Annotated in this window: 42 protein-coding genes and 1 tRNA gene; 36 read left to right on the top strand and 7 right to left on the bottom strand. The window is 50.5% G+C overall.

The features are described 5' to 3' along the window. The 4 genes from Q399_RS0111570 (at window position 1) to Q399_RS0111555 (ending at window position 3,172) form a co-directional block, all read left to right on the top strand. Window positions 1-76: transfer RNA gene (locus Q399_RS0111570), tRNA-Gly, on the top strand. Between the two features lie 100 nt (window positions 77-176). Further along, window positions 177-677, top strand: coding sequence for a DUF4442 domain-containing protein (locus Q399_RS0111565; RefSeq protein WP_031568615.1), 501 nt, complete (start codon window positions 177-179; stop codon window positions 675-677). Between the two features lie 69 nt (window positions 678-746). Continuing rightward, window positions 747-2,972, top strand: coding sequence for a putative bifunctional diguanylate cyclase/phosphodiesterase (locus tag Q399_RS0111560; RefSeq protein ID WP_157836283.1), 2,226 nt, complete (start codon window positions 747-749; stop codon window positions 2,970-2,972). Beyond that, window positions 2,969-3,172 (top strand): DUF1289 domain-containing protein, encoded by a 204-nt coding sequence (locus tag Q399_RS0111555; RefSeq protein ID WP_031568611.1) that lies wholly within the window; start codon window positions 2,969-2,971, stop codon window positions 3,170-3,172. The genes Q399_RS0111560 and Q399_RS0111555 overlap by 4 nt, the downstream gene beginning before the upstream one ends. Here Q399_RS0111555 and queG read toward each other — a convergent pair. Continuing rightward, window positions 3,141-4,283 (bottom strand): tRNA epoxyqueuosine(34) reductase QueG, encoded by a 1,143-nt coding sequence (gene queG, locus Q399_RS0111550; RefSeq protein ID WP_031568609.1) that lies wholly within the window; start codon window positions 4,281-4,283, stop codon window positions 3,141-3,143. The two genes, Q399_RS0111555 and queG, sit on opposite strands and share 32 nt — an antisense overlap. 32 nt (window positions 4,284-4,315) lie before the next feature. Here queG and tsaE point away from each other — a divergent pair, with 32 nt between their 5' ends. The 20 genes from tsaE (at window position 4,316) to alr (ending at window position 24,090) form a co-directional block, all read left to right on the top strand. Continuing rightward, window positions 4,316-4,879 carry a tRNA (adenosine(37)-N6)-threonylcarbamoyltransferase complex ATPase subunit type 1 TsaE gene (gene tsaE / locus Q399_RS0111545; protein WP_422784847.1) on the top strand — a complete coding sequence of 188 codons (564 nt, stop codon included), beginning with the start codon at window positions 4,316-4,318 and terminating at the stop codon, window positions 4,877-4,879. 1 nt (window position 4,880) lies between these two features. Further along, window positions 4,881-6,359: an N-acetylmuramoyl-L-alanine amidase gene (locus tag Q399_RS0111540; RefSeq protein WP_031568605.1), complete on the top strand. Its 1,479-nt coding sequence runs from the start codon at window positions 4,881-4,883 to the stop codon at window positions 6,357-6,359. Continuing rightward, window positions 6,356-8,128: a DNA mismatch repair endonuclease MutL gene (mutL, locus tag Q399_RS0111535; protein ID WP_031568603.1), complete on the top strand. Its 1,773-nt coding sequence runs from the start codon at window positions 6,356-6,358 to the stop codon at window positions 8,126-8,128. Before Q399_RS0111540 ends, mutL begins: the two co-directional genes overlap by 4 nt. Next, window positions 8,125-9,045: a tRNA (adenosine(37)-N6)-dimethylallyltransferase MiaA gene (gene miaA / locus Q399_RS0111530; RefSeq protein WP_031568602.1), complete on the top strand. Its 921-nt coding sequence runs from the start codon at window positions 8,125-8,127 to the stop codon at window positions 9,043-9,045. The genes mutL and miaA overlap by 4 nt, the downstream gene beginning before the upstream one ends. Before the next feature lie 93 nt (window positions 9,046-9,138). Continuing rightward, window positions 9,139-9,396 (top strand): RNA chaperone Hfq, encoded by a 258-nt coding sequence (hfq, locus tag Q399_RS0111525; protein ID WP_031568600.1) that lies wholly within the window; start codon window positions 9,139-9,141, stop codon window positions 9,394-9,396. Between the two features lie 15 nt (window positions 9,397-9,411). After that, window positions 9,412-10,695 (top strand): ribosome rescue GTPase HflX, encoded by a 1,284-nt coding sequence (gene hflX / locus Q399_RS0111520; RefSeq protein WP_031568597.1) that lies wholly within the window; start codon window positions 9,412-9,414, stop codon window positions 10,693-10,695. A gap of 49 nt (window positions 10,696-10,744) precedes the next feature. Then, a complete protein-coding gene (hflK, locus tag Q399_RS0111515) occupies window positions 10,745-11,899 on the top strand; it encodes an FtsH protease activity modulator HflK (RefSeq protein WP_031568595.1) in 1,155 nt (384 codons plus the stop codon). Between the two features lie 3 nt (window positions 11,900-11,902). Beyond that, window positions 11,903-12,781: a protease modulator HflC gene (hflC, locus tag Q399_RS0111510; protein WP_031568592.1), complete on the top strand. Its 879-nt coding sequence runs from the start codon at window positions 11,903-11,905 to the stop codon at window positions 12,779-12,781. A gap of 118 nt (window positions 12,782-12,899) precedes the next feature. After that, window positions 12,900-14,072: an aminotransferase class V-fold PLP-dependent enzyme gene (locus Q399_RS0111505; RefSeq protein ID WP_031568591.1), complete on the top strand. Its 1,173-nt coding sequence runs from the start codon at window positions 12,900-12,902 to the stop codon at window positions 14,070-14,072. Continuing rightward, window positions 14,069-14,257: a DUF2065 domain-containing protein gene (locus Q399_RS0111500; RefSeq protein WP_051685925.1), complete on the top strand. Its 189-nt coding sequence runs from the start codon at window positions 14,069-14,071 to the stop codon at window positions 14,255-14,257. Before Q399_RS0111505 ends, Q399_RS0111500 begins: the two co-directional genes overlap by 4 nt. A 146-nt stretch (window positions 14,258-14,403) precedes the next feature. Next, on the top strand, window positions 14,404-15,702 hold the full coding sequence (locus tag Q399_RS0111495; RefSeq protein ID WP_031568588.1) for an adenylosuccinate synthase: 1,299 nt from the start codon (window positions 14,404-14,406) through the stop codon (window positions 15,700-15,702). 150 nt (window positions 15,703-15,852) lie between these two features. Continuing rightward, window positions 15,853-16,491: a tetratricopeptide repeat protein gene (locus Q399_RS0111490; RefSeq protein WP_031568586.1), complete on the top strand. Its 639-nt coding sequence runs from the start codon at window positions 15,853-15,855 to the stop codon at window positions 16,489-16,491. 89 nt (window positions 16,492-16,580) lie between these two features. Beyond that, window positions 16,581-18,953 carry a ribonuclease R gene (gene rnr, locus Q399_RS0111485; RefSeq protein ID WP_031568583.1) on the top strand — a complete coding sequence of 791 codons (2,373 nt, stop codon included), beginning with the start codon at window positions 16,581-16,583 and terminating at the stop codon, window positions 18,951-18,953. A gap of 127 nt (window positions 18,954-19,080) precedes the next feature. Then, window positions 19,081-19,821, top strand: a complete 741-nt coding sequence (gene rlmB / locus Q399_RS0111480) for a 23S rRNA (guanosine(2251)-2'-O)-methyltransferase RlmB (RefSeq protein WP_031568581.1) — start codon at window positions 19,081-19,083, stop codon at window positions 19,819-19,821. 162 nt (window positions 19,822-19,983) lie between these two features. After that, window positions 19,984-20,361 carry a 30S ribosomal protein S6 gene (gene rpsF, locus Q399_RS0111475; RefSeq protein ID WP_031568578.1) on the top strand — a complete coding sequence of 126 codons (378 nt, stop codon included), beginning with the start codon at window positions 19,984-19,986 and terminating at the stop codon, window positions 20,359-20,361. 4 nt (window positions 20,362-20,365) lie between these two features. After that, a complete protein-coding gene (gene priB / locus Q399_RS0111470) occupies window positions 20,366-20,668 on the top strand; it encodes a primosomal replication protein N (protein ID WP_031568575.1) in 303 nt (100 codons plus the stop codon). A 10-nt stretch (window positions 20,669-20,678) separates the two neighbouring features. Continuing rightward, window positions 20,679-20,906 carry a 30S ribosomal protein S18 gene (rpsR, locus tag Q399_RS0111465; protein ID WP_031568572.1) on the top strand — a complete coding sequence of 76 codons (228 nt, stop codon included), beginning with the start codon at window positions 20,679-20,681 and terminating at the stop codon, window positions 20,904-20,906. 32 nt (window positions 20,907-20,938) lie between these two features. After that, window positions 20,939-21,391 carry a 50S ribosomal protein L9 gene (gene rplI / locus Q399_RS0111460; RefSeq protein WP_031568570.1) on the top strand — a complete coding sequence of 151 codons (453 nt, stop codon included), beginning with the start codon at window positions 20,939-20,941 and terminating at the stop codon, window positions 21,389-21,391. A gap of 231 nt (window positions 21,392-21,622) precedes the next feature. Continuing rightward, entirely contained in the window at window positions 21,623-23,011 is a 1,389-nt protein-coding gene (gene dnaB, locus Q399_RS0111455) for a replicative DNA helicase (RefSeq protein WP_031568567.1), read from the top strand. Beyond that, the gene (gene alr, locus Q399_RS0111450; protein ID WP_031568566.1) at window positions 23,011-24,090 is read left to right on the top strand and encodes an alanine racemase; all 1,080 of its coding nucleotides are present in this window, start codon (window positions 23,011-23,013) and stop codon (window positions 24,088-24,090) included. Before dnaB ends, alr begins: the two co-directional genes overlap by 1 nt. Before the next feature lie 67 nt (window positions 24,091-24,157). Here alr and Q399_RS0111445 read toward each other — a convergent pair whose 3' ends face one another. Next, window positions 24,158-24,634, bottom strand: a complete 477-nt coding sequence (locus Q399_RS0111445) for a chemotaxis protein CheX (protein ID WP_031568563.1) — start codon at window positions 24,632-24,634, stop codon at window positions 24,158-24,160. Window positions 24,635-24,819: 185 nt separating this feature from the next. Further along, window positions 24,820-25,254, bottom strand: a complete 435-nt coding sequence (locus Q399_RS0111440; protein WP_031568561.1) for a transcriptional repressor — start codon at window positions 25,252-25,254, stop codon at window positions 24,820-24,822. A gap of 122 nt (window positions 25,255-25,376) precedes the next feature. Here Q399_RS0111440 and dusA point away from each other — a divergent pair, with 122 nt between their 5' ends. The 7 genes from dusA (at window position 25,377) to Q399_RS0111405 (ending at window position 31,663) form a co-directional block, all read left to right on the top strand. Further along, complete coding sequence (gene dusA, locus Q399_RS0111435) at window positions 25,377-26,342, top strand: tRNA dihydrouridine(20/20a) synthase DusA (protein ID WP_281172237.1); 966 nt, start codon at window positions 25,377-25,379, stop codon at window positions 26,340-26,342. Window positions 26,343-26,517: 175 nt separating this feature from the next. After that, window positions 26,518-26,781 carry a hypothetical protein gene (locus Q399_RS0111430; RefSeq protein WP_031568557.1) on the top strand — a complete coding sequence of 88 codons (264 nt, stop codon included), beginning with the start codon at window positions 26,518-26,520 and terminating at the stop codon, window positions 26,779-26,781. 343 nt (window positions 26,782-27,124) lie between these two features. Then, window positions 27,125-27,331, top strand: a complete 207-nt coding sequence (locus Q399_RS0111425; protein WP_031568555.1) for a PspC domain-containing protein — start codon at window positions 27,125-27,127, stop codon at window positions 27,329-27,331. Between the two features lie 53 nt (window positions 27,332-27,384). After that, window positions 27,385-27,810, top strand: coding sequence for a copper chaperone PCu(A)C (locus Q399_RS0111420; protein WP_031568553.1), 426 nt, complete (start codon window positions 27,385-27,387; stop codon window positions 27,808-27,810). Between the two features lie 9 nt (window positions 27,811-27,819). Then, a complete protein-coding gene (locus tag Q399_RS0111415) occupies window positions 27,820-28,797 on the top strand; it encodes a DUF2333 family protein (protein WP_031568552.1) in 978 nt (325 codons plus the stop codon). 3 nt (window positions 28,798-28,800) lie between these two features. After that, complete coding sequence (locus Q399_RS0111410) at window positions 28,801-29,544, top strand: TIGR04219 family outer membrane beta-barrel protein (RefSeq protein ID WP_031568551.1); 744 nt, start codon at window positions 28,801-28,803, stop codon at window positions 29,542-29,544. A 142-nt stretch (window positions 29,545-29,686) separates the two neighbouring features. Beyond that, on the top strand, window positions 29,687-31,663 hold the full coding sequence (locus Q399_RS0111405) for a response regulator (RefSeq protein ID WP_031568548.1): 1,977 nt from the start codon (window positions 29,687-29,689) through the stop codon (window positions 31,661-31,663). On the opposite strand, the gene Q399_RS0111400 is transcribed toward Q399_RS0111405, so the two are convergent. After that, entirely contained in the window at window positions 31,638-32,558 is a 921-nt protein-coding gene (locus Q399_RS0111400; RefSeq protein ID WP_031568546.1) for a TIGR03899 family protein, read from the bottom strand. The genes Q399_RS0111405 and Q399_RS0111400 overlap by 26 nt on opposite strands. A gap of 296 nt (window positions 32,559-32,854) precedes the next feature. Between Q399_RS0111400 and Q399_RS0111395 the strand changes: the two genes are divergently transcribed. Next, window positions 32,855-35,077, top strand: a complete 2,223-nt coding sequence (locus Q399_RS0111395) for a two-component system response regulator (protein WP_031568544.1) — start codon at window positions 32,855-32,857, stop codon at window positions 35,075-35,077. Window positions 35,078-35,157: 80 nt separating this feature from the next. Here Q399_RS0111395 and Q399_RS0111390 read toward each other — a convergent pair whose 3' ends face one another. From Q399_RS0111390 to Q399_RS0111380, 3 genes are all read right to left on the bottom strand, one after another. Then, window positions 35,158-36,777 carry a methyl-accepting chemotaxis protein gene (locus tag Q399_RS0111390; RefSeq protein ID WP_031568542.1) on the bottom strand — a complete coding sequence of 540 codons (1,620 nt, stop codon included), beginning with the start codon at window positions 36,775-36,777 and terminating at the stop codon, window positions 35,158-35,160. Between the two features lie 229 nt (window positions 36,778-37,006). Beyond that, window positions 37,007-37,537, bottom strand: coding sequence for an inorganic diphosphatase (gene ppa, locus Q399_RS0111385; protein WP_031568541.1), 531 nt, complete (start codon window positions 37,535-37,537; stop codon window positions 37,007-37,009). Window positions 37,538-37,639: 102 nt separating this feature from the next. After that, complete coding sequence (locus Q399_RS0111380) at window positions 37,640-38,611, bottom strand: class 1 fructose-bisphosphatase (RefSeq protein WP_031568539.1); 972 nt, start codon at window positions 38,609-38,611, stop codon at window positions 37,640-37,642. Between the two features lie 247 nt (window positions 38,612-38,858). Between Q399_RS0111380 and mpl the strand changes: the two genes are divergently transcribed. Genes mpl through Q399_RS0111360 form a run of 4 tightly spaced genes read left to right on the top strand, consistent with a single transcriptional unit; the run spans window position 38,859 to window position 42,666 of the window. Then, entirely contained in the window at window positions 38,859-40,220 is a 1,362-nt protein-coding gene (mpl, locus tag Q399_RS0111375; RefSeq protein ID WP_031568538.1) for a UDP-N-acetylmuramate:L-alanyl-gamma-D-glutamyl-meso-diaminopimelate ligase, read from the top strand. Window positions 40,221-40,250: 30 nt separating this feature from the next. Beyond that, window positions 40,251-40,916, top strand: coding sequence for a flavin prenyltransferase UbiX (locus Q399_RS0111370; protein WP_051685924.1), 666 nt, complete (start codon window positions 40,251-40,253; stop codon window positions 40,914-40,916). A gap of 59 nt (window positions 40,917-40,975) precedes the next feature. Beyond that, window positions 40,976-41,893: an ABC transporter ATP-binding protein gene (locus Q399_RS0111365; protein ID WP_031568535.1), complete on the top strand. Its 918-nt coding sequence runs from the start codon at window positions 40,976-40,978 to the stop codon at window positions 41,891-41,893. Beyond that, a complete protein-coding gene (locus Q399_RS0111360; RefSeq protein WP_031568533.1) occupies window positions 41,893-42,666 on the top strand; it encodes an ABC transporter permease in 774 nt (257 codons plus the stop codon). Before Q399_RS0111365 ends, Q399_RS0111360 begins: the two co-directional genes overlap by 1 nt. The last annotated feature ends 21 nt before the right edge of the window (window positions 42,667-42,687 follow it).

Here is a 42,687-nt window from a genome sequence, read left to right as displayed (position 1 = left end):
GCGGGCATAGCTCAGTTGGTAGAGCGCTACCTTGCCAAGGTCGAGGTCACGAGTTCGAGTCTCGTTGCCCGCTCCAATTCTCCTTTTTCGTGGTCAAATTACTTGTTCACTTCCATACTTGCACACAGCTGGCTGTGCTGTTAGTTTAGCGGCTAAATTCATCAGGTAAGACCAGTATGCCAAGCCTCAATAAACTCAACCGTTTAGTCACGAAAATCAATACTGCGCCGGTTTTTTGCCGCAGCTGGTTATTGACCCTGTTGTTTGGCCGCACAATCAAATTCGCCGGCACTGCCGGCGTGCAGGTCGAAGCGCTTGACCTTCGGCAGGCGAAACTGCGTTTAGCCAACCGGCGTAAAGTACAAAACCATATTGGCTCTGTGCATGCTGCCGCGACAGCGCTGCTGGGTGAGTCGGCCAGCGGTTTTTTGCTGGGCATGCATGTGGCTGACGACAAGATTCCACTGCTTAAATCGATGCAAATCCAGTATCTGAAACGTTCGACCGGTGCGCTGACAGCTGTCGCGCAGCTGGACGACGCGCAAATCTCCCATATTCAGCACAGTGACAAAGGTGAAGTTGTGATCCGGGTGCTGATCAAAGACCAGCTTGGCATTGAGCCTGTTGAAGCTGTATATACCTGGGCCTGGATCCCGAAGGTGCGTAAACCTGCCTGAATGGCGCTGACTGGCGGGTCATCGCAGGAACTGGTAGATTAATCGCAGTGAAGGCCACAGGAACGTCAATTGACCAGCAGAGAACTCAATGCAGGACGTAAACTCACCAGGCCCGGTGTGCAATTGCGCATGTCCTGGTTGGTCAGACATCCGGTGCGGGTTGCAGTTATGGTCGGGGTCATACTGCTGACTTTGCTAGGCATTCTGGTCTGGCAGCAGCAGCAAAAAAATATTGAAGTCGAACGTTATCAGCTGCTACAGCAGGTCAGTCATCATGCCGCCTCACTGGAGGCGACTATCCGCACTGCCGTTGTGGTCAGCGAATCACTGCGTAATGAAATTATCCTGCACCCGCAACAACCGCTCGCTGAGCTGGAAAATCGTGTCGATTTGCTGCTCAAAGACTATCCGTTATTTCGTCATATTGCGCTCGCGCCCGATCTAATCATTCGTTACGTCTATCCCAGAGCTGGTAATGAAGCGGCTTTAGGTGTCAATTACCGGCTTATTCCGGAACAGTACGCCGCGATTGAAAAGGCAATTGCTTTGGGGGGGCCGCTGCTGGCCGGTCCGGTAAAACTGGTGCAGGGCGGCAGTGGCCTGATCTTGCGGGTGCCGGTTTTTGCCGGCGATAAGCAATTATGGGGAGCGATTGCTGCCGTGATCCCACTGGAAAGGTTGTTGCAACAAACGCAGCTGGAACAGTTTCGCGAGCACTATTACCTCGGGTTATCTGGTCGTGATGGCGAGATAAGCAACACTGAGTTATTTTGGGGGGACCCGGTGTTACAGGGTTTGCCCTCGGTCTACGCCAACATCCGTCTGCCCAATGGCCATTGGCGCTTACATGCTTTTCCAAAACAACGGTTACCTCTGATGGCCGGTCTGCCACCGTTGTTCCTGCCAATTGGGCTGCTGCTGACACTGATTCTGACAGTTGGGCTTTATGTGTTATTGCGGTTATCGCAGGAACGGCAGCTGGCACTGCAAACCGTAGCCTGGCAGGCGAGCTTTGATCCTCTGACCGGTCTGGCAAATCGCTCTGTATTGTTGGGACAACTGGAACTGATGCTGAAACAGGCGCGGGCTCAGGGTGGCCAGCTGGCAGTATTAAGTCTGGATCTGGATGAATTTAAGCAAGTGAATGAAAGTCTGGGGCACCCGGTGGGAGACCAGCTGCTGCAATTGGTAGCGGACCGTTTACTGGAGCAGTTAACCGGGCCTGAAATGGTTGCCCGCTCCGGTGGCGACGAGTTTGTGCTGGTGGTGCCGGAGCATGGTAAGCCGGAACTGGTGGAGCAATTTTGTCAGACGTTACTAAATGCTTTCCATGCGCCCTTTATGGTCAATGGCACGCCGTTATCGATTTCGACCAGTATTGGTGTGGCTATTTACCCCAATGATGGCCTGTTGGCGATTGACCTGTTGAAGCATGCTGACCGTGCTATGTATGCCGCCAAACATCTTGGCCGTAACACTTTCCATTTTTATGATGCCGGTATGCAAAAAGAAGCGGACCACTTTGTCCACCTGCACCATGAAATCATCAAAGGCATTGAACAACGCCAGTTCTTTCTGATGTACCAACCGATTTACGATGTGGTAAATCAGCGTTTCAGCAAGGCCGAAGCGCTGGTGCGCTGGCAACATCCGGAGCGTGGGCTGATCCCACCTTTTGACTTTATTCCGGTCGCTGAGCGCACCGGTGCCATCCGGCCACTGGGCGAATGGATTTTGCAGCAAGCCATCGCCGACATGCAGTTGTTCAGCCAAATGGGCCTGCAGCTGCAGATCTCGGTCAATCGCAGCAGCCAGGAATTTAACCAGGCCAAATGCGCCGATGAATGGATAGCGCAGTTAGCAGCTGCAGGGCTGACGCCAGAGCAATTGATTCTGGAAATCACCGAGTCAGTGTTTATGGACAAAGTGTCAGTGCAGCAGGCTAATGTGTTAAGCCTGCATCAGCAAGGTGTACAGCTGGCGATTGATGATTTTGGCACCGGTTATTCAGCCTTGAATTACCTGAGTCGTTATCCGGTTGATTTTATTAAGATTGATAAAAGTTTTATCAATCTGATTGCCGAACAGGACAAAGCGCGGGCTTTAGTTGCAGTGCTGATTAATATGGCAAAAGTGCTGGATGTGCAGGTGGTCGCTGAAGGTGTTGAGTCCGCTGAGCAGTTCCATGTATTGCAGCAGCTCGGTTGTGATTTTATTCAGGGCTATTATTTCTCCCGACCACTGGCGAAAGCTGATTTGATCTCGGTGGTGCAGCAACCGGTCAGGTTTCGATGATTGATAATCCTTGTGTGCGCAATTGTTGTCTGGACCAATCCGACATTTGCCTCGGTTGTGGCCGCCATGTCGATGAAATTACCGGCTGGCATCAGGCGACTGACCTGGAAAAACAGCAGATTTTGCAAAAGGCTGCAGAGCGATTGCAGCAACCTGCCGGACAGGGGCTTACGCGTCCCTCGGTAAACCTACCTGAATAATCCGCACCAGCCGTTGTTGTGCGCGGCTCAGTTCTGCTGCAGCCGCCGTGGCTTTCTGCCGCTGTAGCGCTAACGCCCAGTCAACATGACGCTGCACCATGGCATCGCCGCTGAATTTCTCCAGACATTCGATCACTGCCGCCGCATATGGTGCATTGCCAAGCGCCACGGCGATATTGCGTTGCCAGCGCTGATAACCAATGCGGCGGATAGCTGACCCTTCTGTCAGGTGCAGAAACTCCGCTTCGCTCCAACTAAATAAATCGACTAATGACTGATTTCGCCACTGTGGCCGCCGGGCGAAATCAGCTTCCTGGGTTAGCGGCGCAATGCGGTTGACCGGACACACCAGCTGGCAGTCATCGCAGCCATAGATGCGATTGCCAAGCAAAGGCCGCAGGTCTTCCGGGATATCGTCTTTGAGTTCAATCGTCAGATAGCTGATACAACGCCGCGCATCGACGACATAAGGCGCAACAATAGCGCCGGTTGGGCAACTGGTTATACAGGCAACGCAGTTGCCGCAGTCTTGGGTGACCGGTTGGTCAGTTGGCAATGGGATATTGACCAACAGCTCACCGAGAAAAAACCAGGAACCGGCGTCGGCGCTCAACAACAGGCTGTGTTTGCCAATCCAGCCAAGACCCGCTTTCGCGGCAAGCGGCCGTTCCAGTACAGGCGCTGAGTCGACAAAAGGCCGAAACCCTAACCCCGTCACCTGCGTACTGATGCGCTCGCCCAATTGTTTTAAACGTTGACGTAGTACTTTGTGATAGTCGCGGCCGAGCGCGTATCTGCTGATGTAGGCTTGCGTCGGATCGGCGAGGTTCGTGGCAAAACCGGCAGCGGCGGGTAAATAATCCATCCGTACTGAAATGACCCGCAAAGTGCCAGGCAGCAGTTCGGCCGGGCGGGCGCGCAGCAAGCCGTGGCTTGCCATATAATCCATGCTGCCGTGGTAACCGGCATCTAACCACTGCTGCAAGCGGGCTTCTTCCGGCTGTAAATCCGTATCTGTAATACCGCAGGCACTAAAGCCAAGCTCTTTGGCCCAGTCTTTGATCTGTATGGCCAAGGCGGTCCAGTCGGGTGTCTGCGGCGTTGAAGTCATCAGGTGAAAGCAATCAATTTGCGGATAAAACTATGGTATCACAGAGTCACAGCATGCCGCGCGGTAGTGCAGCGCCGCTGATTTTGGTAGCATACCGCAGTATTAAAATTTTTCAGGCCAAAATGCCGATGTCCGGACTGTCATATCAGATTGAACTTCGTGATGAAGCTGCCACCCGTCAAATCGCCGGCCAACTGGCCCAAGGCTGTCGTGACGGCGGTGTCTTGTATCTGCACGGTGACCTTGGTGCCGGTAAAACCACTTTTAGCCGGTATTTGTTGCAGTCGCTTGGCCATCAGGGCAATGTAAAAAGCCCGACGTATACCCTGGTGGAAAGTTATCAGCTGGCCGAGCTGCAGGTTTTTCACTTTGATTTGTACCGTTTACATGACCCCGAAGAGCTCGAATTTATGGGGATCCGCGATTATTTTGCCGCACAGCATCTGTGTCTGGTGGAATGGCCTGAACGGGGCCAACCGTTGCTACCGGTGCCGGATTTAGATTTGCAACTAAAAATAACCAGCGCGCAAGCACGTCAGCTGCACATCCATGCACTGACGGCGCGAGGCGCAGCGATGTTGGAACTGATTGTCTGATATGAATTTTTCCCGGATGTTCGGGTTGGGCCTTTGCCTGACTTTCTTCAGTGTTGCCGTACTGGCAGCAAATAAAATCGACAGCGTGCGGATCTGGCCGTCGCCGGACAGCACCCGGGTTGTTTTCGACATGCAGCAAAAACCGGTGTTTCGTTTATTGCCCAAGCAAGGCGCGTTGGTCACGCTGGAAATTGACGGCATTAGTGAGCCGAAGCTTGGCAAAATGTCTGGTGAATCAGAATTAGTTAAATCCATCCGCGTGCAAAAAGTCAGCGGCAAAGCCTCGGTGCGGGTGTTACTGGATTTGAGCCGTGAATCCACGGAAAAGGCTTTTGCGCTGCCCCCGTCCGACCGCTATGGCCATCGCCTGGTGCTGGACATCACCGACGTGCAGGCTGAAAAAGCTTTTGTCGCACCGCCACCGGCCAGAAAAAGCAGCAGTGGCGGCGGGCGTGACATCATCATCGCTATTGATGCCGGCCACGGTGGCCACGATCCGGGGGCTGTTGGTCCTAAGGGCACCTACGAAAAACACATCACAATGTCGGTTGCGGAAAAGCTCGCAGCCTTAATCAACAAAGAACCCGGCTTTAAAGCGGTGCAAACCCGCACCGGGGACTATTATATCTATCCGAGTAAAAGACCGGACGTTGCACGCAGTAAGCAAGCTGATTTGTTAGTGTCAATTCATGCCGATGCGGCCGAGAATCGCAAAGCCAGTGGCGCTTCGGTCTGGGTGTTGTCGCTGAAACGGGCTACCACCGAGGTAGGCCGGATGATGGAACAGACAGAGCAACATTCAGAGTTGCTCGGAGGCGTGGCGGAAGTCATCAAAGATTCCGCCAACGAACGTTATCTGGCTCAAACCGTGCTGGATTTGTCGATGAATCATTCGATGACCACCGGCTTTGATGTTGCTGCCGGTGTATTACGTGAACTGGGGCACGTCACTAAACTGCACAAAAAAGAGCCACAGGCAGCCAGCCTTGGCGTGCTGAAAGCGCCGGATATCCCTTCAATTCTGGTCGAAACGGGTTATATCTCTAACCACAATGAAGAACAAAAACTAAAAACCGCTTCTCATCAGCAAAAACTGGCGGCCGCGATTTTCCGCGCCCTGAAAAAACATTTTCATAATTCGCCACCGGCTGACAGTGCGATAGCACAGCGGCGCGGCAAGTCCGATCTACAGCTGCCGGACCAGCGGTCAGTGCCGGTGCGTAGCAACACGGCGGGCACACCGACTGTGACCGGAACACCTGCATCGGCTGGTTCTGCGCCTGTGCGCGTCGCCGGGCCCGTGCTGCCGTCGGGGAGTCAGGGCAGCGGCCGGATCATCGTCCACAAAGTGAAATCCGGTGAATCCCTGTCAATGCTGGCGCGTAAATATGGCGTGCCGATGTCACAGCTGCGTCAGCTCAATCAGTTAAAGTCTGACAATATCCGCATCGGTCAGAATTTAAAGGTGCCGCAACGATGACAATCCAGCTGCTGCCGCCGCAACTGGCTAATCAAATCGCCGCCGGTGAAGTGGTGGAGCGGCCGGCGTCTGTGATTAAAGAGCTGGTAGAAAATAGTCTTGATGCCGGCGCCACTGAGATCCAAATTGATGTGGAAAAAGGTGGCAGTAAGCTGCTGCGGGTGCGCGACAACGGTTCTGGCATCGCCAAAGACCAACTGACACTGGCGCTGAGCCGGCATGCTACCTCAAAAATTCATGATTTTGCTGATTTGGCCAAAATCGTCAGCCTGGGGTTTCGCGGTGAAGCGCTGGCCAGTATCAGCTCAGTCTCGCGTCTGACCCTGACGTCTCGCCCGGCAAAGCAGGAATCGGCCTGGCAGGCCATGGCGGAAGGGCGCGATATGGCGGTGCAAATAAAACCAGCCGCACACCCGGTGGGTACCAGCATCGAAGTGCTGGACCTGTTTTTTAATACCCCTGCGCGCCGGCGTTTTCTCAAATCTGATAAAACTGAATTCAGTCATATTGATGAGCTGGTGAAACGACTGGCACTCAGTCGTTATGATGTCAGCTGGACTTTGACCCACAATGGCCAGCTCGTTCGGCAACTCAAAGCGGTGACAGACGACGCCGGAAAACAAAAAAGGCTGGCTCAGTTGTGCGGGCGCAGTTTTGCCCAGAGCGCCTGTTATGTTGAAAGTCAGTATGAACAGATGCGCTTATCGGGTTGGGTGTTGCCGGCTGCCTGTTGCACCGCACAACTACAGGTGCAGTATTGTTACGTGAACGGCCGGATGATGCGCGACAAACTGCTCAATCACGCCATTCGTCAGGCTTATGCCGACGCGCTGGCGCCGGAAGCGTTGCCGGCTTTTGTGCTGTATCTGGATCTAGAGCCAGAGCAGGTCGATGTCAACGTACATCCGGCTAAACATGAAGTGCGGTTTCACCAGGCCCGGCTGGTTCACGATTTTGTATACAGTGCGCTGACGAATGTGTTGTCGCAAGTCGAAGCTGCAGAATTCCCGCTGATTGCTGATCCAACACCGGACGCAGAGACAACGCAGGCACATTCTGCTCCAGCCTATTATGCTGCTTCGGGAATCCGTTCGCACCAGCCATCGCCGGCGCAATTCCGCTCAAGTGCTGTTCCTGCTGGCCAGGTCGCTATGCCTGGCAGTTATCAACCTGCCGGCCAACGTAGCGGAATACAGCATTGGCCTGCGTCGGTGCAGGAAATTCCGCCGGTGGTGCCGGTGCAGGCAGAATCTGAAACGCAGCAGGCGCCAACCGGTAGTTTATTGCTTAGTTCAACCGAATTATTGCTGACGCATCAGCAGCAGGTGTATTTACTCGATATTCCGGCCAGCATTAGCGGGCTGTTGAGTCAGCAACTCGTACCCTCGGTTGCCTTGTTATTACCGGAGCGGCTGCGGTTGGAACCGGCTGAAATCAGTCTGCTGACGGCGCATGCCAGCCCTTTATCGCAGATGGGCTTTGATTTGGTGCTCAGTAATCAGCTGATGATTATCCGGGCGGTGCCGCAGCTGCTGCAGGGCGTGCCGCTTGCAACTGTGTTGCCACTGTGGTGGTCGCAATGGCAGGAGCCTTTGGCTTTGCCGCAGCTTTGGCGTCAATTACTGCAACTGGTGCTGCAGCGACAATGGCTGGCCGCGACAACCTTGTTGCAATATCAGGCGGCTTTATTTCAGCAGCCAGAATTGTGGCACGCTGTCCCAATCGATTTATCAATGAGCCGACAACAACTGCAGGAGCAAGTGCAATGACCAGCCCGGTTGTCTTTCTGATGGGGCCCACGGCGTCCGGTAAAACCGCGTTGGCGCTGGCGCTTGCCGAACACCGCCCGGTAGAAATCATTAGTGTAGACAGTGCGTTAGTTTATCGCGGCATGGATATTGGTACCGCTAAACCAAATGCTGCAGAACTGGCAGCAGTACCACATCATCTGATTGATATTCTGGATCCGGTGCAGGCCTATTCGGCTGCGGATTTTCGCAGCGACGCACTGCGTCTTATCGCTGAAATTCAGCAACGAGGAGCACTACCTTTATTGGTTGGCGGGACCATGTTGTATTTTAAGGCGTTACTGGAAGGCATTTCGCCGTTACCCGAAGCAGATCCGCAAGTGCGGGCACAGATTGAAGCCGAAGCTGCGGTGTTGGGCTGGGATGGGTTACATCAACAGCTGGCTGTCATTGATCCGGTGTCTGCAGCCCGTATTCATCCAAACGACCCACAGCGCATCAACCGCGCGCTGGAAGTGCATCGGCTGACCGGCCGCAGTATGACTGAACTGACCGAAGAAAAAGGGGAACCTTTTCCATATCCGGTCTGTCAATTTGCCATCGCACCGACTGAGCGGGCCGAATTGCATCGGCGGATCGCGTTGCGATTTGAGCAGATGTTAGCGCAGGGGTTTGAGCAGGAAGTGCGGCTTTTAAAACAAAGATCTGATCTGCATCCGGATTTACCATCTATACGTTGCGTGGGCTACCGCCAGATGTGGGACTATCTGGACGGGCTAGTGCCTTATGACGAGATGGTGTATCGTGGCATTGCCGCAACGAGGCAACTGGCAAAGCGCCAGTTGACCTGGCTTCGCAGCTGGCAGAATTTGCACTGGTTAAATGCAGATTTAACTCAGCAAGAAAACTTGCAAGCTGTTTTATCTTCGCTACGCTAAATTAGTGAAGAAAAAAATCGTTATTTAACGACTTGAAAATAATATAATAATCCACATATCAAGAATCAGAACAAAGAAAAAGGAAAGCGGCAAATGGCAAAGGGCCAATCTTTACAAGACCCATTTTTAAATACTTTACGGCGGGAGCGTATTCCTGTTTCCATTTACCTTGTAAATGGTATCAAGCTGCAGGGCCAAATTGAGTCTTTTGACCAGTTTGTCATTCTGCTGAAAAATACTGTGAGCCAGATGGTCTATAAACACGCGATCTCTACAGTAGTGCCGGCACGGGCTGTCAATACCATGGCTGCACATGGCAGTGGCGCTGGCGACGACGAACTGGAAGAGTAATCGGGGCATTATTGCTTGTTTGACCATCATCAGCCGGCTGAACAAGCGATCCTTGTCCACATCACCTTTCCGCAGGAACATGCGCGGGAAGATTTGGATGAACTGCAGATGCTGGTTGCGTCTGCAGGTGTTGTTGCAGCTGCTGTTATCACAGGCCCGCGTCAGACCGCTGATGCGCGTTTGTTTGTTGGCAGTGGCAAAGCGCAGGAAATCGCCGCTGCAGTACAGCAGTACGCTGCAGATGTGATTATCTTCAACCACACGCTTTCCCCCGCGCAAACCAGGAATCTGGAGCGACTTTGCCAGTGCAAAGTCATAGATCGCACCACCCTGATCCTTGATATCTTTGCCCAGCGCGCCCGCAGTTTTGAAGGTAAGTTGCAGGTTGAACTGGCGCAGCTGAAACATCTCGCTTCCCGTTTAATTCGCGGCTTTGATAATGAGCGGCAAAAAGGCGGTATTGGCCTGCGTGGTCCGGGTGAAACTGCGCTGGAAACTGATCGCCGCCTGCTGCGTGACCGTATTAGCATGCTGATGCAACGCCTTGAAAAAGTCAGTAAACAACGCGAAACGTGCCGCAAAGCGAGGCAGCGGGCTGAAGTGCCTGTGGTGTCGCTGGTTGGTTATACCAATGCCGGAAAATCGACTCTGTTTAACCAGCTGACTCAGTCTGACGTTTATGCGGCTGATCAGTTGTTTGCTACCTTAGACCCAACACTGCGTCAAATCCGCTTTCCGGATTTTGGGGCGTTAATTTTTGCTGACACCGTTGGTTTTATCCGGCATCTGCCACATGATCTGGTAGCGGCTTTTAAGTCGACTTTGCAGGAAACGCGTGAGGCTGATTTACAGTTGCACGTGATTGATATCTCGGACGCTCGGGTAGAGGACAATATCGCTCAGGTTCAGCACGTACTGCATGAGATTGAAGCAGACGAACTGCCGCAATTAAAAGTGTTTAACAAAATTGACCGGACCGAGCAGCAGGCCCGCATAGAATATGACGAATATGGTGTACCGCAGGCGGTTTATATTTCTGCGCAAGCTGGAGTTGGGCTGGAGTTGTTGCGTCAGGCTATAGTCACGAGACTGTCCGACCGTTTTGTCGCGATGCAAGTACAACTGCCGCCCGATGCATTGAACTGGCGGGCAAAACTGCATGAAGCCGGGTGTGTGCGACAAGAACATTTTGATGAGCAGGGCAATTGCCTGCTGCAGATCCAGCTGTCAGTCGCGCTGTGGGAGCGGCTGAACAAGCAGAGTCAGACATTGTTACAAAGCTGTGTCCTGACTGGATAAGATTTTGATATAGTAACTTTTAACCTTCTGAAGCAACACGGAGTAACGTATGGCTTGGAACGAGCCGGGTAACAACGGCAAGAATAATGACCCCTGGAATCAGGGCGGACGTAATCAGGGCCCTCCTGATATGGATGAAGTATTCCGCAATCTGAGTAAAAAACTCGGTGGCATCTTTGGTGGTGGTTCCGGCGGCACCAGCGCAGGCAACAACGGTGGCAGTTCTGCATTGGTAACGCTGATCCTCATTTTGGCCTTATTAGGCTGGCTAGCCAGCGGTATATACACAATCAAAGAATCAGAGCGTGGTGTTGTGCTTCGTCTGGGCCAGTACCACGGTGAAGTTAATCCGGGTATTAACTGGAAGCCAACTTTCATCGATCAGGTATTGCCGGTGGATGTTTCCAGCGTTGAAACGCTGAAAACCGATGGTTTTATGCTGACACAGGACCAAAACCTGGTGCGCGTGACCTTTGAAGTGCAATACCGGATTGAAGATCCGCGTGCTTACAAATTCGCGGTTACAGATCCGGACAGCAGCCTGATGCAGGCAACGGATGCGGCGCTGCGTTATGTAGTTGGTCATTCTTTAATGGATGACGTCCTGACCAAAGGCCGTGAGCTGATCCGCCAGAATACGCGGGTTGAGCTCGAGAATATCATCAAGCCATACAACCTGGGGCTGCAGATCGTCGACGTGAACTTCCGTGATGCGCGTCCGCCGGAAGAAGTCAAAGCGGCCTTTGATGATGCTATAGCCGCACAGGAAGACGAACAACGTTTTATCCGTGAAGCTGAAGCTTATGCCCGCGAAATTGAGCCAAGAGCCAGTGGTCAGGTCTACCGGATGGAGCAGGAAGCCAAAGCTTACAAGCAACAAACCTTGTTAAAAGCACAGGGTGAAGTCGCCCGCTTCCAAAAATTACTGCCTGAATATCTTGCAGCGCCTGAAGTAACCCGCAAACGTCTTTATATTGAAACGATGGAACAGGTTTATGCCAACACGTCGAAAGTGCTGGTGGATGTTAAAAACGGCAACAATATGATGTATATCCCACTGGATAAAATGATTAATCAGTCAAATTCGGGTGCTGTGACGCAACCGCAGTCTGCTGAGCCACGTTTACAGCTGCCGGAAAGCCGGCCTGTTGATACGCGATCTGCGACGCCCAGATCTGATAGTGGCCGGACAGGGAGGGGCTAAGCCATGAAAAATTTCCTGTTAGGTCTTATTGCTGTTGGTGTTTTTGTCGCAACTTCTTCTGTGTTTGTAGTGCAGGAAGGCGAGCGGGGCATCGTGTTCCAGTTCAGCAAAATTCAGCGGACTGCTGACGGTGCGATTCAAGTGTTTGAACCAGGTTTGCACTTTAAATTACCACTGGTTGAAACGGTTCGAAAACTTGATGCCAAAGTGCAGACACTGGACGATCCGGCCGATCGCTTTGTCACTTCCGAGAAAAAAGACTTATTGGTCGACAGCTACGTGAAGTGGAAAATCAAAGACTTTGGTAAATATTACCTGGCGACCGGCGGTCGTACCGAACGCGCGGAAAACCTGTTAAAACAGTATATTAACAACGGCTTGCGCACAGAGTTTGGTACCAGAACTATCCAACAAATCGTTTCCGGCGAACGCTCTGAGCTGATGGTGAAAGCCATGGCGCAAGCGTCAAAAGGCTCTGACGAACTCGGGATTGAAATTGTTGATGTGCGGGTGAAGAAAATTAACCTGCCGGATGAAATCAGCAATAACATTTTCCAGCGCATGCGTGCTGAACGCACTGCAGTGGCTAAAGAACACCGCGCCCGCGGTATGGAAAAGGCCGAAGTACTGCGTTCTGACGTCGATGCTAAAGTCACCATCATGTTGGCGGATGCTGAGCGTAATGCCCGTACCACAAAAGGTGAAGGCGACGCTGAAGCGGCGAAAACTTACGCCGATGCTTACAGCAAAAATGCAGAGTTTTTCAGCTTTGTCAGAAGTATGGAAGCCTACCGTAACAGCTTCCAGAACAAATCAGACGTGATGATTGTTCAGCCTGATAATGAGTTCTTTAAGCATATGCAATCAATGTCAGGAAACTGAGTTGATTGCCGGAAAAGGCCCGCTTGCGGGCCTTTTTTTTAGCTTAAACACCTTGTATTGAAAGAAAGTTTGCCACATCGATTCAAGTTCGAACGGCAAAAAACCGTTGGAGTGATGAATGAGTTATAAAAAATATTATCAACGCTTTATTCAGGCCCATCCACAGACGCAGCATTATGCCTGCCACTCGCATCATTATTGGCCCGACGTGACCCGTGACGCGATGTTACAGTATTGGGACGACACGGCACGGCTGGTTGACGACAAGTGGGACATGATGTTTGGTCAGAAAGTCCCGAAGGTACAACGTCTGATTGCGGATATTTTACAAGTCCGGCAGGCAGATCAGCTGGTGTTTGCACCCAATACGCACGAGTTATTGTTTCGCCTGCTCAGCTGTTTTGACTGGTCGGCCGGTTTGAAGGTATTGACGACCGACAGTGAATTTCACTCCTTTACCCGACAAATTAATCGTTTAGCGGAAGACAACCGTGTGCAGGTTGTTAAAGTGCCAACTGAACCTTTTGCCACTTTTGAGCAGCGTTTTGTTGCGGCAGCAGCAGAGTTACAGCCAGATCTGGTGTTCTTTAGTCAGGTCTTTTTTAACTCAGGCATGGTCGTGACTGAGCTGGATAGTCTGGTCGGTCAGTTAGAACAATGTTGCCGGGCGACTGTTGCTGTCGATGGTTATCATGGTTTTATGGCCCTGCCGACAGATTTATCAGCCTTAGATGGCCGGATTTTTTATTTGGCCGGCTCTTACAAGTATGCGCAAGGTGGGGAAGGGTGTTGTTTTATGTTGGTTCCAGCACAAAACAAATTCCGACCGCTCTACACCGGCTGGTTTGCCGAATTTGGCGCTTTGGCTGGCGTAAAAAGTCAGCAGGTGGGGTATGCCACCGACGGGTACCAGTTCGCCGGTGCGACGATGGACCTGACTGCTCTATACCGTTTGCAGGCTGTACTGGAGCTGTTTGTCGCGGATGGAGTTACTATTGCCGCTATCCATCAACACGTCCAGCAGTTACAACAAGTTTTTTTAGCGAAATTAGATCAGTTACAGCATGCCTGGCTGAACCGACAACAATTGATAGTCAATGATCTGGCCTGTCATGGACATTTCCTGACATTTCGTGGCCCCGATGTCAAAGCTGTCGCTGAAATGTCAGCTTTGCTGAAACAACATCAGATTGAAACTGATTACCGCGGCGATCGTCTGCGCTTTGGTTTTGCTATGTACCATGACGCTGCTGATATTAATTTGCATTGCTTGAGTAAGGTGTCGCCATGATGCCGGATTGGATTTGGCCTGCTTTCGCCATGCTGTTGATCGTTGAGGGTATAGGACCTTTATTGTTCCCAAATCGCTGGCAGGCGTATTTACGTAAACTCGCGACTGAACCTGCACAGAACTTACGTCAGCTTGGTCTTGTACTGGTGTTGGCCGGCAGTTGCTGGCTCTGGTGGTTAACTTAGTCGTAGAAATCCAGACGTCTCAATGAGAATTTCATGTGAAATCAACCAGCTGAAATATTCGCTGGTTTTTTTTTGCCCTTGCGGCTGAACTTTGACTTTGAATTTGCTAGAATCCCCGCCTAATTTTTTTCCATGATGCAGGAACCATGGCCAAGAACGTTGTTGTGCTCGGCACCCAATGGGGTGACGAAGGAAAAGGTAAAATCGTCGATTTATTAACCGACAAGGCGAGTTTCGTAGTTCGTTACCAAGGCGGCCACAATGCTGGTCATACCTTAGTCATCGACGGCGAAAAAACTGTACTGCACCTGATCCCGTCAGGCATTTTACGTGACAACGTAAAATGTGTGATTGGCAACGGCGTGGTGTTATCTCCGGAAGCGTTGCTTAAAGAGATGACCATGCTGGAACAGCGCGGTGTGCCGGTGCGCGAGCGCCTGGTATTATCTGAAGCCTGTCCGCTGATTCTGCCATTCCATGTCGCTTTAGACGTTGCCCGTGAGCAGGCGCGTGGCGACAAGAAAATCGGCACTACCGGCCGCGGTATCGGCCCTGCATACGAAGATAAAGTAGCCCGTCGTAGTCTGCGCGTTGGCGACCTGTTCAATAAAGAACTGTTCGCTGAGAAATTAAAAGCGCTGATGGAACTTCATAACTTCACACTGACCCAATATTACAAAGTTGACGCTGTTGATTATCAGACAACATTAGACAACGCATTGGCTTTAGCTGATATGCTGAAGTCGATGGTTGTGGATGTGACTGACCTGCTGGATAAAGCGCGCAAAGCCGGCAAAGAAATCATGTTCGAAGGTGCTCAGGGCACCCTGCTTGACATCGACCACGGTACTTACCCTTATGTGACTTCATCGAATACTACAGCTGGTGGCGTTGCCACAGGTGCTGGTTTCGGTCCTTGTTACCTGGATTATGTGCTGGGCATCGTCAAAGCCTATACCACCCGCGTCGGTTCTGGTCCATTCCCGACGGAACTGGATTGTGAAGTCGGTGAACACTTAGGTGTGAAAGGCCACGAATTTGGCGCTACCACAGGCCGTAAACGTCGTTGTGGCTGGTTCGATGCAGTCGCAGTGCGCCGCGCCGTGCAACTGAACAGTATCTCTGGTTTCTGCCTGACGAAACTGGACGTACTTGATGGTCTGACAGAAGTGAAAATTTGTGTCGGCTATCGCCAGCCAGATGGTTCAGTGTCAACAGTGCCACCAATGGCGGCAGAAGGATACGAGCTGGTCACGCCTGTGTATGAAACCATGCCAGGCTGGACTGAATCGACCTTTGGTGTGCAATCACTGGAAGGCTTACCACAAGCCGCACGTAACTATATCAAACGTCTGGAAGAAGTCACCGAAGTGCCAATCGACATCGTGTCGACAGGCCCGGATCGGGTTCAAACCATCGTCTTACGCCATCCGTACGAGGCGTAATCAGAAAAAACGCTGCTCCGGCAGCGTTTTTTTATGCCCAGAGATTGTACCTACAGAACAGGATTTTTCAATCAGGCATAAATTTTGTATTCTTTTTAACTAAGTTGCTATGCAAGTGTGTAGCGTCATTATTCTGACCCGGTGGCTGCTGTGAAAAAGTTTGTTTGGTCTTGCTCCGTAATCATTTTGTCCTGTGCTGTGCTTATCAGGCCAACTCAAGCTCAGGAAGCGCTTACCGAACTAGGCGTTGTTCAACTGTATACACAAGACGAACTGCTTGAGATGATCCGCTCCAACACGCACTTAAAGCGGGTGCAGGCAGATGACTGTCAGCTGGTGAAGGATATCGAAGCCCGGGCGGATATTATGAAACTGCCGGCCTACCAGTTTTTGTTCGGCGACATGCTGGCGTTTGGCGTTTGTGTGCCCAAAAATGCCGAACGTGGCTGGGACTTGATGCTGGCCTCGGCTTTACAAGGCTTGCCGGAAGGGCTGGAGCAAGTTGGCCGTTATTATCAGCAAGGTAAGCTGGTGCAAAAAGATCTGACTAAAGCGCAGCATTATTTGTATGAAGCCGGCGCTATGGGCAATATCAATGCTCAGGTGCGGCTGGCCGAATTGTTTCTGGCTAATCAGGGCAGCCCGGCTGATTATGAAACGGTGTATCGTTGGTTACATCATGCAGTGACCGCCGACAAAGATCTGCATGCCCGCATCGAAAAAGCGCTTAAAGGCCTCGCTAGCCGCATGCCGGAAGCAGTGCTGACACGGGCGAAAAAGCCGCTTTGATGACAGTTTGCTGAAGTTTTCCACAGTAACCGTGAAAATTCGCGGTCAGACTGTTAAACTGAGCACAGTTATTCAAAGTAAGAGTCTCCATGACGATCAAAGATCCGCATCTTGCGCGTGAGCAGGAAAAATACGAAAACCCTATCCCCAGCCGGGAATTTATCCTCGAACACATCAAACAACGGCAACAACCTGCCTATTTCGACGAACTAGCGGCAGAACTTCACCTGACCGACGAAGATGCATTATTCGCCCTGAAGAAACGGCTGCGCGCGATGGAGCGTGACGGCCAGTTGTTATTCACCAAAACCAAACGTTATGGTCTGGTCGACGACCTGGATCTGGTCAAAGGCACAGTACTCGGCCATCGTGAGGGATTTGGTTTCCTCAAGCTGGAACAAGGCGGGCCAGACTGGTATATCCCCAATTTTGAAATGCAGCGCTTGTTACCGGGCGATGTAGTGCTGGCTAGTGCCGGTGAGATTAAAGGTAAAGACAAGGTCGAAGCGCGGATTGTCCGGGTGCTGGAACCACGCAAAGAGCCAATAGTCGGCCGCTATTTTAAAGATTTTGCCCTTGCAGTGGTGGTGCCGGAAGATCCGCGCATTGCGCAGGATATTGTCATCCCGGTCGGTGATGAAAATGGCGCCCGCCATGGCCAGATAGTGCTGGCTGAAGTCACAGCGCGGCCGTCAAAACGCGTCAATGCAGTCGGCAAGGTGGTCGAAGTGCTGGGCGAACACATGGCGCCAGGCATGGAAATCGAAGTCGCTATTCGTAACCATAACATTCCACATACATTTTCACCGGCGGTTGAGCAGCAAGTCAGCCAATTTGGCGCTGAAGTTCCTGCATCAGCTAAAGCCGGCCGGGTCGATCTGACCGACATTGGTCTTATCACCATTGATGGAGAAGATGCTCGTGACTTCGACGACGCGGTGTATTGTGAGCGTAAAGACGACGGCGGCTGGCACCTGCTGGTTGCTATCGCGGATGTGACGGCATATGTGCAGCCGGACACACCGCTGGACCGTGAAGCACTGGACCGCGGCAACTCTGTGTATTTCCCGGACCACGTGGTGCCGATGTTGCCGGAAGCCTTGTCCAATGGCTTATGTTCACTAAACCCACATGTAGACCGGCTGTGTTTTGTCGCTGATATGCACGTCAGCGCGCAGGGGAAATTAGGCAGCTATCGCTTTTATGAAGCCGTGATGCATTCCAAAGCCCGTCTGACTTATAACAAAGTGCATGCAATTCTGCAGGGCGACCCGGAGTTGCGGCAGCAATATGCTGAAAATCTGACCAATATCGACAATTTGTATTCGCTGTTCAGACAAATGGCAAAAGTTCGGGCAGAGCGCGGCGCCATTGAGTTTGAAACGGTGGAAACCCGGTTCATTTTTAACAGCCATCGGAAGATTGAGCAGATAGTACCAATCCACCGCAACGAAGCACATAAAATCATTGAAGAATGTATGATTTTGGCCAACGTGGCTGCAGCGAAGTTGGTAGAAAAAAATGAAGCGGCGGCACTGTATAGGGTGCACGAACAGCCGGATGGCGACCGTTTTGCCAACTTTAAACGCTTTTTGCTGGAGCTCGGCATCACGGCGGATTTACCGGTTGAACCCACACCGTTGGAACTTACGCAATTATTGGCGAAAATTGGCGACCGACCCGATAAAGAACTGATTGAAACGACGCTCTTACGGTCTTTGAAGCAAGCTGTGTATCAGCCGGATAATCAGGGCCATTTTGGTCTGGCACTGGAAGCTTACGCCCATTTCACATCGCCGATCCGCCGTTATCCGGACTTGCTGTTGCACCGCGCTATCAAAGCCGTACTGCAGAAACAGGGTGAGGCGGTGACAGGCGCTCGTGGTTACAGCCACGAACAAATGGTGCCGCTGGGTGAACAATGTTCGATGACTGAACGCCGCGCTGATGATGCCACCCGCGAAGTCTCTGACTGGCTGAAATGTGAGTATATGCAGGATCACTTAGGATCAACCTTTCAGGGCGTGGTGGCAACCGTTACCAGCTTTGGTTTGTTTGTCCGGCTGGTGGACTTGTATATCGAAGGTCTGGTGCATGTGACTTCACTGCCAAATGATTACTATCACTTTGATACTGAACGGCAAATTTTGCTCGGTGAGCACAGTAAACAAAGTTATCGCATGGGTGATTTGCTGGAAGTCAAAGTGCTGGCGGTTAATCTCGAAGCGCGCAAAATTGATTTGGGTGTGGTCACCACTTTGCAAAGTGGCAAGGGCGCACCGAAAAAGTTGCCGCCGAGCAATGAAGGCAAAAAGCAAAAAGGCCATTCAGGTAAAAAAGGCCGTGCTGTAGCAGACCCGACGCAAAGACCTGGCAAAACCAAAGCCGGGCGCAGCGGCATCAAATCTGCTGCAAAAGGGGATGCCGCAGGAGCGAAAAAAGCTCCTCGCCGTCGTAAGTAAACAGTCACAAAGAACGGCAGGCTGAATTTAAAGGCGATTTTTGCTACACTGCCGTTCATTCCACTGACCAGTATTGGTCAACGACCACAACAGGCGCTTATGCGCCTGTTGCACTTTGAGATCTCATATGAGCACAGATTTTATTTTTGGCCTGCACTCGGTCAGCGCTTTCCTGGAACGTAATCCACAAGATGTCCTGGAATTGTTTGTATTAAAAGACCGCGACGACCAGCGCATGACGCCACTTATCCAGCAAGCGCGTAAGCTTGGGATCTCAGTACAGTTTTGTCAGCGAAAAACGCTGGATGAGAAAGTCGAAGGCGCCCAGCATCAGGGCGTGGTTGCCAAAGCCCGTTTGTCTGATGCCGGTGATGAGCATGATCTGAAGCGCATTCTGGACACTGAGGCGCAGCCGTTTTTGTTAATTCTGGATGGCATTACCGATCCACATAACCTTGGCGCCATTTTGCGCAGTGCCGATGCTGCCGGCGTGCATGCGGTGATAGCACCAAAAGACCGTGCAGCAAAACTTACCGCAGTTGTGCGTAAAGTAGCCTGTGGTGCAGCAGAAGCGGTGCCATTTATTGCCGTGACCAATCTCGCCCGCACAATTCGTGAGTTAAAAGATGCCGGTGTTTGGGTGCTCGGTGCTGCCGGTGAGACCGAAACAACGATTTATCAGGCCAGCCTGAAAGGCCCGTTAGCGCTTGCGATGGGGGCGGAGGGTGACGGTTTACGCCGTCTGACCAAAGAGCTGTGTGACGGGCTGGTCAAAATTCCAATGTTTGGTGCGGTATCAAGCTTAAACGTGTCGGTCGCGACCGGCATTTGCTTATACGAAGCCGTGCGACAGCGCACCAGCAGCTAAAACGGCTAGTTGGCCGGCTGATTTGTACCAAAGCTGATTAACTGCTTGTATTTCGGCCGATCGATCCGTAGAATACGCGACCTTCGACCCACATCCATGTTCCTTGCCTCTATGCGAGTCTGGTCGAGCTCACCCGAGGCTAATTAACCGTAAGGAGCTACCATGCGTCATTACGAAATCGTGTTTATGGTTCACCCTGATCAGAGTGAACAAGTTCCAGGTATGATCGAACGTTACACTGGTGCTATCAAAGAAGCTGGCGGTTCAATCCACCGTCTGGAAGACTGGGGCCGCCGTCAACTGGCTTACCCAATCGAAAAACTGCACAAAGCCCACTATGTTCTGCTGAACGTAGAAGCGCCACAAGCAGTGATCGATGAACTGGAAACTAACTTCCGCTACAACGATGCTGTGCTGCGTAATCTGATCATGCGCACTAACGGTGCTGTCACTGAGCCATCACCAATGGCCAAAGTACGTGAAGAACGTCGTGACCGTGCTCCACGTGATGCTGAAGAGCAAGTAGCAAACGACGAGTAATCTGATGGACAACTGTCTGGTCCTTACTGGCGTCGTATGCCGTCAGCCTGACCGGAACGAGAGTCCTGCTGGTATTCCGCATATGTACTTCGTGCTTGAGCACAAGTCGATGCAACTGGAAGCCGGCTACAACAGAGCCAGTTACCTGCGCATTCATGTGGTGGTGACCGGCGAGTTGAGCAGACAAAGTCACAATTTGATGCAGGGTAGTGTGGTCAGGGTGCAAGGCTTTTTAAACCGGCATCAGACCCGGAGCGGTCAGGCAAAGCTTGTGCTCCATGCCCAACAGATTGAAATTTTAAGTTAGGAGAAAGTTCATGGCCCGTTATTTCCGTCGCCGTAAATTCTGCCGTTTCTCTGCCGAAGGCGTGCAAGAGATCGACTACAAAGATACCGCTACTTTAAAAAATTATGTCACTGAAAGTGGCAAAATTGTTCCTAGCCGTATCACTGGTACCAGCGCTAAGTATCAGCGCCAATTAGCTCGTGCAATCAAACGCGCCCGCTACCTGGCTCTGCTGCCATACAGCGATTCACACGCATAAGCCTGGTTCAACGATACAGAGAGGATTAATCAATGGATATTATTCTGTTGGATAAAGTTGCTAACCTGGGTGGTTTAGGCGACAAAGTGGTTGTTAAATCTGGTTATGCGCGTAACTTCCTGTTCCCACAAGGGAAAGCAGTTCCAGCGACCAAAGCTAACATCGAAAAATTTGAAGCACGCCGTGCTGAGTTAGAAGCCAAACTGGCTGCTAATCTGGTTGCTGCGCAAGAACGTGCTGCTAAAGTTGCTGAGCTGGGCGAAGTTACTATCGCTGCTAAAGCTGGCGACGAAGGCAAACTGTTCGGTTCTATCGGTACCCGTGATATCGCTGATGCGATCACTGAAGCCGGTGTAGCTGTGACTAAAGCCGAAGTGAAATTACCAAACGGCACTCTGCGTGACGTTGGTTCTTTCGACATCGACCTGCAGCTGCATGCTGAAGTGACTGCAACCGTTAAACTGGTTGTTGTTGCCGAGGCGTAAGCCTTAGACGGACACAGCGCTTTGTGCTGTGTCCGTTCACCCCTCTGAAAGACATTTCCCTTTTCTGTTTATTTGTACACCGTTTGCATCCGGCAGCGTTATTTTTTTCTGCCCTGTCTGTAGAAAAATGCTAGGCTATGGCTCTTATTTTCCGCGGCACGACCACTGTCTGTGTGAGCAATCCGCCGCTGAATTCGCAATGTCTCCGCTTTCTGGAAGCGTTCAGGTGTTATGGCAAACGTAAAAGATAAACAAGTAGCCGCGGTGAAAATGCCGCCGCATTCTATTGAAGCCGAACAATCTGTGCTCGGTGGTCTGATGCTGGATAACGACGCCTGGGATAAGGTCTCGGAAAAAGTCGTTGAGCAGGATTTTTACTTGCGCTCGCACAAGCATATCTTTCAGGCGATGGCAGCTATTGCTGAGCAAAATCAGCCGATCGACCTTATTACTGTATCTGAATGGCTGGAACGCAATCAACAGCTGGATGATGTCGGTGGCTTCGCTTATCTGGGCGAGATTGCAAAAAATACACCCAGCGCAGCCAACATTCTAGCTTACGCCGATATCGTCCGCGAACGTGCCGTAGTGCGGGATATGATCTCAGTAGCACACGATATCGCTGATGCCGGTTATGATCCGCAAGGCCGCAATAGCGCAGAACTGCTGGATTTCGCTGAAACCAAAGTGTTTAAAATTGCCGAACAGCGTGCCAATGCCAATGAAGGTCCTGAGCCTATCAACAGCATTCTGGCGAAAACCATCGATAAAATCGATGCCTTGTTCCGAAACCCCAGCAATGGCGGCCTCACCGGTGTGTCAACCGGTTATATGGATTTGGACAAGATGACCAACGGCATGCAGCCGTCCGATTTGATTATCGTTGCCGCGCGTCCATCGATGGGTAAAACTACCTTTGCAATGAACCTTTGCGAACATGCAGCAATTAGCAGTGATAAGCCGGTGCTTATCTTTAGTTTAGAGATGCCTTCCGAACAAATCATGATGCGGATGCTGGCCTCACTGGGGCGTATCGATCAAACCAAAGTGCGGACCGGTCAACTTGATGATGAAGACTGGGCCCGTTTGTCTTCGGCGATTGAACTGTTAAACAGCAAAGGCAAGATGTATATCGATGATGCCTCTGGCTTAACGCCAACCGAGGTGCGGTCACGGGCACGGCGCGTCGCCCGTGAACATGGCGGTTTGTCGATGATTATGGTCGACTATCTGCAGTTGATGACGGTGCCGGGATTATCAGATAACCGTACACTTGAAATTGCTGAGATCTCCAGGTCGTTAAAAGCATTGGCCAAAGAGTTAAAAGTACCGGTGATTGCGCTTTCTCAGCTGAACCGTTCTCTGGAACAACGGGCAGATAAGCGCCCGGTAAACTCGGATTTGCGTGAGTCTGGTTCTATCGAACAGGACGCCGATCTCATCATGTTTATCTATAGGGACGAGGTCTATCACGATGACAGCCCGGACAAAGGGACGGCAGAAGTCATTATCGGTAAGCAGCGGAATGGCCCGATTGGGCGTATTCGTCTGACATTCCATGGCCGTTATTCGCGTTTTGATAACTATGCCGGCACTGCACGTTTTGAGGACGAGTACTGATGAGTCGCAGGCCTCTGGCGCAAATCAATACCAGCGCTTTATTACACAATGTTGACTGCATTCGCGAAATGGCACCGCAAAGCAAAATACTAGCGGTATTAAAAGCCAATGCATATGGTCATGGCTTATTAGCTGTCGCAGCGCAGCTGAAAGATGTTCAGGCTTTTGGTGTCGCGCGGATTGATGAAGCACTGATGTTGCGCGCCGGTGGTATTGTGAAACCTATCGTCTTGCTGGAAGGCTTTTTTCATGCCGATGAATTGCCACAGATAGTCGCTTCAAATCTGCAGGTTGTCGTGCATCATCCGGCGCAGGTTGACGCTTTGTTAAAAGCAGAGCTGGAATCACCTGTCCATGTCTGGCTGAAAATTGACAGTGGTATGCATAGGCTTGGGATTGATCCTGCTGATTTTTCAGAGATTTATCATATGTTAGCTCAGAGTAGAAATGTGTTGCAGCCCATGCGGCTGATGACGCATTTTGCATGTGCCGACGAGCCAGACAATCCGGCAACAGTGCAGCAATTGGCTTTGTTCCGGCAAACTATTGGCGGCGCAGCGGGCGAACTTAGCATTGCTAATTCGGCCGGCGTGGTTCACTGGCCGCAGAGCCATGGTGACTGGATACGACCTGGTCTCGCGTTATATGGCGTATCGCCGATGGATAAAGGCCGCTCCGTCAGTCACGGATTGCGACCGGTTATGACGTTCAGCAGTTCAGTGATAGCAGTCCGACACGTCAGAGCCGGGGATGCTGTTGGCTATGGTGGCAGTTGGATTGCGCCGAAAGATACCCGCCTTGCTGTGGTTGCTATTGGTTATGGTGATGGTTATCCACGCAATGCGCCATGTGGCACGCCGGTGCTGATTAACGGTAAACGCTATCCGATTGTTGGTCGTGTCTCGATGGATATGACGACAGTGGATATCGGCGATGACGACGTTTGCCACGGCGCCCAGGTGATTTTGTGGGGAGAGGAGCTGCCGGTCGAAGAAATTGCCGAACAAGTTCAGACCATTCCTTATGAATTACTGTGTAATATCACCAGTCGGGTCCAATTCCGATATGTCAGCGACTAACAACGAAAGTAATATGGCAAAAAAGCCGGTCATTTAAACCGGCTTTTCGCTGAATAAGATGTGGTTGTTAACCGCCGCCCTGATTATCAAAGCTTACTTCTATGTGCACTTTGCCAAATTCAGAATCAAATGGCATCAGGATTTTAGGGCCATCGCATTTGTGCGTTATCGTATGGCCTTTGCCTGATACGACAACTGGTGTAGCCATCGAGAATTCGTAGCCTTTTTCACCAAGAATACGTTTGGCACCACCAGTCACCATATTGGTGATCTCGCCGACCATGTCGGTAACTTCTTCATTGATGGTTTTAGGTTTTTCGCCGAGCATCCGGTTCATGATTTCCAGAGCCAGCGACTCTTCAAAACTGACCGAAAAAGACCCTTTGGTTTGTGGGCCGATCATGCCGATGAGGCCGGACACGTCGCCGCGTGCGACTTCATCTTTTTTAATTCTCGGTTGCCCAGGCACAATAGTCGTATTGGCCATAGTGCTCAGCACATTCACTAACGACGATAAGAATGGATTTACATACTCGACATTCATTGAAAAGACCCGCTGCAGTGTTTCGTCACTTGGCTATTGACCCTGAAGATAAGGTTAGGCAGATTTTTTAGAATAAACAAGACTAGCTCTTTGTTTTTGAGATAGTTTCACACATAAATTTGCTAAATATTCCGGCAAAATATAGCTGTTTCCAGGTAGCAGGGCGTGAATGAGCCATGAGCCCCTCAGTTATGACAGTTTTTACAAAGCCCGCGGGCCTCGATGGTTTGCTGCTGAATTTTAAAGCCAAGTTCATTTGCCAGGTTACTGAATTCTTTGAATAAGACGTTGGAGTGTAACTCGTCGACATGACCACACTGCTGACAAATTAACAATTGTGCCGGGTGATGATGTTCAAAATGATGGCAAAGCATAAAAGCATTGCTTGATTCAATTTTGTGAATAAAGCCCTGTTCGGTCAGAAACTCTAATGCACGATAGATGGTTGCCGGCTTCGCAGCAGGTTCAGTCTGTTTAAGCTGCTCTAATAATTCGTAAGCGCCAACGCCACTTTGCGTCTCAGCCAATAAACGAAAGACTTTTTCCCTGATTGAGGTGAATCTGGCGCCATTTTGTGCGCAAATTTGCTGCGCTCTAATCACTAAACTTTCAACTGACATCGGGGCTTAAACCTGTTGCTTCGTTTTTCGCAGTGTAACACAGAATAAAAATGGATAAATCGCCGAAATCATCGGAATAATGCCGGTTTCCGGTTAAAATAGCCCGCTTGCTGGAGGTTACCGTGAATCATAAATTTTCTGTCGCGCCAATGCTGGATTGGACCGATAAACACTGTCGTTATTTTCATCGCCAATTGAGCCGCCACGCGGTGTTGTATACCGAAATGGTCACAACCGGCGCTATTTTGTTTGGGCAAGGGGATTACCTGTCGTTTAATGACGCCGAGCATCCGGTAGTTGTGCAGCTGGGTGGTTCAGATCCGGTTGCCATGGCAAAGTCTGCAGTGTTGTGTCAGCAATATGGCTATGATGCCATCAACATAAATGTCGGATGTCCGTCAGATCGCGTACAAAATGGCATGTTTGGCGCTTGCCTGATGGCGAAGCCTGAGTTGGTTGCGGAGTGCGTCAGTGCCATGCGTGCCGTAGTAGATATTCCGGTTACAGTTAAAACGCGGATTGGTATTGATGATTCTGATGACATGCAGTTTCTGACTGATTTCGTTGGTATCGTCAAAGAAGCTGGCTGCTCGCAGTTTATTATTCACGCACGCAAAGCCTGGTTGCAGGGATTGAGCCCGAAAGAAAACCGCGAAATACCGCCACTGAATTATCCGCGGGTATATCAGTTGAAACAGCAGTTTCCTGAACTGGATATTGCCATCAACGGGGGGATTAAGACCATCGAGGATTGTTTGCAACATTTGCAGTATCTTGATGGCGTTATGATTGGAAGGGAGGCTTATACCAATCCCTTGTTACTGGCTCAGATTGATCGCGCTTTGTATCTGGATGAAACCCCGGTTCCAACACCACATCAGGTAGTTCGTCAGATGTTGCCTTATATTGAACAGCAGATGCAGCAGGGGGCCCGCTTCTGGCATATCGCCCGCCATATGCTCGGCATATTTCAGGGCGTACCTGGCGCACGGCAGTGGCGTCGTCATTTAAGTGAAATTGGGCATTTTGCCAGCAGTGGTCCTGAAGTTTTGGAAGCTGCTTTGGCTAAGGTTTCAGAAGTACACTAAAATTTGGCTAATTTCGCTAATTTTTGGTTTTTGATATTTTTGGTTTGGAAAGTAATTCGAACTTAATTTATATAAATTCCTTTATAAACAGGTAGATATAGTTAATTTTCAAGTTGGCACAGGGATTGTAATTCATTGTCTGAACGCAGTGAATTCAACCAACGAGGAAATTATTATGAAAACATTTAGCAAAGTTTTATTCGCCACCGCCCTGATGTTTGGTACCCAAGTTGTAATGGCTGATCCGGTCAGTGAACTGACCGCAATAGCCACCGCACAAATCGCTGAACAAGCCGCAGCGATGAAAGTGAATCTGGCTGAGCAGTTACAACAGTCTCTGACAGAAAGTCTGGCAGATGCCTTAGCGGAAGATGCTGAAGCTACAGAATCTGAAGTGGTTGCAGGTCTGGCCAGCACCGAAGCAAAAATTGTGGAGTAACATGGTGATTCTGGCCTTGTCTCCACAATTACTTGGGATGTTTTTGCTCCCAGTCATAAGTATCTTTGTCACGGCGAAACTTTGGTTATGGTTTTTGCCACCGACTGAAATCCCATCGACAACCCGGTCTTAGCAGTACCGGGTTTTTTTTGCATTTTTTTCAGATACCCTCATTTCGTTAAATTCACTATTTTTTAAGCTGAAACTGCAAAAGTTGGTTTTTTATCCGTGCGTTCGAGTTTTTGTCAAAGTGAATTCCTGTAACGCATTGATATTTAACAGTAAAAATACTGGCATGCGATTTGATTGTCTTCGGTTGAACTTTAACTATCAGGAGACTGTGATGAGAACTCATCGTGATAATCGTTGGTACTGTAATAAAGCGGATCGCAAAATTGCCGGCGTCTGCGGCGGCTTAGCACGCGCCTACGGGCATAATACAACACTGATTCGTTGTGTCGCCGTATTTGCGTTTTTGGCGATGCCCACAGTCTTATTAGTGGCGTATCTGGCTGCGGCATTGATTTTACCTAACCGTTATGTGGTCTGACAAACGTATGGCTCCTGTGTAAGATATGCATATTAATAACGCAGGAGCCCGTGATGAAACAATTCATTCTGTATGCTGTAAGTTTATTATCTTTCAACCTGTGGGCAGCACAGGTTGAAATCACGAATGCAACTGTGCGGGAACCATTACCGGGAAAAAGCCTCAGTGCCGGTTATTTCTCTCTGCACAACAAAGGGCCTGCGCCAGTTGCTTTAGTGTCAGTCAACAGTAACAACTTTGGTGCTATCGAGTTGCATACGCACAAAATGGTCGGCGGCATGATGCAAATGACCGAGATAGACCAAATTGTTATTGAACCTGGTCAGCAGGTACATCTACAGCCTGGCGGGCTGCATCTGATGTTGTTCCGGCCAGTACAAAAAATCAGCCTTGGCCAGCAGGTGCAGCTGCGTCTTCAATGGTCAGATGGTACTTCACAGGAAGTCCAGGCCAGTGTCACGCGGATCCCGAAACAATAGGAATTTGTCATGCAAAAGCTGATGATAGGTGGCGCGTTATTGCTCTGTACTTTACTGATTGGGTGGGGCATGGCGCTGTATTACAGCGATGAGCCTGCGGCCTTTGATGTGGCTCAAATCGCAAAGACGGCGGCGGGTAACGATAAACCTGTAGTTGGTTATACAACCACTAACACGTTGATTCATGTCACTGAAACCTTGCTCTATAAACCCGGTGGGTTTATCAGCAATGATATTTTGCCACCTTTTGTATTGATGGATGATATGCCGGCATGGGAGCTCGGTGCGCTGGAAATGATCAGAGATCTCGCCTTAGCGATGCGCACTGACCTTAGCCGTTCTCAATCACAATCCGTCGAAAATAGCTTGTTGAAACAGGTGCAGCCTAAATTTAACATTGAGCATCGCAGCTGGGTGGTGCCCACGCCGGAAGATGAGTATACCGCAGCTGTTAAACTATTACGTGCATACCGTCAGGCATTGATGGACCCGAATAATCAGGAGCATCAGTTTTTCGCCCGTGCAGATAACCTGCGTGACTGGCTTAAACAGGCGGAAAAAAGATTAGGTAGTTATAGTCAGCGCTTAAGTGCCAGCGTTGGTCAAGATCGGCTAAACACAGATTTAGCCGGAGACGCGGCGGCTCGCCAGTCCACACTGACCCCACATGAGATGATGATCAAAACATCCTGGTGGCGCATCGATAATGAATTCTACGAAGCTCGTGGTGCCAGCTGGGCATTGCTGCATTTTCTAAAAGCTATTGAGGTAGATTTCGCCGATGTACTGGAGCGTAAAAACGCCACAGTGAGTCTGCAGCAGATTATCCGCGAGCTGGAATCAACCCAGCAGACAATTTGGACACCGATGATTTTAAATGGCAGTGGATTTGGTGTTTTAGCCAATCATAGCCTAGTCATGGCAAACTACATTTCCCGTGCGAATGCAGCTCTGATTGATTTAACTGAATTGTTGTCACAAGGATAGAATATGAAATTCTTGGCCAGGATGGTTTTTGGCAGCCTGTTTGTAGCAGGCCCGGTAACGGCGGATATGTTGGGCGTGCGTGCTGGTCTGGAGTATTGGCAGGCCAAACCTGAAGTGGTTGCAGGCAATACCGGTGCTGCAGGCCGGTGGTCTCTACAAGATGCAAATGGCCTGGCATGGGCGGCGCGTTTTGAACACCCAATCCCGCTGCTGCCTAATTTTGCTGCACGCTATCAGCAAAATGATTATTCTGCGCAGGCGCCACTGCTGGACAGTTTGCAACTTGGACAAACTGTTTACAGCGCTGGTCAGAACATCCGGCAATACCAGAAATATCAACACTACGATGTGACGGCTTACTATGAGTTGATCGATAATCCGCTGCTCAGTATTGATCTTGGACTCACGGTTCGTCAGTTAAAGGTAAAATCTGAGCTCAATTCCAACAGTATCAACAATACGGCAGATTTATCCGTTTTGCTCCCGATGCTCTATCTGGATACTGAAATAGGTGTGTGGGGCACTGATACAGTTGTGTTTGCCAAAGGCAATTACAGCCGCTACCAAAGTGATCTAACTTACGACTGGCAAGCAGGCATCGCCTGGCGTCTTATTGATGTCGCAATGTTTCAGGGATATGTGCGTGCAGGGTGGCAATACAACAAGCAGGATATTTCAGACCGCGATCACCTCGATGTGCAAGCGAGCAGTTCCGGTGGCTTTGTCGGACTGTATTTAGATTTTTGATTTTGTAAAAAAAATGTGTCGCAATTGTCTGTGGGATTGTCACGAGCGGTTGCCGCCGGGATCCCATGCCCGTTATACTGACATTTCCTTGAATCTGTTGTTTACGAAGATCTGACGGATTTTATCAATTCGGATTTGCAGCATGCCAAAATTAAAACTGCTTCTGGCCGTGATTATTATCGTGCAACTTGCCACGGCTGGAGTGGGCTTGTGGTACTACCATCACGAGCAAGATACACAGCAATTGCAGCTGCAGCAGCTGGCTGACCGGCTTAATGAGCATTTGCACGTACAGACAGAGAGCAATGCTGAAATCCTGACTCTGGTGCAAAATCTGACCGAAATTCCGGAATTGGCGCTACATATTCGGGCAGCGGATGGCTCCCCAATGGTGGCGGTGGGCCTGGTGGCTGAAAATGCATTGATCCTGAATACATCGTTGGCGGATGGCCGGCAATTGCAACTCTCTACCGCAAAAGTATCCTTTCCCTGGTTGTGGCTGTTGCTGTCCGGTGTAGTTACTGTGGCCATTGGGCTGGGCTTTCTATTACTGGAACGACGACAACAACACAGTTACCAACGACTCTGGCAGATTCTGTGCGGTAATAATCCGTTATCTGCAGCTTTAGGTGTTGCTCCGCTGCTGGACGCCGTTCAACAATTGGTCAATCAACAGCGTGACAGTGTTTGTCAGCTACAGCATGCTCAACAACAGCTTAAACAGACTGAGCAAACCCATTACGAGTCCAGCAAAGAACTGTCGCAACAACTGTCACTACTTCAACAGCGTCATTTGCATATGAATCGTGACTTGCTGTGTTGGCAATTACTGGCCGAACAGGCTCAGCATATGAATGACGCGGAAGTGCAGCAGTGGCTGGCACTGCTGTTATGGCGCCAGCAAACAGAAAAACAACAACAACCGGTTGTGCAGAGTTTGTCTCACTGGTTTGCCGGCGCTTTGCGTGAAATTCAGCAAAGCTGGTCACAGAACTTGTTATTGCTGCCGGATGAAGACCCTGCGGCGACACGGTGTCAGGTGTTATTAGATGGTAAATTGCTGCATCATCTGATGTTTTCTCTGCTGCAGGCACTAAGTCCATTGGCCGATGGTAAGGAAATGCAGCTTAGCTATCGTCTTGAAAGCGGCACTCGGGATAAGCTACAACTGAAGTTCCAATACACCGGCAAAAGTCTCAGTGCGCGCAGTCGGCAGATCCTGACTAAGGGCCCTTGTGCTGAACCGCAGTGGACAGATATTGCCTTTGAGTTTTGCTATCTGCTGATGCAGCAATTAGGCGCTGAGCTACAGATCCAGGAACTGGCCGATCTCGGGACCCGTGTACTCTGCAATGTGCCTGTCGTTGGGCGTGACCGGCAGCTGACGAAACGTTTTCAGAATCTGGCTATTTTTGACCCATGCCCGGGCTGGCTGGAGATATGGCGTCAAAGTCTTCATGGCGTTAGCGAGCAAGTTGTTGCCACAACGAGCGTCAGCGAACTTCAGCAGGTGCTGCAAAGCCGTCTGATAGATACAATTGTTGTCCACTTGCATGATAACGGCCTCAATGCTGCCGACCTCCAGCAACTGCAGCAGCTGAGCTTGCGTTATCAGCTTGTCGTATTTGCCGGGAAGTCTGTAAAAGCTGTTTTTGCCGAGATGGCGTGCGTAGCACAATTTGATTCACCATTACTGCTGGCCGACTTGCAGGACTTACCCCAGCCGGGTTGCCAGTTTGCCAATCAGCAACTGCTAATCGTCGATGACAACCAGACAAACCTCAGCTTTGTTCGCGCAATGCTGGAAGGGCAAGGGATTAATATTGATTTTGCGGTGACCGGTCAGGAAGCGCTGAAATTGGCGAGTAACAGCAGGTATCAGTTGATTTTGATGGATATTCAGTTGCCGGACCTAAGCGGAGTAGAAGTTACCAAACGGATCCGCCAACTGCGGCACCATCAGCAAACGGTTATCCTGGCGTTTACCGGCCACGCCTTGCCGGAAGAAGCGGCGAGTTTCCGTCTTGCGGGGATGGATGACGTGATGATCAAGCCTTTGGATGCCCGCAAAATCGCGCACATTTTGTCCAAGGTCAGGCCTGTGGCTGAAACTCAATGACACTGCTGTATAACGTCTGTAGAGCCTGCAGGTAAAGCGGATTTACCGGACTGTACAGCAGGCTCATCAGTTCAGCGCCGTTGTGGGTAAATTTGTAATATTGCAGCACAATGCTGTTGGCTTTCAGCCGGCCCGTTAATGGTGTTTGTGGAAATTGCCACTGCAACTGCTGCCCCTTTGTCATCACACCACTTTCGATCTCTGCCGGATGCAACAGGCCTAAGTCGATCAGACTGAGAATTTGCGGATAAGTCAGACCAAACTGACTCAGATTCAGTACACCACGATTACGGCCGCGTATCCATTGCCAGAAAGAGCCCTGCTGCAGATAACTGAAATAAATATGTGCCGGTTCCTGCGACGAAATGCGGCAGCTTAAGCTGCTGGCTAACTGCAAGGCCTGTGCATCTTTATGGTGCATTTGCCTGAGAATATTCAGCGTTTTGTAGGAGAAACTGCCGGGTGAACTGATTTCCGCTGCCAGAATCTTCGCCCAGAGTTTTTGCATGGCCAAGGCCGAGATGTTCTGCACGTGTTCGCAGTAGTGATAAAACCAGTCGGGGTCTATATCCTGAGTCACGGCCTGATCTGTACAGTATTCCTGTGCCAGCACCATTACTTTTTCCAGATTGTATTGCTGCCGCTCTATAGTCATCTGCCGGCGGCGGGCCGCCCGGCTGCGGATATTGTCTTCGGGTAATTCTGCATCTGGTGCGACGCCAGCTCTGGCTGACAGCTGCAGATGCACGGCTTGGGCTTGACGGATTTGCTGAATAGAAATGGTATTGCCGGCATGTTCTGCCGGTTTGGTCTGCCCAGTCAAATCCTGACCGAGCTGATGTTTGGCAAGATGTTTCAGCCGTTGCTGGCCTGACATATATTGAACTTTACTCATGGCGCTTCCGTATCCCAGGTATGACAAATTCATTGTATCGGCCGTTGCTGACTGCCCGCTACTGCTGAGAGGTAAAAACTTGTGTCATTGGTTTGTCATAAGACCCGAGCAGGCCGTTTTGCGCGGCAAACTGGCGTAAAATTGATTGCTTTTTTTAGTTAAGGGTATAGTGTAAGAAAGCACTAATTCAGTCGTTGATGTTGGCTCACAGGTGGTATGAACGGAACCGTTCAGGCACAACAACATGGAATTCACGTCAGTGTTGCCCGGTGAGACTCTAAGGATAAGGTCGTTGAATGGTTTCAAAAGTAACAGATGATGATTTTCTGTTCCTCGCAGAAGACGAGAGTGTATATACGCCAGCGCCTCAGGTCACTGGGGAATGGCATTTGCTCATTGTTGACGACGATGAAGAAATCCATACTGTCACACGACTGGCCTTGAGTGATTTACTGGTTCAGGGCCGAAAGCTGGTATTTCATCATGCTTATTCTGGCCGTGCCGCTATCGAGTTTCTGAAAAAAAATCCCCACATTGCTGTGATTTTGCTAGACGTCGTGATGGAATCTGACGATGCCGGTTTACTGGTGGTGCAACAAATCAGAGAACAACTTGGCATGGACGAAGTGCGGATTGTGTTACGTACAGGTCAACCTGGTTATGCACCTGAAGAAAGTGTTATCAAAGAATATGATATCAACGACTACAAAACCAAGACTGAGTTGACACGCAGCAAGCTGGTGACTTCGATTATTTCTTCGATCCGTTCATATCAGCAAATCCGCACTATTAACCAAAACCGGCTGGGCTTACAGAAAATCATCAATGCCGGCGCCAATTTACTCGAGCAGCATTCACTGCACGAGTTTTCTGAAGGCGTGGTGACACAGATATCCTCATTGATTGGCCTGCACGCAGAAGGCGTGTTGTGTGCCCAGATTGAGGATGACGGTTCTGCCAGTGACAATGTTTATGTACTGGGGGCGGCGGGACATTATGCGCCCTACATTAAGTGCAAACTGGAACGGCTGGGCAATGAACGGATTATTCAACAAATCCTGCAATGTCTGGCGGAAAAACGCCATATTTTTACTGCCTTTGACACCGTGTTGTACCTCGGGAATGCTGAGCACAGCGCCGCTGTTTACATCGAAACCAACAGGCCGATTGAAGATTTTGACCGGCAGCTGATTGAGGTTTTCCTCAGTAATATTTCCATTGGCTATGAAAACGTTACGTTATTTCAGCAGCTAAAACACGCGGCTTATATAGACCCGCTGACCAAAACACCGAATCGAAACGAATACACCCAACTGCTGCAGGAAACCCGCCGGCTGGCGCCAGAGCAGACAGTCGCGGTGCTGATTGATATCGATCACTTCTCCGATGTCAATGACGGTTTAGGCCAGGAAGTTGGCAACGAGTTATTAGTGGCAGTCACACACCGGCTGGTGGAAAAGTTTGGTGATATTGCGCAAATAGCCCGGATCGGTGCTGATGTGTTTGGTTTAATCGGGCCTGAAGCGCAGTTAACGCCGCAGCAGTTAAACGCGGTGTTCGCCACGCCGTTTCAGGCGTCAGAGCACAGCTTACAAATCAATGCAACTTTTGGCTTTTGCCGGCTAACTGATACGGTGCGCCAGGGGTTGGGTATTCTGAAGCAGGTTTACATTGCGCTGAACCGGGCGAAAAAAAGCTTGTCGCAAAACTATGAGTTTTACCACGCTGAGCTTGAAGATCAGATGGCCGAACGCCTGGCTTTGCTGCGTCGGTTAAGACAAGATTTTGCTCAGGGGAAGCTGGCGTTGTGGTATCAGCCGCAGATTTCGCTGAGTGACAATAAAGTTATTGGCATGGAAGCGCTTTTGCGCTGGCCGGATGGGCAGGGCGGTTATATTTCCCCAGCGGTTTTCATTCCGTTGGCTGAATACTCCGGACTGATTGTGGAGATTGGTGACTGGGTGATCCGGCAGGCTTGCCAACAAATTCACTATTTAACTGCACAAGGCCTGGAGCCACTGCGTATTGCGGTGAATGTGTCGATGCCTCAGTTCCGCAGTCCAAATTTTGTCAAGTCAGTGATTGATGCGGTGCAGGCCGCGAAGATTGACCCTCAAATGCTGGAATTGGAAATTACAGAATCTGTGGTGATGGACGAACCAAAAATCGTTATCGAGGCTTTGAGTCAGCTCAAAGCGCATGGCATTAAAGTGGCTATTGACGATTTTGGCATCGGTTTCTCCAGTCTGAGTTACCTGCAACAGTTACCACTAGACCGGATTAAAGTAGACCGCGCTTTTGTGCGGGATTGCTCCAAGCCGAATGGGTCAGTCATTGCTGAAACCATTGTTAGTCTGGGCAAACGCTTGGGTTTATCGACTATTGCTGAAGGGATCGAAACGCCGGAACAGGCAGCCGTGGTTAAAGCGATGGGCTGTGACGAAGTGCAGGGCTTTATGTATGCCAAACCGATGCCGACGCCAGAACTGCTGGCATTTATCCGCAGCTGGCATCCCTGAGTCAGCCTGAATTGATAATAAAAAATGCCGCTTCAAGCGGCATTTTTTTAGCAGTGGCCTAAGCCGCTGTATATTCAGTATTAAACGCGGAATAACCGGGCGATGTTTTCCAGGTTTTGCGCCAGATTCGCCAGTTCGCGGCTGGCTTTCGCAATATGCCCTGCACTTTGTGAAGTGTGTTCAGTGTGTTTGACGATATCGACCACGTGCCCCACGATAGTCCCGGCCATCACTTGCTGCTCTTCAGTGGCAGAAGCAATGTGCTGGTTCATCTCGCGAATGCGGCGGATACTGGTGGTAATGGCTTGCAGTGAATCACCGGCCTGATTGGCTGAAGTAACGCTCTGATCTGCTTGTACCGTACTTTGTTGCATTTTCTGAACCGCAGAGCGAGCGGCGGATTGCAGTTGTTCAATGGTTTTCTGAATTTCTTCTGTAGATTTCTGGGTTCTGGACGCCAGAGTGCGGACTTCGTCGGCGACCACCGCAAAGCCACGGCCTTGTTCACCGGCACGCGCGGCTTCAATGGCGGCGTTCAGCGCCAGCAGGTTGGTTTGCTCCGCAATACCTTTAATCACATCCAGCACAGCGCCAACCTGGTTGGCATCTGTTTCCAGTTTCAGGATAACCTCAGAAGCTTCCTGCACATTATTTGCCAGTTGGCGGATGTTATTGACTGTGACACCAACAGTTTGCTGACCGCGGTCAGCTGCAACGTTGGAGTCATTCGCCGCACTAGAGGCTTCGTTTGCGCTGCTGGCTTCGGCGATGACGCTGTTGCTCATATCATCGACCGCAACTTTGGCCTGATCAGCTGCTTTGCGTTGCACGGCGATAGTTCTGTTAGTATCGTCGGTCAGTTGGTGTAAGTCTTTGGCCAATGAAGACAATGGCAGTGCAGTATTGACGATTTCTTTCACCACGCCCTGCAGTTTTTCCATAAAAGAGTTGAACCAGAAGGCCAGATCGCCGAGTTCGTCTTTGGAATTGGTCTGGATCCGTACTGTCAAATCACCATCTTCTTTTGCGAGATCCCGTAGCGAGCGAATGATATGGCCGAGACTGCTATCGATGCCTTTGACCACAGGCAGGGCAGTACCAAATAGCGCCAGCACAGTGATGACCATCATAATGACACCGACGGTAATCATCTGTGAGGCCTGGCTGTTGGCGTCATCAATAGCACTTTTAAATTGTTTTAACTGCACGTCGCGAAATGAAGTCAGTTTCTTGACCGTGTTTTCGTAATCTGCATTCATTTTTTGCGAGCGTTCGCCAATGGTTGCCATGTCGGCGGTATTGCTGACCATTTCCTGCGACACTTTAAATGCGACAGTGTAATAAGCGTCAAAAGATTGCAGGATTTGGCCGACTTCGCGGCTGACCTCAGATTCCAGCTGGCCGACAGTCGTCAGCTGTTTTTTCATTTGTTCTGCAAGTTTATTGGCACCATTCAGTGCTTCTTCGTCGCCGGTGGTGACCGCGCTGGCCAGAGTTTCTTTCAGCCGTTCCAGTGAAACCAGCGCGCTTTCAGAGGCTTGTAGCACAGGAAACTGTATGTCTCTGGTACTTTCGAGAGTTTTGACGTTACTCAAAGCGGTTTTGGTAGAGAGCCCCAGAAACACCACAAACATCAGGGTGCCAATGAGGGGGATTAAATAGATTTTTTTCGCAATCGAAAGGCGTTGCAAAAATTCCATAGATGATTACCCCGTTGGATCAGCGCAAAGGCCGGTATTATTTTGAATATCTTTGATTTGAAATCACTTTCGAGTATAGACAGCAATTTGGATTGGCGCAGCAATCTCAGGGCATTAGAACAGAATTTATGAATGTAAAGAATGGGATAGTACTGAAAATTCGCGATTTGGCTCAGTTAATGAAACAGGCCCGGCAGTGCGGGCCTGTGTCTTTGATCACGGAACTAAATTATTTGTTCTGCGCGCGTTCAAATGAGGTTTGGATCTCAGCTTTGGCTTCCGCTTTGTCGCCCCAACCAATCACTTTCACCCACTTGCCTGGTTCCAGCTCTTTGTAACGTTCGAAGAAATGCTGGATTTGGCCTTTTAACAGTTCAGGCACGTCACCGATGTCTTGAATGTGGTCATAGATTTTAGTCAGTTTGCTGATTGGGACTGCCAGTACTTTGGCATCTTCACCTGCTTCGTCAGCCATTTTCAGCACGGCAACCGGACGGCATTTAATCACCGCGCCAGGTACTAATGGATATGGGGTTGGTACCAGCACGTCAACCGGGTCGCCATCCAGAGACAGCGTGTGGTTCACAAAACCGTAGTTACACGGATAAAACATTGGCGTAGACATAAAACGGTCGACCCAAACTGTACCGCTGTCTTTGTCGACTTCGTATTTGATTGGGTCGGCATTGGCCGGGATTTCGATGATGACGTTGATTTCATCTGGCAGATTTTTACCCGCCGGGACCAGACTTAAGCTCATGATGCTTCCTTATTTATTGAACATGCAGTGCCGCCTATTATACCGGCGACATTAAAAATCGCTATCGTTGTGCGCCCTGACTTTGGTCGGGCGTCGCTTGATTCAGGCCTGATGATACTTCAGGCAGCTGTCGACTTCGTGTTTAGACCCCAGGATCACTGCAACGCGCTGGTGAATGTCCACCGGTTGGATTTCCATAATGCGCTGATAACCGGTGGAGCTTGCACCACCGGCTTGTTCTACCAGGAAACTCATCGGGTTAGCTTCGTACATCAGCCGCAGTTTGTCCGGTTTGTTTGGGTCTTTGGTATCGGTTGGGTACATAAAGATCCCACCACGACACAAAATGCGGTGCACGTCACCGACCATGGCAGCAATCCAGCGCATATTAAAGTTTTTGCCGCGCGGGCCGGCTTTACCCAAAAGCAAATCGCCAATATAAGCCTGCATGCCGGGTTGCCAATAGCGCTGATTCGACATGTTAATCGCAAACTCGGCGGTGACTGACGGAATCGCCACTTCTTCCTGCGTTAACAGGAAACCGCCATAAGTTTTGTCCAGCGTGTAGAGCCGGGTGCCCTGGCCTGTAGTCAGCGCCAGCATAGTCGACGGGCCATACAACACATAACCGGCGGCCAACTGTGCGGTGCCGGGTTGTAAAAACTGTGCGGCATCCGCAGCATCGACGTTATCACGCGCCGGCAGAATTGAAAAAATGGTGCCAATCAGGCTGTTAATATCGGTGTTGGACGAGCCATCCAACGGGTCAAACGTCACCAGATAACGGCCTTGCGGATTGCCGGCAACGGTGTGGTCTTCCTCTTCACTGGAAATGGCTTTGACCACGCCGGTTTCCAGGATCATGTCTTTGAGCAGTTCGTTGGCCAGTACGTCGAGTTTTTTCTGCGTTTCGCCCTGGATGTTTTCATCCAGCGTTGAACCCAGTACGCCCGCTAATGCGCCTTGTCCAACCCGGAAGGAGATTTCTTTACAGGCGGCCAGAATGGTTTTAATCAGAGCAATCAGGTCGGTATCGACCCCATCTTGTCGCAGTACAGGAGCCAGACGGCGCATCGGTATATCCTTCTGTTAGTGTAGGGTTGGGGCCTGGCCGGTCGCTTAAATATGGCTCTGCTGGCCGCGTACCTGACCGTGCACTTATTGGTGGGGCCAGAGTTTAAAGAATCTGGCTAAAAATTGCATTTTTATCACCGATTTTATTTCGAAAAAGCCGGTTGTGCTTTTGTTACAATGCCGGAAAATACCGACAAAAGCCCGCTCGTGGATCCAGGCGCGGGAAAATCTAAAGCAGGACAACTTCATGCATCTTCATATTTTGGGTATTTGCGGCACTTTTATGGGCGGTATTGCTGCCATTGCCAAAAGTTTAGGCCACCAGGTCACAGGCTCTGACGCCAATGTGTATCCGCCGATGAGCACACAGCTCGAAGAACTCGGTATCAGCCTGACACAGGGGTACGACCCGGCGCAGCTTGAGCCGGCGCCGGATTTAGTCATCATTGGTAACGCGATGTCCCGCGGTAATCCTTGTGTTGAATATGTTCTCAATCGCAATATTCCTTATACCTCAGGCCCGCAGTGGTTGGCGGAAACAGTGCTGCGCGACCGTTGGGTGCTGGCGGTGTCCGGTACGCATGGCAAAACCACGACCACCACCATGCTGGCGTGGATTCTGGAATTCGCCGGCTTAAAGCCTGGTTTTTTGATTGGCGGCATCCCGCAAAATTTTGATGTGTCGGCACGCTTAGGCGATGCGCCGTTTTTTGTCATCGAGGCCGACGAATACGACACGGCGTTTTTTGATAAACGCAGCAAGTTTGTACATTACCGGCCGCGCACTTTAATTCTGAATAATCTCGAATTTGACCACGCCGACATATTCCCGGACCTGGCGGCCATTCAGCGCCAGTTCCACCATTTATTGCGGATGGTGCCTGGCAACGGCTTAGTACTGTCTCAAGCGGATGTGCCGGCAGTACAGCAAGTACTTGATATGGGCTGCTGGAGTGAACAGCAACAAAGCGGTTCTGACTGGCAAGTGCGCTTGCTACAGGCCGACGGCTCTGCCTTTGAAGTCAGTTTCCGCAGCGAAGTTAAAGGCACTGTGAACTGGGCTTTGTGTGGTCAGCACAGTGTCGACAATGGTCTGATGGCGCTGGCTGCAGCACAGCACGCCGGCGTGCCGCTGGCTATTGCAATCGAAGCACTGAATCAGTTTGTCGCGCCCAAACGTCGGTTGGAACTCAAAGGTGTCGTCAATGGTGTCAGCGTCTATGATGATTTTGCCCATCACCCGACTGCGATTGAAACGACGTTGGCCGGATTAAGAGCCAGGGTGGGCCAACAGCGTATTCTGGCCGTACTGGAACCGCGTTCTAACACCATGCGCATGGGCGTGCACAAAGAAGCCTTACCGGCGTCACTGCAAAAAGCTGATCAGGTGTTCCTGTTTGAACCAGCCAACAGCGGTTGGTCACTTGGTGCTTTGTCTGAGCAAATCAGCCAGCAATGCGCCATTCCGGCGACGGTGGAACAGGATATCAACAAGCTTGTGCAGCAGATTGTCGCCACAGCACAGCCGGGCGATTCGGTTCTGGTGATGAGTAACGGTGGCTTCGGCGGCATTCACGATAAGTTGTTACAGGCGCTGGCTGCGGCATAAGCCAGCTGCGTTCAGCAAAAAGGCACTTTTATGCATGTTAGTAATGATCTGACCGTTCAACACAGTGTTTCCTCCCAGCGTGAAGTTACGCTGGCCTTTACCGGTGCATCCGGTGCTTTATATGGCTGGCGCCTGCTGCAGGTGTTGCTGAGCCTCAATGTCAAAGTGCATTTGCTGATTTCTAGTGCTGCCAAAGTGGTGTTTGCCACTGAGCACGATTTAAAACTCAATGGCAATCCACAGGCCTGTCAGGCGCAGCTGGTTGAAATCTTTGGCTGTGCCCCCCATTTATTGGCAGTCTACGGCAAAGACGACTGGTTCTCACCGGTGGCGTCCGGCTCGGCCGCACCGAAAACTATGGTGATTTGCCCTTGTTCGACCGGCACTGTGGCCGCTATTGCCCATGGCATGAGCGACAACCTGATTGAGCGGGCAGCCGATGTTGTCATTAAAGAAAAAGGCCAGTTGATTTTAGTGCCGCGCGAGACGCCCTTAAGTGCCTTGCATCTGGAAAACCTGCTGGTGTTAGCCAAACTGGGCGCCACTATTATGCCGGCGGCGCCCGGGTTTTATCATCAGCCCATGACTATTGAAGATTTGATTGATTTTATGGTGGCCCGATTACTGGACCATTTGGGATTGCCGCAGCAGCTGATGCCGCGTTGGGGTTATCAACCCCAGGCTGCCAAAGATTAATCCACATCAGAGATTACTGAATCCACACACAATCGCCTGGCGATAAAGAGGAACACGCTGTGACGCTGGCCTTATCCATTCGTGATCTGCACAAAAGTTATAAAAGTGGCACCAAAGCCTTAAATGGCATCGACTTAGATGTACAGCAAGGTGATTTTTTTGCGCTGTTAGGTCCCAATGGTGCGGGTAAAAGCACGACGATTGGCATCATCAGTGCTTTAGTCAATAAAACCTCAGGCGTGGTCAAAGTCTTTGATTTTGATACTGATACTCAGCTTGAAGATGCCAAAAGCCAGTTGGGTCTAGTGCCGCAGGAATTTAACTTTAACCAGTTTGAAACTGTGCTGCAGATTGTGGTCAATCAGGCCGGTTATTACGGCGTGCCGAAAAGTGTTGCCTTAGTGCGGGCGGAAAAATACCTCGGCCAGCTTGGCCTGTGGGAAAAACGTCACGCGCGCTCACGCGAATTATCCGGTGGCATGAAACGCCGGCTGATGATTGCCCGTGCTTTGATGCATGAACCAAAGCTGTTAATCCTCGATGAACCAACCGCCGGCGTTGACATTGAACTGCGCCGTTCGATGTGGGAGTTTTTAAAAGAGATTAACGCACAAGGCGTAACCATCATTTTGACCACGCATTATCTGGAAGAAGCCGAGATGCTGTGTCGCAATATCGCCATCATCGACAAAGGCTGCATCATTGAAAACACTTCGATGAAAGCCTTGTTGGGCAAGCTGAATAAAGAAACTTTTGTGCTGGACCTGCAGTCTGGCCGCGCTGATTTGACGCTGCAGGGTTTTGTTACCCGCAAACTCGACGACCACAGTTTTGAAGTGGATGTGGAAAAAAATCAGGGCCTGAACGCCGTGTTTGCTGCACTGGCAGCACAGGACATCACAGTGTTGTCGATGCGCAACAAAGCTAACCGGCTGGAAGAGCTGTTTGTCAGCCTGATTGGTGAGGGGAAACACTGATGTTTAAACCAAGATATCTGATTGCGCTGCAAAGCATTCTGAATAAAGAAACCAACAGATTCCTGCGGATTTGGGTGCAAACGCTGGTGCCACCGGCCATTACCATGACGTTGTATTTTGTTATTTTTGGTAACTTAATCGGCAGCCAGATTGGCCAAATCCACGGCTTTAGTTACATGGAATTCATAGTGCCTGGCCTCATTATGATGTCAGTGATCACCAATTCTTATGCCAACGTAGCGTCGAGTTTTTTTAGTGCCAAGTTTCAGCGTAATGTTGAAGAGCTGCTGGTCGCACCGGTACCTAATTACATCATAGTGCTGGGTTTTGTCGGCGGAGGCGTGGCGCGTGGTGTGCTGGTGGGCCTGATTGTCACTGTGCTGAGTTTATTTTTTGTCGATATCCGCATCCACCATTTGTGGGTCATCGTTAGCACCGTGTTACTGACTTCGGCGGTGTTTTCACTGGGTGGCCTGATTAATGCGGTCTATGCCAAAACCTTTGATGACATCAGCATTGTGCCGACTTTTGTGCTGACGCCGTTAACCTATTTAGGTGGGGTATTTTATTCGCTGAGTCTGCTACCAGAGTTGTGGCAGGGCGTGTCGACACTGAATCCGATTGTGTATATGGTCAATGCCTTCCGTTACGGCTTTTTGGGCCATTCCGATGTCAGTCTGACACTGGCGTATGCAGTGCTGATTGGCCTGATTGTCGTGTTGTTTGGCATCGCGATGCGTTTGATCCGCCGCGGCACCGGACTGCGTAGCTAGTACCGGTTAGTTAGCGCCAAT

The organism is Rheinheimera texasensis DSM 17496 (assembly GCF_000711985.1).
Lineage (GTDB): Bacteria > Pseudomonadota > Gammaproteobacteria > Enterobacterales > Alteromonadaceae > Pararheinheimera > Pararheinheimera texasensis.
The sequence above is the reverse complement of the archived record's forward strand: the minus strand, read 5'-3'. Positions and strand labels throughout refer to the sequence as shown.

Bases quoted from the DNA above. Each gene is read 5' to 3' on its own strand.
- mpl (WP_031568538.1), top strand. From the start codon at position 38,859: ATGCATCTTCATATTTTGGGTATTTGCGGCACTTTTATGGGCGGTATT.
- queG (WP_031568609.1), bottom strand. From the start codon at position 4,283: ATGACTTCAACGCCGCAGACACCCGACTGGACCGCCTTGGCCATACAG.
- Q399_RS0111430 (WP_031568557.1), top strand. From the start codon at position 26,518: ATGAAAACATTTAGCAAAGTTTTATTCGCCACCGCCCTGATGTTTGGT.
- rpsR (WP_031568572.1), top strand. From the start codon at position 20,679: ATGGCCCGTTATTTCCGTCGCCGTAAATTCTGCCGTTTCTCTGCCGAA.
- ppa (WP_031568541.1), bottom strand. From the start codon at position 37,537: ATGAGCTTAAGTCTGGTCCCGGCGGGTAAAAATCTGCCAGATGAAATC.
- Q399_RS0111370 (WP_051685924.1), top strand. From the start codon at position 40,251: ATGCATGTTAGTAATGATCTGACCGTTCAACACAGTGTTTCCTCCCAG.
- Q399_RS0111540 (WP_031568605.1), top strand. From the start codon at position 4,881: ATGAATTTTTCCCGGATGTTCGGGTTGGGCCTTTGCCTGACTTTCTTC.
- rplI (WP_031568570.1), top strand. From the start codon at position 20,939: ATGGATATTATTCTGTTGGATAAAGTTGCTAACCTGGGTGGTTTAGGC.
- alr (WP_031568566.1), top strand. From the start codon at position 23,011: ATGAGTCGCAGGCCTCTGGCGCAAATCAATACCAGCGCTTTATTACAC.
- Q399_RS0111425 (WP_031568555.1), top strand. From the start codon at position 27,125: ATGAGAACTCATCGTGATAATCGTTGGTACTGTAATAAAGCGGATCGC.
- Q399_RS0111400 (WP_031568546.1), bottom strand. From the start codon at position 32,558: ATGAGTAAAGTTCAATATATGTCAGGCCAGCAACGGCTGAAACATCTT.
- tsaE (WP_422784847.1), top strand. From the start codon at position 4,316: ATGGTATCACAGAGTCACAGCATGCCGCGCGGTAGTGCAGCGCCGCTG.
- Q399_RS0111390 (WP_031568542.1), bottom strand. From the start codon at position 36,777: ATGGAATTTTTGCAACGCCTTTCGATTGCGAAAAAAATCTATTTAATC.
- mutL (WP_031568603.1), top strand. From the start codon at position 6,356: ATGACAATCCAGCTGCTGCCGCCGCAACTGGCTAATCAAATCGCCGCC.
- Q399_RS0111395 (WP_031568544.1), top strand. From the start codon at position 32,855: ATGGTTTCAAAAGTAACAGATGATGATTTTCTGTTCCTCGCAGAAGAC.
- dnaB (WP_031568567.1), top strand. From the start codon at position 21,623: ATGGCAAACGTAAAAGATAAACAAGTAGCCGCGGTGAAAATGCCGCCG.
- Q399_RS0111380 (WP_031568539.1), bottom strand. From the start codon at position 38,611: ATGCGCCGTCTGGCTCCTGTACTGCGACAAGATGGGGTCGATACCGAC.
- Q399_RS0111495 (WP_031568588.1), top strand. From the start codon at position 14,404: ATGGCCAAGAACGTTGTTGTGCTCGGCACCCAATGGGGTGACGAAGGA.
- rpsF (WP_031568578.1), top strand. From the start codon at position 19,984: ATGCGTCATTACGAAATCGTGTTTATGGTTCACCCTGATCAGAGTGAA.
- rnr (WP_031568583.1), top strand. From the start codon at position 16,581: ATGACGATCAAAGATCCGCATCTTGCGCGTGAGCAGGAAAAATACGAA.
- rlmB (WP_031568581.1), top strand. From the start codon at position 19,081: ATGAGCACAGATTTTATTTTTGGCCTGCACTCGGTCAGCGCTTTCCTG.
- Q399_RS0111410 (WP_031568551.1), top strand. From the start codon at position 28,801: ATGAAATTCTTGGCCAGGATGGTTTTTGGCAGCCTGTTTGTAGCAGGC.
- Q399_RS0111440 (WP_031568561.1), bottom strand. From the start codon at position 25,254: ATGTCAGTTGAAAGTTTAGTGATTAGAGCGCAGCAAATTTGCGCACAA.
- Q399_RS0111415 (WP_031568552.1), top strand. From the start codon at position 27,820: ATGCAAAAGCTGATGATAGGTGGCGCGTTATTGCTCTGTACTTTACTG.
- hflK (WP_031568595.1), top strand. From the start codon at position 10,745: ATGGCTTGGAACGAGCCGGGTAACAACGGCAAGAATAATGACCCCTGG.
- Q399_RS0111565 (WP_031568615.1), top strand. From the start codon at position 177: ATGCCAAGCCTCAATAAACTCAACCGTTTAGTCACGAAAATCAATACT.
- Q399_RS0111555 (WP_031568611.1), top strand. From the start codon at position 2,969: ATGATTGATAATCCTTGTGTGCGCAATTGTTGTCTGGACCAATCCGAC.
- priB (WP_031568575.1), top strand. From the start codon at position 20,366: ATGGACAACTGTCTGGTCCTTACTGGCGTCGTATGCCGTCAGCCTGAC.
- Q399_RS0111500 (WP_051685925.1), top strand. From the start codon at position 14,069: ATGATGCCGGATTGGATTTGGCCTGCTTTCGCCATGCTGTTGATCGTT.
- miaA (WP_031568602.1), top strand. From the start codon at position 8,125: ATGACCAGCCCGGTTGTCTTTCTGATGGGGCCCACGGCGTCCGGTAAA.
- Q399_RS0111505 (WP_031568591.1), top strand. From the start codon at position 12,900: ATGAGTTATAAAAAATATTATCAACGCTTTATTCAGGCCCATCCACAG.
- Q399_RS0111405 (WP_031568548.1), top strand. From the start codon at position 29,687: ATGCCAAAATTAAAACTGCTTCTGGCCGTGATTATTATCGTGCAACTT.
- hfq (WP_031568600.1), top strand. From the start codon at position 9,139: ATGGCAAAGGGCCAATCTTTACAAGACCCATTTTTAAATACTTTACGG.
- Q399_RS0111360 (WP_031568533.1), top strand. From the start codon at position 41,893: ATGTTTAAACCAAGATATCTGATTGCGCTGCAAAGCATTCTGAATAAA.
- Q399_RS0111420 (WP_031568553.1), top strand. From the start codon at position 27,385: ATGAAACAATTCATTCTGTATGCTGTAAGTTTATTATCTTTCAACCTG.
- hflC (WP_031568592.1), top strand. From the start codon at position 11,903: ATGAAAAATTTCCTGTTAGGTCTTATTGCTGTTGGTGTTTTTGTCGCA.
- Q399_RS0111445 (WP_031568563.1), bottom strand. From the start codon at position 24,634: ATGAATGTCGAGTATGTAAATCCATTCTTATCGTCGTTAGTGAATGTG.